We start from the raw sequence: 57,671 nt of genomic DNA, 5'->3' as shown, positions 1-57,671 counted from the left end.
CTATATTGATGCACCCGTAAACACCATGATCAGGAGCTTTGTCGACATCGCCCCACGTATCCGGGTAGTGCACGCCATTTCTGTGGGCAGTCCGCAAAAGGTACATTACAGTTACGACCTCGACAAGGGCCTGCTGGTTTATGGCTGGCGGGGAGATTTTGTAGATGCCACCCCGATGTGGGATGGCAGGGGCAATGGTACCTCCAGGCCGCGTGGTGCCAGAACAGCATTTACTGCAACACTGCAGCCGGCCCTTGCCCGGCTTGAAACTGCCCAGGCAGCATGGCCCCTGGATACCAGCGGAACCGGCTTCAAACCCAGGGGCTATGTAATGGACAATGAAGACAGGCCTGAGTTTAAGTACAACCTGCATGGGCTGCAGGTTAGCGATGCCATTAAGGCCCTGGAAAATGGAGAAGGTTTAAGCAGGGAGATCAGTCTTGATAAACCTGCAGCAAACATTTACCTGATGCTGGCCAGAGGAACTGATATACAGGAACTCAGCAAAGGGGTTTACCTTGTTGATGGGCAATCCTGGTACCTGAAATTCAATGGTCCGCAGGATAAGCCCATCATCCGTGATGCTGCTGGTAAAAAGGAACTGATCATCCAGCTCCGCAGTAAATTAAACTATTCCATTTTATTCTAATCCGGCCCAAAGATGACAACATTATTTAACAAGATATCAGCGCGGAGAACGCGGAGAACGTTCTCAATGCGCTCAACGTTCTCAATGCTCTCAACGTTCTCCCTGGCTGCACTAAGCCTAACCTACAATATCGCCACAGCACAGGAAACGCCAAAAGAAGAAGACTTTTTTAAGATCATGAAGGTACGGGTACCGGAAGGGCCGGTACTGGAAGTAGGTGGGCTGGTAACCCTGCCCAATGGTGACCTGGGCATCTCTACCCGAAGGGGGGATGTGTTTATCGTTGAAAACCCGACCAGCAACCGCCCTTATTTCCGCAAGTTTGCTACCGGCCTGCATGAAATACTGGGACTGGCCTATAAAGAGGGTGCCTTATATGTGGCACAGCGGGGAGAGCTGACCAAGCTGGTGGATAAAAACATGGACGGCAAGGCCGATGTCTATGAAACCATATATGCCTGGCCATTGAGCGGGCACTACCACGAATACAGCTTTGGCCCTACAATAGCAGCCGATGGTTCATTCTTTGTGACCGCGAATGTGGCTTTTGGTGATGAAGAATGGTGGCGTGCAGAAAGCAGGGTTCCTATGCGGGGCTGGGCGATGCACATTACCGAAGATGGGAAGATGACGCCCTGGGCTGCAGGGTTGCGCTCACCTGCCGGTCTGAATGTGATCGACGGGCAGCTGTATTATACCGAAAACCAGGGCGACTGGGTAGGTACCGGCGGACTTTGGAAAGTAAACAAAGGGGATTTTATAGGACATCCTGCAAGCCTGGCCTGGACGGGCAGAAGCGATTCCCCTTTAAAGCTGAGTGCTGATTTTTTCTATTCCAAACTGGATGAAAGGAGGATAAAAGACGCCAATGGCCGCTACATTAAACCCGAAAACAGGGTAAATGAAGAATTCAAAACCCTGGCCGATATGAAAAAGGATTTTCCTGAGCTGCGTTTGCCTGCGGTACGGCTGCCCCATGGTATCCTTGGCATTTCCAATTCGGAGCCGCTAAAAATACCTGCCGGTACTTTTGGCCCTTTTGAAGGACAGCTGCTGGTGGGCGATCAGGGCATGAGCATCATTTCCAGGGTATTTCTGGAAAAGGTAAACGGGGAGGAACAAGGTGCTGCATTTATGTTCAGGAGCGGCTTCCGCTCGGGTGTATTGCGCATGGCCTGGGCCAACGATGGCTCCCTGTTTGTTGGGGAGACCAACAGGGGCTGGGGTTCTGCAGGAGATGCCAATGAAGGACTGGAACGCCTGGTATACAACAACAAAGTGCCTTTTGAGATGAAAGCGGTAAGGGCCATGCCGGATGGGTTCGAAATTGAGTTTACCAGTCCTGCAGACCTGAAATCGGCCCAGGATATCGCTTCCTATGGTGTAGAAAGCTTTACCTATAAATACCAGCCTGTGTACGGTTCACCTATGGTAAACCAGCAAAGCCTGAAAGTAAAAGGGGTTAAAGTAAGTGCCGATGGTTTAAAAGCCAGGATCGTGGTGGATGGCCTGCGCAGGTATTACATCCACAGCATCAGTGTAAATGGCATCAGGGAAAAGCAGCACTACTATTCAGTGGTACATCCTGTAGCCTACTATACGCTGAACAACATCCCGGCAGGAGATAAACTGGCGGCAAGCGAGCTGAGCACCCGGAATTCGGCAAATGATCCGAAGGCCAGTGTAAGTCCAGCAAAAAAGACAGCAGCAGCGGCCAAAGGGAAAACAGCGGTAGCAGAAAAAAAGGAGCTGCCGGCAGCAAAAACAGCAGCCAAAGCACCAACTTACAATGAAGTAAAGGGCCTTTTGACCAATTACACCTGCCTGGCCTGCCATAACCCAACCAAAAAGCAGATCGGTCCTTCATTTACCGATATTGCCAAACGCAAATACAGCAATGAAAAGATCCTGCAGCTGATCCACAACCCTAAGCCTGAAAACTGGCCGGGTTATGCAACAGAGATGCCACCGATGCCACAGGTGTCCAAGGCCGATGGATTGAAAATAGCAGCATATATTAACTCATTGAATAAATGAAACCGTATATTTAAGAGATGAAACAATGTCTTTTTTTTCTGGTCATTTTTTATCTGGTGCAGCCATTACAAGCCAGTGTACGCCTGCCGGATGTTTTGAGCAGCAATATGGTTTTGCAGCAAAAATCTACCACCAAACTATGGGGGTGGGCCTCGCCCAATGAGCAAATCAAAATTACGACCTCATGGAACAACAGCACAACTACAACAGTTGCAAAGGCCGATTCTACCTGGCAAATTGAAGTCAAAACACCGCAGGCGGGTGGTCCGTATACTATAATCTTTCAGGGAGAAAATAAAATTGTACTGGAGAATGTTTTAATGGGCGAGGTCTGGATCTGCAGCGGACAATCGAATATGGAATGGAATTATAACCTCGGTGTGAGCAGCATTAAAGAAGAGTTTTCCAGACTCAGCAAACTTAATATAAGGTTGTTGAATGTGCCCAAGACAACTTCAAAAGTGCCAAAGGCTAATTGTGGGGCTAGCTGGACAACGTGCGACAGCAATACCATAAAAGCATTCAGCGCTGTTGGGTATTATTTTGGAAAAAAGATAAGCCAGGACACAAATGTACCTGTAGGACTTATTCATAGCAATTGGGGTGGTACACCTGCGGAAGTATGGACACCGGCAGAACTGATTGAAAATAATCCCGTTTTAAAGGAGGCGGCAACAAAAAATCTGCCTAATGAATGGTGGCCGGTAAATCCGGGAGCTACATACAATGCCATGATTGCACCGCTTTTGAATTACAACATTGCAGGTGTGATCTGGTATCAGGGAGAAAGTAACAGAATGGCCCCTGCCAGTTATGCTCAGCTAATGGATACCATGATAGCTGCCTGGCGTAAGGGCTGGAACAAAGAATTCCCTTTTTATTACGTACAGATTGCACCTTACAAATACGAAAAACCTGTTATAGGAGCATTGGTAAGAGAAGCGCAGGCCAAAAATCTGTCTATAAAGAAAACCGGAATGGTGGTTGTTTCAGATCTGGTAAACGATACGCTGAATATTCATCCTGTCAATAAAAAGGATGTAGGTTTACGTCTTGCCGATCTGGCTTTGGTTGAGACTTACAAAATAAAAAAACAGGGGTATAAAAGCCCGGTTTTCAGATCTTTATTGATAAAAGGACAATATGCTGTTGTTGATTTTGACCATGCTGAAAATGGTTTAATGGTTAAAGGAGCAGCAGCAAGGGAAGCTTTTATAGCAGGTGCCGATCGTAAATTTCATCCGGCAGTAGTGGAAATAAAGAATAACAGTATCCTGTTTTCAAATAAAGCCGTAAAAAATCCTGTTGCTGTCCGGTACCAGTTCAGCAATTCAGGAATAGGTAACCTTTTTAGTAAAGCAGGCCTGCCTGTCGCACCTTTCAGGACCGATAGCTGGGTGTCTGATTGATGATACCACTGAAGACGTGACGGAGTACAGGAAAAAATATTATACTTGCACTTTCGTATCCGATACTTACCAATGCTTTACAGATGATGGTTAACAGTGCTGTACTTTCTGACACCGAACTCACCGCCTTGTTAAAAGAAGGCGACCTGCAGGCTTTTACCAATATTTATAACAGGTACTGGCCGCCGCTTTTTCTGCATGTAAGGCGTATGCTGAGTGATGACGACCAGGCCCAGGACGTATTGCAGGATATGTTCAGCTGGCTTTGGCAGCATAAGGGCGAACTCCATTTCAGCAGCTCACTGGCTGCTTACCTGTATACTGCTACGCGAAACCGTGTATTTAACCGGATCAAACATGAAAAGGTAAAAACCAACCGGCTGGAAGATATCAGGCTGTTTATGCAAAAAGGGAATTATGAGGCAGATGAGGCGCTGAGGTATAAGGAACTGGCTGCTATTGTAAAATCTGAAGTAGAGAAAATGCCGGAAAAGATGCGGCAGATCTTTGAATTGAGCCGCAACCAATACCTATCGCACAAGGAAATTGCTGAAATGCTGAACATATCTGAACATACCGTGCGTACACAGGTGCAGCGTGCCCTCAAAATTTTAAGGAACAAATTAGGTGTGTCCCATGCAGTGTTGCTGACTATCATTGCCATGATGGATTAAAAAAAAAATAAATTCATGTAGTCTATCCCTGCTTCACAGTTGTCTTGTAATTTAGGCGAATGCAAAACAGATGACAAAAGAGGAAGTTATAGCAGCAATAGAACGGTACGAACAGGGCAAATGCACTGATGCTGAACGTGGATTATTGGAAAGCTGGTACAACCAATGCGCGGACCAGCAGGCTGCAGCTGAATTCCCTGATGACCTCTGGACAAGAAAAGAAAACAGTTTAAAAATTATACTTCGCCAGGCTATCCCTTACACAGGGAAACCAGCCCGGGTATACCGGCTGGGTACTATAGGTATTGCGGCTGCAGTGGTGCTGGTATTTTTGGGGCTAATCTTCTGGTTTTACAAATACAATCCCCACCCGGTAGCAAAAAACAGTACTGTGCTGGTTTCTGGTGTTAAAGACAGCGTTCAGGTAAGGAAGGGCGTAACCCTCACTTTTTCTAACGGCAAGGTACTGCAGCTGAATGCGGCAAAGTCGGGGATTGTAATTCGCGGCAATAAATTAAGCTACAACGATGGCTCATTTGTGCGGGGTACTGAAGCCCGGCTTCGGGAAAGTGAAGACCTTGGCATACAAAGCGATGAGCTTATCATTAGTGTTCCCCCTGCCATGCAATACCATGTTCAGCTTGCTGATGGAAGTAAAATATGGCTGAATGCCGATAGCAGGCTAAAAATTGCAGGATCATTTAATGACAATTTTGCAAGGACGGTAGGCCTTGTTGGAGAGGCTTATTTCGAAGTTGCCAAATCAGAGCGGCAATGGCGGGGAAAAAAAAGAAAGCGGCCTTTTTATGTACTGGGCAAAAGGCATAGTATAGCAGTGCTGGGAACATGTTTCAATGTGAGCAGCTACCCTGCAGAACCAGCGCAGATTAGTTTATTGGAAGGATCGGTAGAGGTAAATAGCCAGGTTTTAAGACCTGGAGAACAGGCTACGATATCGCGCAGAGGTGGTGTAGCTGTAAAAACCGTCGATATGGAGGGTGTCTTATCCTGGAGAAGCGGTTACTTCAGGTTTGAGGACGAAGAGATGGAAAACGTAATGAGCAAAATATCAAGATGGTATGATGTAGATGTTCAGTACGAGGAGGAAGGCTTAAAACATGAACGGCTGTCTGGCATCGTGATTCGGTACAACCGCATTACTGATATTTTGGGCACCTTGCAAAAAGATGCTGCATTCAGGTTCGAGCTCAAAGGCAGGACGCTTCTGGTGAGGAAATTGAAGTGATTTTTTGAATATTATATCTCACTAGTGAGAATTAATTTTGAATTATTGAGAATTGAATTTACATTTGTGCCATTGAATACAGCAATGTCATTCTCTTATGTTCTGACCTATTTCAATTATCTATCAAAAACAAAAAAAATCATGAGAAAATTATTTATCGCATTGGTTTGTACAGTGATCGGATTTAGCGCTTATGCTAATGGTACAAACCCAAAGGAAGCTGCTCCTGCTGTAACAAAAACAGAAGTGCGCACAATTCCTAACGAAAACAATGGCAAGCCGCTTGAAAACGAAACTGAAAAAGGGACGCTTCGTCGCCGTCAGATGGTTTTTACCTTCTATGATGGATGCGGTACGCAGATGACCGTTTGGGTATCTGGTGGCAGCTCATCAACCGATGGCGATTTGTACGGAACAGCCTATGCATATGCAGAGAGCACCCTTACCGGAAGCGGATGTTTCCCAAGATAGGGATATGCTTTCCGGCGTAAAAAAACAATCATTTATCTATTAAAATCAAAATCATGAAACATTTATTTATAGCATTATTATGCTCATTTATGGCAGTTGGCGCATATGCCAATGGCCTGACCCCAAAAGAAGCTGCTGTTGTGGTAACAAAAGCAGAAGTAAAAAAAGCAGCAAACCTGGACAAAAGCAATGCAAAAACAGTTGAAACTGAAAAAACAGCCTTCCGCAGGCAAATGGCTTTTCAATTTTATGACAACTGTGGGCAGATGTTGACAGTTTGGGTATCTGCGGGGAATTCTGTTTCCAACGCTTCAATGGCACAAACAGCTTATAACTATGCCTGCGGCTATGCCAATGCAGGTGGCGGCTGTTTCTAATTAAGCCTTCGTCAGAACATACAGAGAACAGACCTTCTTTTGTTTCAGGATACCCCGGGTATTGCCCGGGGTTTATTTATAAATCAATAATCAAGATATATGCCTTACTACCTTAAGCTTTTTGTATCTGCATTGCTGTTGTGCATCTTTTATTCCTTTAGCTACAAAAACAAAAAAACAACCGATGCTTCCTCAGGCGTTGCAATCTATCATTTTTTTCACATCCGTGATACCACCAATACAGGCCGTATCTGGGAAGAAGATTTCCAAATGGTGTTCAACACGCAGCGAAGTTTGTATACCAGCTATACCAAACAAATGCAGGATTCCATTCTGAAGTCAAAAATTGAAGCTGCCGCCAGCGCTGGCAGCAACCAGGTAAATATGGGCCTTTTCATCCCTTCAACTGCTGAAAATATCATCACATCAGCAAATGAAAAAACAGTTTATGTAAATAAGGTTTTCAGTGAAAATAATTACCTGATCAAAGAGGTGATGGAGAAAATTAACTGGAAAATTGAAAAAGAGACCAAATCACTACTGGGCTATACCTGCCAGATGGCTACCGGAGTCTGTAAAGGCCGCAAATATACCGCCTGGTTTACAACCGACATACCTGTCAGCTTTGGTCCCTGGAAACTGCAGGGTCTGCCGGGACTGATCATGGAGGCCTATGATGAGAGCCAGAGGATCAGATTTACCTGTACCAGGCTAACATTGGATACCCCACTTCCCACGAATATATCCCTGGAATTGCCTTCAGATGCCATTGTTACCAGCCATTCAGATTACAACAGAATGGAAAAAGCCTATAAAGAAAGTCTGGGTGTGGGCGGGTATACCGGCACTGAAACGTCAATAGATAAAGTAACGGTGCTGGGCGACCCTCAGGGAAAGCCCCGTAAAAAGTTTATCGTGAATTATCCGCTGGAATTGGCAAACTAAACCGGTTATCGTTTTGCACATAAAACGCCTGTTTCTAATTTTTTACCTGCTGTTTTCCGCCTCTCTGTTGTCTGCCCAGACCAGCATCAGCGGTCTGGTAAAAGACAGCATCGGAGATCCGGTTGAAGGAGCATCTGTAACCATTGTGGATAAAGACGGTGCTGGCATTGCATTTGAAAAAACCGATCAGAAAGGTGTTTTTATGTGCAGATTTCAGAATACCAGCGCACAGTTATCCATTAAAATAACGGCCCTGGGTTATCAGCAATCTATTGTGCCGCTTAGCGGAAGCGCGGATGAAAGGTATGTAATTACCTTAAAAAAGATAGTCAGGCAATTGCAGGAGGTAGTCATCAAATCGGACAGCAAAATATCTTTGTCAAGCGACACCTTAAAATACAATGTAAAAGCATTTGCCGATAAAAATGATCGCGTTATTGCCGATTTAATCAGCCGGCTGCCCGGTATACAGGTTGATGAAAAAGGCGCCATCAGTTACAACGGAAAGCGCATCAATAATGTGTATATTGATGGAGACAATCTTTTAAGTGGCAGATACAGGCTCGCAACCAATAATGTACCTGTTGGTGCTGTAGAACAGGTACAGGTAATAGAGCGCGACCAGCCGGTAAAGGCCTTAAACGGTTACGTAGTTGCCAATAATGTTTCATTAAACCTTAAGCTAACTGACAGCGCCCGTACCATGTCCATTAATACAGGGCATATTGGCCTGGGCAATAAAGCTTACCATGCCGAGCTGAACAACCTTATTTTCAAGCAAAAGCTGAAGAGCATTAATAACCTCAAAACAAATAATATTGGTGAAAACCTGGAAACTGAAAACGCCGATGTCGGGCTGCCGGCCAATGGCAGTGAAATGAATTTAAGGAGCCCGAGGCCTTACCTTTCTATGCAGAATGAAACCCTGCCTGCTGTTGCAGAGCAATATTATTTAATGAATAATGACAATGCTGCAAACATCAACACCCTATTCAAATTTAAAACGGACTGGTCTTTGCGCTTAAATGTTTCCACACTTCAGCTCAAACGTAAAAACAGGTATAACAATCAGCTGAATTATTTTTTGCCGGGTTCAGATACGATAAGTTATGATGAAGCACAAAACAGCACATTTAAGCTAAACCAGTGGCAGGTTCAGGCCCAGATCGAGAAAAACAGCAATTCAATATATTTAAGGTCGGTTACCAGGATCGATCTTCCAAAATGGGACAGAATCGGGAATACGGCTCAGAACGGACAGGATTTTAAACAAAATCAGCCCTCCTCATATTCGTCGCTAAGTAACGAGACTAATCTGATTAAGGCCCTTGGGGTAAACAATATACTTCAGTACAACGCGCTGCTGCAGTATTACAAACTTAATGAAGCTTTGACCATTCTGCCTGGAATTCAGGAAAACATTGTTAACGACAGTATAGGATACCTTAAGCTGGACCAGCAGGCGCGTACCCGGAATATCTTTATTAACCAATCGATAACTTACAAAACCAAATTTGACCAGTTTATCCTTTCTGCCTCCTTGGGTCTCTTCTATGAACGGAATAAATTAAATTCGGGTTTGTATAAAACAGACAGCAGCCTGGTAACAAGTGCTGTAGGGAACCAGTTTAAGAATGCTATCGTATTTGACAATCTTGGTTTTTTTGGCAGAGCCTCTGCTATTTATCTCTTTGAAAAAGGATCGTCGGTTAGCATAGAGGCAAGCCCGACTTACAGCTTTATCCATTATACTGGTCAAAAAAAGACTGCTTCCGGCAAAAATGCCTGGTTCCTGCCCAACCCTGTAATTGAGTTTCGCAAAAGAACAGGCAATTATGCGGAAACAAATTTCAGGTATTCCAGGCAAACAGAATTTGGCCAGGTCAATGATGTTTATCAGGGAACCATGCTGGTGAACTACAGGCAGTTTAACTTTAATGATGCCCCACTGCCAAAAACAAACATCAGTTCAATAGGGCTAAGGTATGCTTACAGGAAACCCTTAAAAATGTTGTTTTATAATCTGAGTTTCAACTACGACCAGACAAAACAAAACTTTATCAATACCTATACGCTTGATAGCGGCCTTACAAAATCGGTAGCCATTGATTTTAAGAACAGGACCGATAGGTATGCCCTGACTGCGAACCTTTCCAAATACCTGTTCTTTCTTTCTACCAATGTTTCGGCCTCCGGTAACCTGAGCCTGCAAAAAGGAAATAGTTTTTACAATGGACAGATCTCACCATACCATTCCTATGTCGTTAGCTTTTCGGGTGCGGCCAGAAGAAAAATATTCAGTAAAGCAACAGTCTCAGTTACTGCAGAGACCGGGAAATTTATAAACGAACAAAAAATATCCGGCAGCGCTGTAACTAAAAACGCCACAGACTTTAAAAAAATAAAAGCGGAGTGGCAGCACAGTTTAACCGCGCAGTTGTTGTACGGTGTAAGCTATAAATTCAGCTGGTATAAACAATCTTTACAAAACCCGGTAGCCAATCACTTTATAGATCTTAACCTCAAATATACCCCCGCAAAATGGAAGAGCTATTTTGAGCTACATGGCATCAATCTGATCAACCAAGGCGTATACAAACAGATCGTTTCCAATTCAAATCAGCTTTCAGTATTCCAGATGCCGCTCCGGGCAAGAACGGTTCTTTTAAAATATGCTTTTTCTTTTTGATGGCCGTATAAGTTGAATTTATCGGTAAAAAGTTAGAACTTGCAGGGGCCTCAAAAATGCAAAATGATGTCAAAAAGCAAGAAAACGGAAACTGAAAACCCAAAGTCCAGAAAAGTAGCTTCAGGGCCGCTCCGGGAGAAGGCCCGCTCCATGAAAAAACTGGTAAACGCCGTAGGGAAAGTACTGCAGAAGCATGGCTATCCGGGACTTACCGCGGTTAACATCGCCAATGAGGCAGGCCTGAACAGGAAACTGATCTATACCTATTTTGGTACGCTCGACAACCTGATAGAAACCTATATCATGGAGAAGGATTTCTGGAAATCAGGCGCAAAGAAAATGCTCAGTAATTTAATGGCAAATCCGGATAACCTTGGAAAAGTAATGGTAAATACACTATTACAAGCCCAGTTTGATACCCTGCTGAATGATAAGGTTCAGCAAAAGATCATGCACTGGGGCCTGGCAGGGAAGAATAAAATGTTAAGGAGCGCCGCAGATCAGCGGGAGGCCACAGGTGATGGTTTGCTGGAGATTTTAGACAAGGATTTTGAACAGTCCGGGGTCGATATCCGGGCCTTTTTGGCATTGCACATCGCGGGCATTTATTACCTGTCCCTGCACGCAAAATCCAATGGCAGTACTTTTTGCGGTATTGACATCAATGATGCCAAAGGAAAAGTGCGCATTTCTAAAGCCATTCAGCATAATGTCGAAACAGTTTACAAGGCCGCAGGGATTGACAAATAAGTTTGTCCTTAGCTTCTTCAGATCTTTGAACCTGATCAGCTAATTTCAATTTGCAATGAGTTCGTCTAACCGGGCGGCCGACCGGCACACAATTTCGTCCAGTTCCACAATACAGCTGTCCACCATCGGATAATATTTGCTCTTTTCCAGCTGATCGTCCGTTTCCCTGATCAGTTCGGCAAGCCCCAGTATAGAGGCCAGCGGCTTTCGTATTTCGTGCGAATTTATCCAGGCAATTTCTTTCAGCATGGTGTTTTGTTCGTTAATGAGGGCCTGCTGTTTTCTGCTCTCTTCCAGGCTTTTTTTAAGGAAGTCCATGTTTTTCTTTTGGCCCCTGTGGTAAAGGTTGATCAGGTATTGCAGCAGCAATGCACTGATGCCTATAAACAAAAAAGCCTTTAAACTGTGCATCACTGCACGGTTATGGGCCGGCATTCCATCAATCCAAACCGAAATGACCTGATCGCTCAGGATTACCCATATACTTCCTATAACCAGGTACAGCAATACGATGTAGTTTTTGTTTTTCATGGCAAGCGTTTTCATTCAATTGAAGTTAATCTTTTTAATTGTAAAAAACTGCAACAGGATTGGAATCCTACAGAATGAACCGACCGGCGGAGCCTTACAAAATGATATTCCTTTTAAAAGCGCAGCCCAGTTCAATTATAGAATCGGTTTTGGCAATACCGGGTATGTTGTCAATTTTTTCATAAAGCACCTGCCTCATGTGTTCATGGTTTTTGGCAACAATCTTAACGTAAAGGGTATAGTTGCCGGTGATATAATAACACTCGGTAACCTCGGGGATTTTTTTGAGTTCGTCTATAATGCGATTGGAATCATGGTCTTTCTCCAGGGTGATGCCCGTAAAAGCCCCCCAGTCGTAACCTATTTTTTTCTCATTTAAAACCGGTTTGATCCCGGTTAAAATACCTTGTTCGGTTAAGCGCGCTATCCTTTGGTGAACCATGGTATTGGATACACCCAGGGCAGTTGCAATAGCAGAATAAGCCATCCGTCCGTCTTGTTCAAGTTGTTTTAAAATCTGAACGTCAAATTCATCTATGTGTTCCATTAATAATTCAAATTAGGTTTTAACCAATGTAGATATAAATAAGTTAAATTGACTTTAATTCTTTTGTGTAAAGTCAAATTTAACTTTTTAGTCTATAAAATAATAAATATAGTTACCTTTGCCTGTACACCAAATACTTCAGCAATGGAAATCTCAGCAAATTTAAGCAAAAGCGAAACGCTAATTGAAAAAGAAAACAGATATGGCGCGCACAACTATCACCCATTACCGGTAGTTTTGGAAAAAGGTGAAGGCGTTTTTGTCTGGGATGTTGAAGGGCAGCGTTATTACGATTTTCTTTCAGCGTATTCGGCCGTGAACCAGGGGCATTGCCATCCAAGGATTATCGGTGCTTTGAAACAGCAGGCAGAAAAGTTAACCCTTACTTCCCGTGCTTTTTACAGCGATAAATTGGGCAGTTTTGAAGAATTTATTTGCAATTTATTTGGCTTTGATAAGGCCCTGGTGATGAACTCTGGTGTGGAAGCTGTTGAAACTGCCATAAAACTTTGCCGTAAATGGGCCTACCAGGTAAAGGGCATTCCAGCCAACCAGGCAAAAATAGTTTTTGCAAACGGCAACTTTCATGGCCGTACCATTTCGGTCATCTCTGCATCTGATGATGAAAGTGCCAGGAAAGATTTTGGCCCCTTTGTAGAGGGTATTGTACAGGTTCCGTATAACGATGTAATCGCCTTTGAAGCCTTGCTAAAGGCAGATAAAAATATTGCAGGTTTTATTGTAGAGCCAATACAGGGAGAGGCTGGCGTAGTTGTGCCAGACAGCCACTACCTAAGCCATATACAGGCTTTATGTAAAGCGCATCGGGTGCTGTTTATTGCTGATGAGATCCAAACAGGTATTGCCCGTACCGGAAGTATGCTGGCTTCCTACAATGTGGGGGCTGATGATAGCAGTAAACCAGATGTTTTAATATTAGGTAAAGCCCTCTCAGGCGGTGTACTGCCTGTTTCGGCAGTACTGGCCAATGATGAGGTCATGCTCACCATTAAACCGGGAGAACATGGTTCTACTTACGGTGGGAACCCGCTTGCCTGTGCGGTAGCTATGGAAGCACTGCAGGTTGTAATTGATGAAAAATTAGCGGAAAATGCGCACCGGCTTGGCGGATTGTTCAGGACCGGGTTGACCGAAATTGCGAACAGAATTGGGGTGATCAGTCTGATCAGGGGCAAAGGCCTGCTGAACGCCATCGTGATCAACAGTGAGGAAAGCTCTGACCTGGCCTGGCAGATCTGTTTGAAATTTAAAGAGAACGGTTTGCTGGCAAAGCCTACCCACGGCAATAAGATCCGTTTAGCTCCTCCATTGGTCATTACCGAGGCGCAGATCAAAGAGTGCCTGGCCATCATCGAAAAGTCTTTGATGGAATTTGCCTGATATTTTATGAAAAATCCGATCAGGCTCATCAAAAACAGATCTGATATTGGTGCTGGTACCCGGGGATCTGACATGGGCATAGATGCCATTGAAATTGCCGCCATCAACAAGGGAAGTGAATATTTTAATAATTTTCCTTTTGTTGATGTGGAAACCCACAATGAAACGATCTACAATAAAGACAGAAACTCCTTTGCCAAAAGAATAGCGCATGTGCTGGAGCAATGTACCCGTGTGGCCCAAACAGTAGAAAACACTTTACTGGAAAACTGCTTTCCACTGGTGTTTTCGGGCGATCACTCCTCTGCTTTAGGTACCATAAGCGGCATTAAAACCGCATATCCCGATAAAACACTCGCTGTCATATGGATAGATGCCCATGCCGATCTGCATTCGCCTTTTACCTCGCCTTCGGGCAATATACATGGAATGCCGCTGGCAGCTGCCCTGGCCAGCGATAACCTGAGCTGTAAAGTGAATAAAGTTGAGGTAGAGACTGTACTACTGTGGGACAGGCTAAAGAAAATAGGAACTGCTGAACCTAAATTAAAACCTGAGCACCTGATCTATTTCGGGGTCAGGGATACAGAAGCAGCAGAAGATATCCAGATGGAAAATTCAGGCATCAGAAACTACAAAGTGGAAGAAGTCCGTTACAGAGGATTAGCTACCTGTGTAGGGGAGGCATTGGAAAAAATACAGGAATGCGATCTGATCTATATTTCTTTTGATGTGGACAGCATGGATTGTGACCTGATCTCGCAGGGGACCGGGACCCCGGTTTCTAAGGGTTTTGATCAGTATGAGGTCATTGCTATTATAGAGGCAATTATTGCTTCTCAGAAAGTTGTATGTTTTGAAGTGGTAGAGGTAAACCCCTTGCTGGACAATAAAGGGAATAAAATGGCTGAAACCACTTTTGAAGTATTGGAACGGGTGACCGGTTCGATCGGGGAATACAGGTAATATTATATTTTAATATAAAGTTAATATATTACGGCTTGCTTAATTGCGGAATTTTTCCGGAACTTTATCTTTTATAATATTAAGCGAGATATAAGAACCATGGCTGCCTACGGCACATTTACTGATGAGGAATTGACTGCCTTGCTTAAAGAAGGAGACCATGCCGCATTTACGGAGATTTATCATCGGTATTGGAAAAAACTGTTTTACATTGCCGGAAAAAAACTGGGCAATCTGGAAGAAGCAGAGGAAGTGGTTCAGAATATTTTTATGTCGCTCTGGAACCGTAGGGCGGTCATCGTTATCACAACTACTTTGGGTGCCTATCTAACTACCTCGGTAAAATACTGGATCATTAAAATACTGGACAAGCAGTACCACCAGCAAAAATATACCCAAAGTATTGCCAGTCATGTGCTCGACGATTCTACCCAGCAATGGCTTGAATTTCTGGACCTGAAAGAAATTCTGGACAGGTATATCTCTGAACTGCCTGAAAAATGTCAATTGGTGTTTAACATGAGCAGGAACCTGAACATGTCTCAGAAACAGATCGCCGAAGAGCTCAATATTTCTGAAAAAACAGTTGAAGCGCATATGGGAAAGGCGATAAAAACTTTACGGACAAAGTTTAGCCAGTTCTTTTTGACTTTATTGTAATTTTTTTTGAATGCAACTAAGGGATTTTCATTTCAGGATGGATACTATAATTACAGGCCCTAAGAAATGGAACATTCAGAAGAACTACAAAGATACAGATACCTTGCCTCGAAATGGCTGGACCATAGCATAACGGAAGAAGAGCTCAGAGAGTTCAATGACTGGTATACGGCAAACCTTGATACCCCATTAAACATTCCGGCTTCTTTTGCAGCAACTGAGCCGGTGCTGGAAACAAGGATCCTCCAAAAATTAAACGATAAACTTGAAGCTGAAACAACAGCGGAAACCAAGCACCATAAGTTACAAGTCAAGGCAAAAAACAACTGGCTCCTGCGTATTGCAGTAGCTGCCTCCATCCTGATTGCCACGGGGGCCGGATTGTGGTTTTACCAGAACCGAACAATAGAGTCCCCATTACGGAATGTAGCCCAAACCGACATCCCTCCGGGTAAAAATACAGCTATGCTGACCTTCTCAAATGGAGCGGTAGTACAACTCAGCGATGCCAGGAAAGCAGTTTTCATTGATCACGACAAGTTAAAATACAATGATGGCACTGCGGTAGGTATGGGTACCGAAGCCAGGGGGATTTTATCCGGTGAGCTGATCACAGCAGCTACTCCAAAAGGGGGGACTTACCAGCTGATTTTATCCGACGGAACGCATGTCTGGTTAAATGCCGATAGCAAATTGTCGTTCCCATCACAGTTCGCCGGCAATAACCGTACAGTGACCCTCAGTGGAGAAGCGTATTTTGAAGTCGCTAAAAATAAGGCAAAGCCATTTGTCGTGAATTATGGTAAATCAGCTGTAGAGGTATTGGGTACCCATTTCAATATTATGGCCTATAAAGATGAGGCAGCCAGCAAAGTTACTTTAATTGAAGGTGCGGTTAAGGTTAACAGCGGAACAGAAAAAGTTCTGCTGAAACCAGGGCAGCAGGCTGAAATTTCGGAACGGGCAGGGGCAGTAATTGCACTGAATAATGATGTAGATACAGAGCAGGTCGTAGCCTGGAAGAACGGATATTTTATGTTTGCCAATGAACCTGTTGAGAGCATTATGCGTAAAATATCCCGCTGGTACGATGTAACTGTTGTTTATGAGGACAACCTGCAGGACAAAGCCCTGTGGGGTACCGTGTCACGTTTTAAAAATGTATCGGAAGTTTTAAAACGCCTGGAACTTACAGGGGTGGTACGCTTTAAAATGGATAACCTGAATGGTAAGGGGAAAGAAAGGAGGATCATTGTTATGAAATAGCTATACACCATTCAGCATAATTAGCTAAAAAACCAGGAGCGATTGCAGCGCCCCCGGTTTACCCGCATGAATGCGGTTTAGGTGATCATTGCCCTTAGAGACATTATAATAAGATCGAACAAATTATAAACCAACCTAATATTCAAAGATATGGAAATTTATCCTTATGAACTCTGTAATAAAAAATGTTACAGGGGTTATAAACTATTCTTGATCATGAAACTAATAGTTTTTTTTCTTCTCACTGGTTTGCTGCAGGTAAGTGCAAGCGGCTTTGCCCAGCGGGTAACGTTGTCAGAAAAAAATGCAAAGCTTGAGCAGGTTTTCAGTAAGATCCGCAAGCAAACCGGTTTTGATTTTTTATGTGATGCAGATATCATCAGGCAAACCAAACCAATTACTTTAGCTGTTAAAAACAGCCCCCTGACCACTGTGCTGGAAAAGTGCTTTGAAGGACAAAAGGTGTCTTTCAGTTTTATAGATAACATGATTGTAATCAGAAAAATGGCAGGAGGCCAGCTCCCTGAATTAAAAATAGTGACTATAAAAGGAGTAGTAACGGATACCAAAGGACAGCCCCTGCCTGGGGTGTCTGTGAAGCTGAAGGGAGCTTCTTCCGGAGGTGCAAGTACCAATCGCGCAGGCCAGTATACCATAACGATACCTGAACCGTCAGGCAGCCTGGTTTTCTCTTTTATGGGCTTTATCACAAAGGAGGTTCCGGTTGAGGGGAGGACCAGTATTGATGTACAGCTGACAGAGTCGAATACTGCCTTGAATGAAGTGGTGGTAGTGGCTTACGGCACACAGACCGCCAGAAACCTGGTGGGATCTGTTGCAACCTTATCTGCTACAGATATTAAAGATCAGCCAACAGGAACATTTGCCGAGCGGCTCAGCGGAAAGCTGCCGGGTGCCCAGGTGGCACAAACAACAGGCCGCCCAGGGCAGGGAATGGACCTGCGGATACGCGGGGCGGCTTCATTGGGCACCAATGTAAGGCCCTTAATTGTAGTTGATGGACAACCCATGCCGGCAAATCCAGACAACATCAATAACATCAATGCCGATGAGATCGAGTCGTTCACGATTCTGAAAGACGCTTCGTCAACTGCTTTGTATGGTTCAAGGGCAGCAAATGGTGTAATTATCATTACTACAAAAAGAGGAAAAGCGGGGGGTACGCAAATAAATTTCAATTCTTATTATGGTGTTGCTTCCCTGATGAAAGAACTCATTCCTCCGGTAATGAATGCCAACCAGCTGGCTACCTACATGAAGGGATTTTATGAAGATAAGATCAAATATGAAGGTTTTACAGGTACCGTTCCGGCCGTATACCAAAATCCAGATCAATATGGTGTGGGCACCGACTGGTTTGATGTACTCACCAGGAATGCTCCCGTCCAAAACTATAGCCTTTCCATCAATACCGGAAATGAAAAATCCTCTTTCAGTCTGATTGGAGGCTTTTTTAACCAGCAAGGCATACTTAAAAATACGGGTTATAAGCGATTTTCCCTAAGGGCCAACGGCGACATCAGTTTAAGCAAAAACATCAAAGTCGGTTTTGGGGTGGCACCATCTATCCAGCTGGAGCACAACAACAGGCAGGGAACGGGCTTTAATGTCGACGGTCAGCGCAATATATTTGCGGCTGCTTCGATGATTCCTACCATGGGTTCACCCTATAATCCGGATGGCTCGCTGGCACTGGGTATTTCAGGTTTTACCAATCAGTTTGTTTGGGCAAACCCACTCCGGCAGCTGTTGGAGGTACAGGATGATGCCAACAGGATCCGTGTGCTGGCCAATGTATTTACGGAAATTAAGCTGACCAACGCTTTAACATTCCGGGCCTCGGGAAGTGCCGATGTAGGAAATATGACGCGCAACAGGTTTATCCCCTCTACCTCTATGGGTGGTTTTAATGCCGTGCCTATTGAAAACCCTCCTCCGGGTAACAACAGCGCACTGGGGCAGGCATTGAACAATAGTGACTATACCTGGCTCAATGAAAATACGCTTAATTATCAGAAGCGTTTTGGGCAACACGCATTGCAATTACTGGGCGGTCTCAGTGTTCAACGGTCAACCGGTCTGGCAAGCGATATGGTGGGCCGTGATTTTCCGGACGATAAGATTACTTATTTAAGTGCGGCCACACGTTTTACCACCAACACTTCAAGCTTTAACGCCTGGTCAATGCTGTCTGTGCTGAGTCGGTTAAACTACAGTTATAAAGATCGTTATATTTTACAGGCCACCTTAAGGAGAGATGGGTCCTCCCGCTTTGGCAACAATTACAAATGGGGTACTTTTCCATCGGTTGGTGCAGGCTGGATTGTGAGCGAAGAAGATTTCCTGAAAAGTGTTCCAAAAATAAGCTTTCTGAAACTAAGGGCCAGTTATGGATTAACGGGGATGAATGAAATCGGAAATTACACCACAGCGGCCAGTATAGGGAATGCCAATTACACCTTTTCCGGCAGCCTGGCCCCAGGAAAAGTACAAAATAGTCTGGGCAATCAGGACCTGGCCTGGGAACGTAATAAGCAATTTGATGCAGGGCTGGACCTGGGTTTGTTTAACGACCGCATCAACTTCACTTACGACTACTACAATAAACTGACTTCGGGTTTATTGTTTTCGGTTCCTGTTCCGCAATCTTCAGGCTTTACCACAGTACAGGATAACCTGGGCGATATCAGTCAGTGGGGGCATGAGTTTGTGCTGAGCACTAAAAACATGACCGGTAACTTTAAATGGAATACAAGTTTCAACATTTCCTTTAACAGGAACCTGGTTAAACGGATCGGGTTGAACAACATTTCGTTTGCAGATTCGCCCACAACTACACTCAGCGAATTTACGGATTACCGGACCCTGGTTGGCAAGCCTGTTGGCCAGTTCTATGGTTATATATTTGACGGCATATTCATGAACCAGGCCGAGGCCGATGCCGGGCCTAAATATTATGGTACCGGTACAACCACAGTTTCCCGTGCCGGAACGGTAAGATTTAAGGATCTGAACGGTGATGGTAAGATCACTTATCCGGAAGATCAGACTGTGATTGGCGATCCCAACCCGAAATTTATTTTTGGCCTGAGCAATAACTTTCAATACAAAAATTTCGATTTGAGCATAGCCATCTCGGGTACTTCCGGAAACAAGCTGAAAAACGGGATGCAGGAAAGTACTTACAACCTGGATGGGGTGTTTAACGGACCTCCGGAACTGCTCAAGCGCTGGCGGTCTGAAGAAGATCCCGGCAATGGCAGGATTGCACGGACTTTGGCCGGTACCACGGCAGCTTACCGCACAGACAATACCTTGTTTATTTACGATGCCTCGCACCTCACCATCAACAACGTTGCCCTTGGTTATAGCTTTAAAAAGTGGAGAACGCCATACATCAAAAACCTGAGGATATATACCTCTGTGCAGAATGCCTACATTTTTACCAGTTATCCGGGCAATCCGGAGGTAAGTGCCGGGGGGCTCGGATTTGTAACCCAGCAGGGGCAGGACCTGGGCGCTTACCCACTTCAACGGACATTTACGTTTGGTTTAAACCTCGACCTTTAAAAACCGATTAAAATGAAAAAGATTACTTACATCATCATAATAGTATTGAGTTTCCTGGAACTCTCGTGTAAAAAGTTCCTGGACGAAACCAATCCCAACAACATCACATTGGGTAACTATTTTAAAAATGAGAATGACTTTAACCTGGCTGTCAACGGTGCGTACAATCAATTGCGTGGACTTTACAACAACAAAAGTGCCTGGACGATGGGAGAAATGCGGTCAGACAATGCGCATTACGATTATAAGTCATCCGATCAGGCCGTTGCTACAGTTAACCGCTGTGCGGTCGCGGATTTTCTGGACGATAAATTTAACAACCAGACCCCTCCCAAATGGAATGCGGGTTTCAATACCATTTCGGCCGCCAATGTCATTATAGACCATATCGATGACATTACTTTGCCCGATGCTAGTCGCAATTACATTCTTGGCCAGGCTAAATTTATCCGTGCCTTAGCCTATTTTGACCTGGTGCGCTATTATGGCGGATTGCCCATTTATCCGCGTGCACCCCTTACAAGGGCAGAGACCTATGTTGCCCGCTCCTCAGCTCAGGAAGTGTATAACCTGATCATTGCTGACGCCACAGATGCGGCAGCGATGCTGGGCGCGCCTACTTTTCCTCAAACGGGCCGCGCAACAAAAGGTGCAGCTTTGACATTGCTGGGCGATGTTTACATCAACTTAAAAAAGTATGATCTGGCAGAACAGGTATTGAAGCAGGTAACCGGAATGGGGTATACCCTGTTCCCGAATTATGGTGATGCCTTTCAGCTGGCCAACAAAAATGGAAGGGAATCTGTTTTTGAGGTACAGTTCAATACCGCCCTGGCCGTGCCACAGGCAAATGTAGAGGGTTCTGTTTATAATTTTTTACCACGTATGGTGAACACCACTGTGGTTACAGGTATAAATTTTAATAATGTGACTACAGTTGGAGGTTTCAATACACCAACGCAGGATCTGATCAGTTCTTATGAGGCCGGAGATCAGCGTTTGGATGCTTCAATTGCAATAGCCGAAGGTACCTTTAATGCAACAGACGATTTTACGGCAACAGCTGTAAAATCCGTTGTCGGATACACTGCACCTGCAGGTAAAGTTGGGCGTCCTTTCCCGAAGAAATTCCTGCATACCCATACCATCGGCGGACAAACCAACGACAACTGGCCGGTTTACCGCTATGCAGAAACTTTACTGCTGCTGGCCGAGAGCCTGAACGAACAAAACAAAGGCGGAGAGGCGCTGCCTTATTTGAATACGGTAAGAAGCAGGGCTTTTGGCAATGCTACGGCTAATATTACAAGTACAGACCAGACGGTATTGAGGTCAGCCATCCTGAAAGAAAGAAGAGCAGAACTTGCCTTTGAAAACAAGCGTTGGCTGGATCTGGTGCGGACGGGAAATGCCATTACGGTGATGAATGCTTTTGGTGTGAAGCAAAAGGCGCTTTACAGTTATCTGCAAGCGGGAAGTTACAATGTTACCCAAAACCGGCTGCTATTCCCTATACCCAATGCAGAGATATTGCTGAACGAAAAACTCACGCAGAATGAAGGGTACTGACCAATAAATACACCGACATGAAAAGAAACCTCATTTTATGTGCTTTATTTACCGCAGGACTGATTTGGTCCTGCGGTAAAAACAATACTGCAGAACCACCGGTCGTTAAACCTCCTTTTGTAAGCAAGCCGCCCGAAGCTTTTGCAGGATTTCTGACAGTGCTTACCAATGATGCCAGCAAAAGGATAGAGATCTACGATCCGACAATAGAAAACTGGAATTCAGCTGAAGCAAAAAAATGGTCATGGGCCCCTGCGACTTCGCTTGGCTTTGTGACAGCCGATGTCAGCACTTTTGGCGGAGGAACGGATTTTAAACTCAGAAAGGTGCCGGTATGGAACAATGCCGAATACGCGGCCATCACCGATAACAGCTTTGCAGCTATTGTTGAATACCCTTCCGGACAGCGGAAATGGTCAAAACGCCTTAGCGGGAACCTTCATTCGGCAGAATTATTGCCAAATGGCAACATCGCCATTGCGGCATCTGATGGGGGCTGGATAAGGTTGTATGCCTCCTCACAAGGCCCTGATCAGGAATATTATGCTGAATATCCGTTGATTTCCGCACACGCGGTTTTGTGGGACCCCACAACGAATGTGCTCTGGGTTACCGGTCAGCATTCCACAACCAAAGCGCATATCCTTACCGCCCTTGCTATTGGCGGTACAGCTGCCATGCCTGAGCTTACAGAAATCGTTTCCTGGAGAATCACAATCCCATCGGCCTGGGGGCATGAAATATCTCCATACTATGGCAACAGCAATTTGCTTTGGGTAACCAGCAATGGCGGAGAATATCTGTTCAACAAAAGCACAAAGTCGTTTTCGGTAGCACCAACGGCAGGTCTCACCTTTGTAAAAGGAATGGCTAACCAGCTTAGCGGACAAATTGTACTGACCCGCCCGGATTACAATAAAATCCCAAGGCCAGCTATGAGTTGCGGATTGAACGACTGGAGTACAAGTACGGTGGATTTTTATTCGTCCGGCGGTCAGCTGGATGGAACCAGGGTAGTAAACGGGGCGTGTTTTTATAAAGTTAAGCTGCTGAACAGCAACTATCAGTAGCCGGTCTTTAATCCATCCCTATTTTCACAGACAATCAGAACTTATCAAGATGAAAACGTCGAATGCTAAAATTATGTTCTTTTTTTGCTGCTCAATTCTATTTTCAGCATGTAAAAAAGAAAGTGGACAACAGGAAGCAGATAAAGAAGCCCCTGCAAAAAAACAATCGAATGCCAATGCCACCTTAGCCACTTGTTGCTGGATTGGTACCACCAACCAGGCCAACGACAGGATGGAAGCTTACGACCCTGCTGTAAGCAGCTGGACTATACCTAAATGGTCGTTTAAACCAACAACCGCTTTGGGCTTTAACGCAACTTCAGAACTACCCCTGTGGGGAGATGTAAACGACGTGAAAGTCAGGAACAACAATCATTGGGGTTCAACGCAGGTTATTGTGGCCCACGGCGGAAGGTTATCCGTAATTGCGAAATATCCGGGCGGGCAGCGGATATGGGCAACAGGATTCCCTACTGATGCGGGGATTCACGGTATTGAAATTCTTCCGGATGGAAATTGTGTGGTTGCAGCTGCGGGCACAAGTGCCGGTACCGGTGGCAATTACATCCGGATTTATTCTTCCTCTCAGGCCGCACCCAATCAATATGTAAACACCATATACCCGCTTACCTCTGCCCATCAGGTGCTTTGGGACCCCTCGCAGAATTGCCTCTGGGCCATTGGGGCTACCCTCAATAAGTACGCGTACAATACTGCTGCAAATGGCGGAACGGTTTCCAATCCTAAGCTGTCTTTATTGATGAGTTATTCGCTGAGTACCATTACGCCCTGGGGGCACGATATTGCCACATATGATGGGGATACCAATAAGCTGCTGGTTACAACCAATGGGGGCGTTTATGTATTCAGTAAGTCTGCTGGTGCATTTATTCCCGGCGCAATAACCGGAGCTGCACAACGCGCTTTTGTAAATGCAGTAAGCACCCTTCCGGGCCAGAACATTATGGTGCAGACTTACAAAGATCCGGGTTGTACCTTTAACGGCTGGTGTGCTAACCATGTAGACTTTTACAATCTGGCTACAGGTGCATTTCTGTATTCGCGCACGGTAAGTACTGCGGCTTTTTACAGGGGAAAATCGTTTGATCCGAATTATTAAAGTTATCTGTATATGAGATTAAAAGTAAAAGCCCTTTTTCTGCTATTCCTGTTTTGTGTTATGGGTACAAAGGCGCAGGACGCAGGGTTGCGGAGCGCTATCATTCCGGCACCCGCAAAGGTTGAAAAACTTGAGGGTGAATTTGTGTTTAATGACCAGACGGTCATCACAGCAGATGATATGCTGGCGGAACCCATGGCCCGTTTTTTGAAAACGTACCTTTCTGGTCGCAGTAAAACCGGTACAGTACAAAGTAAGCGCAATCGCATAAGGTTTACCAGCAAAGGCGCCGATGGCTTGCCAGATGAGGGTTATAAGTTGAACATTACACCAGAAGGTATAATGATAAGGGGCAAAAAAGCAGGATTGTTTTACGGTATGCAATCGCTGATCCAGCTGTTTCCATTTGAGGCTTCGGATAACATAAAGCTCCCTTGCATGAACATCACGGATTATCCCCGATTTGCTTATCGTGGCCTGATGCTCGATGTGTCGCGCCATTTTTTTACCGTAGCCCAGGTTAAAGATCTGCTCGATATCATGGCACATTATAAATTAAACCGCTTTCACTGGCATTTGACTGACGATCAGGGCTGGAGGATAGAAATCAAAAGTCTTCCAAAACTTACGCAGATAGGGGCCTTTAGGGTGCCACGTAATGGAGATTTTGGCGCTATGGAAGCTCCACGTCCGGGCGAAAAGGCTACCGATGGTGGTTTTTATACACAGGAGGAAATAAAGGATGTGGTTAGGTATGCGGCAGAAAGGAACATCCAGGTTATGCCCGAAATAGACGTTCCCGGCCATTCCATGGCCGCAATTGCCGCCTATCCGTATCTTTCCTGCACACAGGATACCAGTATCAAAGTAAACCCGGGCAGCAGTTTTGCCAAATGGTTCCCCGATGGGAAATATGAAATGTATATAGACAATACACTTAATCCTGCAAGTGAAGCAACCTATGTGTTCCTGGATAAGGTTTTTACTGAAGTGGCAGCCCTGTTTCCCTATGAATACATCCATATAGGGGGAGATGAATGCTTCAAGGGATTCTGGGAAAAGGATGCAGGCATACAGGCTTTCATGAAAAAAATGAACATCGGCAGCGCACATGAATTGCAGGGTTACTTTATCAGCAGGCTCAACAAAATCATCCGTTCAAAAAACAAAAAACTGATTGGCTGGGATGAAATACTGGAAGGCGGACTGAACGACCAGGTTGCCATAATGAACCGTTTTGGAGAGAAGGGGGCAATTACCCAGCTAAAGAAAGGGCTGAACATTGTTCTGGCCCCTGGAAATAATGGTTTGTATTTTGATTATGCGCAGAGCCGTTCAGATATGGAGCCTATTAACCATGGCGGTTTTTCTCCGGTCTGGAAAGCTTATGGCTACAACCCTGAGTATGAAGGGTTGAACGATGAAGATAAAAAACACATTATGGGTGTTTCCGGTTGTGTATGGACTGAACACATTCCTTCTGTTTCCAAACTGCAATACATGGTATTTCCAAGAATGTTTGCGCTTGCAGAAACGGCATGGAGCCAGGAATACAACAAAGATTATAAAAGTTTTGCCGAAACTGCTTTGCCTGAGCATCTCGGAAAGCTGGATAAAGCGGGCTACAATTACCGTGTGCCCACACCTTTTGCCTATACCGATACCACGCTGACCGGAAAACACTTTTACTTTGATCTGAAGGTGCCTATGGCCGGGGCGAACATATACTACACTCTGAATAACCGCTTGCCGGGCGATGCAGACCATGAATATCGGGAGCCGGTAAGCTTTGATGTTCCGGAGGGAAAGAAGAGGGTGTTGAAAATAATTGTGATTTCGCCCTCTGGCAGAAGAAGCGTAGTCACCAGCATAACATTGGATAACAGCATTTAAAGAAAACACACAAATGAAATTAAAACAACTATCAATCCTTATTCTGGCAGTAGTACTGTTCTGTCTGCCCGGCTTTCAGCTAAGGCGGGAACAACCCAACCCCGGCAGTTTTGAAGCATTAAAAAAGAGCTTTAAAAACCCGGTTAAGGCATATGGAACAACGCCCTTTTGGGTTTGGAATGCTAAGGTAAGCAGGGAGCTTATAGATTCGATGATGCTCGACTATAAGAAAAACGACTTTGCCGGGGTGATTGTTCACCCAAGGCCCGGACTGATTACCGAATATTTGTCAGAGGAATGGTTCAGCCTGTTTGATTATACCATGCAGCTGGGCAAAAAGCTTGGGCTGAAGGTATGGATCTATGACGAAAATTCTTATCCCACAGGCTTTGGGGGCGGCCTGGTTCCCGATCAGATGCCGGAATCGTATAACCAGGGCCAGATGCTTTACATGAGCGAGGTTGAGCAGCTTCCGGATAACCGTACAGATATTTTTATCGCATTGAAAGCCGAAAACGGGGCATACATCGATGTGAGTTCAAACCTGGATGCAGTGCAAGGCAAAAAAGGAAAGTACCGGATTTTCAAAAAAGTGAATTACGAAAAGTCAAACCGGGGTACGGTAGCAGGTCCTATTGGTTCCTCTTATGTAGACCTGATGGCCAAAGGTGTAACCCAGAAGTTTATGGATGTTACCTTCAAAGGATATGAAAAAGTTGCGGGTCATGAATTTGGAAAAACTGTTCCGGGCATTTTTTCTGATGAACCGACCATTATTAATGAGGGAAAAGACTGTGTGCGCTGGACACCAGATCTGTTCGCCAGCTTCAAAGAGAAATGGGGTTACGACCTGAGCCTTCAGCTGCCCTCACTGTTTGAGGAAACAGGGAACTGGAAAAAAGTACGGCACAACTATTACCAGACCTTGTTACAGTTGTTTATAGACCGCTGGTCTAAGCCTATGTTTAATTACACGCAGCAACACAACCTGATCTGGACAGGGCATTACTGGGAACATGGCTGGCCCAGCCCATATCATGGGCCCGACAATATGGCCATGTACGCCTGGCACCAGATGCCAGGGATAGACATGCTGTTTAACCAGTATAATGAAGAAAAGCCGGTGCAGTTTGGCAACATCAGGGCTGTTAAAGAGTTGGGGAGTGTTGCCAATCAGCTGGGTAAGCAGCGTACACTCTCTGAAACCTATGGTGGTGGCGGTTGGGAGCTCACATTTAAAGATATGAAACGACTCGCCGACTGGGAATTTGTGCTGGGGGTAAATTTTATGAACCAGCACCTTTCGTTCATGACCATTACCGGGGCCAGGAAATACGATTATCCACCAAGTTTTTCTTATCATGAACCCTGGTGGCCATTTTATAAAACGCTGAACCAGTATTTTGCCCGCTTGTCGTTGTGCCTGGCCAGCGGTCAGCAAAAAAATGAGGTGCTGGTTATGGAACCTACCACTTCTGCCTGGATGTATTATTTCAGGGGCAAAGAAAACAAGCGCTTCTTTGAAATCGGAAAAAGTTTCAATGATTTTGTAACCACTTTACAAAAAGAACATGTGGAGTACGACCTGGGTTGTGAAAACATCATCAAAGATCAGGGCCGAATTGAAAATGGAAAGTTCGTTATCGGGCAGCGCAGCTACAACACGGTAGTTATTCCGCCGGGTATGGATAATATTGACGGCCCTACATTTAACCTGTTAAAAACATATGTGAGCCAGGGTGGTAAAGTCATTCTGTTTGAAAAACCTGCTTTTGTGGATGGAGGTGCCATTCCTGCCGATGATTTTTTTGCAGCCGGTAAAACAAATGTGCAGCAGGTTACAGAGGCAGCGCAAAAGCAGACCATCAGGGAAGGTCTGCTGCCGGACGATTTCAGGATCGCTGCTCCCGGCAACCAGGGAACAGGAGGTAACCTTTATTATCAGCGCAGGCAGTTAGCCGACGGACAGCTGGTCTTTCTTTCTAACGCCAGCATGGACGGGACGTCGAAAGGTAAGGTGGTGCTTAACGGCAAAGATGCACTGGTTATGGATCTGTTTACCGGAGAGATACGGGATTATCCAGACAAAGAGGATAAGGGTAAACTGGAGTTCAGTTTCGAGATTCCTCCAGCCGGAAGCATGATGGTCTTTGTGTCGGATAAGAAACAGGCTGGCTTCAGGGCAAGCGATCTGGTACTTCATCAAATGCTTGTAAAAACCACGCCAGCCAGAGTTCTCCGTCCGGTTGAAAACTCGCTGATGATCGATTTTTGCGATCTGGAATTAAAACGGCCCGATACCGCATACCGGGACTTGCATGTTGGTGTAGCTTCCAATACCGCTTTTAAGCATTTTGGGTTTAAGGATGGTGTAGGCAACCCCTGGAATAACCGCACACAGTTTAAGGATAAGATTGTTGCCCGCGACACTTTTGCTGTAGGCACGGGGTATACGGCAACTTATCATTTTGAACTGGCCGGAAATGTTAATCTCAAGCAAGCCCGTGCCGTAGTAGAACAGCGCGGGCTTTGGCAGCATGTTACCATAAATGGTATCAAAGTAAATGCCCTGAAAGGTGAATGGTGGCTCGACCGCTCTTTTGGTGTTTTTGAAATTGGTAAATACCTGAAACCGGGCAAAAACAGCCTGGCTTTGTCGGTTTCACCTATGCGCGTTTATGCAGAGATAGAACCGGTATATATTCTGGGCAATTTTAACCTCGCTCCGGCAGCCAGAGGCTGGAAGATTGTGCCCCCCCAGGCGCTTACATTCGGCCCATGGAATAAACAGGGCCTGCCCTTGTACGGGCAAGGTATTAAATACATCAAAGAATTCCAGGTTCAAAAAGCTGGAATGGAGTATGTCCTCAGACTGAAAAAGTGGAACGGCACTGTTGCTGCGGTGAAAGTTAATGGTATCCCGGCCGGAATTATCAGCTCAGAACCCAATGAACTGAAGATAGGCCCTTATCTTAAAAAGGGCGGCAACCAGATTGAGGTAGAAGTGATTGGCAGCCTGAAGAATTTACTGGGGCCGCACCACAATAAACCTTTGCCCGGACTGGTAGACCCCGGTAAATGGTACAATGTTAAAGTTTATCCTTCAGGAAATGATTATCAGACCTATAGCTACGGCCTGGAAGAAGATTTTGACTTATTGACGCAGGTTAAATAGCTTACCTGTTCAGCATTTTTTTTGTTACAAACTCATTGAAAAAGAAATCCCTATAAACACTTCCTATAGGGATTTCGTTTGTACCTATGTACACGGTATTGTTATCCATAGAACCAATATGCCTGACATTGATGACATAGGACTTGCTTACCCTCACAAAAATTTCTTTGGGCAACTGATCGTAGATAGTTTTGATATTCATGGCCGTAATTACCTTCTGATTTTCGCTGTGCATTACTACATAATCTTTTAAACCCTGAATAAAAAGTATGTTATTGAAATAGACTTTAAAAATTCTTCGGTCTGCTTTCACAAAGAAAAAATCATCTGCTACCTGTTCGATATTGTTATTTGCGTAATCTGTTTTGAATAAACTGGAATAAGTGCGGGCTTTTTCAACAGCCTTTTGAAAACGCTCCAATTTAACTGGTTTTATCAGGTAGTCAATCGCATCTACTTCGTAGCTGTCTGTAGCAAATTCAGAATAGGCGGTTGTAAAAATCACAAATGTTTCTTTCGGAATGGTTCGGGCAAATTCAATTCCGTTAATTCCCGGCATTTGTATATCCAGAAAGATCAATTCAACTGCATTGTTTGCTATAAAATTTACGGCGGTTTCGGGGCTGTTGAACGAACCAATTAAATCTAAACCATCTGTCTGGTTAACCAGGATTTCTATGGCTTCTCTTGCCAATGGTTCATCGTCTATAATAATACAGTTCATAGCTTTATGGTTAAAGTTACGCAATACCATTCTGCGTCATCTTCAATATTTAAATGATGTGTTGCCGGGAACAAAAGTTCCAGTCTTCGTTTAACATTTGCCAGGCCCAATCCACCAGTATTGGTGAAGGATTTATGCAGGGGTTTGGAGTTGATGCATTTGAAGAAAAGTTCGTCATTTCTGACATCAAAATACAGGTTTACATAAGAGGTTTTTGTGACATCGTTGTTGTGCTTCACCGCATTTTCCACAAATGAAATGAGCAGCAGCGGAGGAATTTGTATGCCGCTCAAATCTCCCTCTTTTGAAATCAGGAAATCAAAACTGTCCCGCCTTACTTTTTCCAGGTTTAAAAAATCTTCCAGGAAATGAATATCTGAAGTCAGCAGCACCTTATCTCTTGCGCTGTCATAAAGCTGGTAACGCAGTAAGTCGCTCAACTTCATTAAAACCTGTGAGGCTTTTTCGGGGTCTTTCTTTGTGAGTACATTGGCATTGTTTAGCATGTTAAATAAAAAATGCGGATTGATCTGGTTTTTCAATTGTTCCAATTCTGTGTAAGTTTTCGATTGTTTCAGCTCATAGATCAATTGCTTGTCTATCATTCCTTTCTGAAATAGTTTTATAGAAGAGGAGGCTGCCAGCAGCAGTACGGTAAGGAAGGAAAAAAGTGGGATATTCAGCCCATGCCCTTTGTCAAAAGGATTGAAAAAATAACCACAAACAGCCACTACAACAAGGATACCGAGCACAGCTAAACAGTATTCAATATTTTTATTCCTGAACAGGAGTTTTGGCACCAGCAGGTACATGTTCACATAGAATAAGAGAATAAAATATACAAATGTCGCTATCGGATTGTCAATTTCGGAGCTGCTGTTAAACAATACGGCTCCAATAAAAACAATGAGCAGCAGGTGCCGGAATATCCTGCGGTCAGGTGAAATCAGGAAACGAAAAAGTGAGTTTTCGCTAGTGAACTGCTGATGAGGAAAGTGATTCATTCATAAAGTTTTATAAAACAAATCTAGACTTAAATTTATGATATGGTTTGCTTTTTATACCAAAGTGCCCGCTTTTTATACAAAAGCTCGAACATCTGATAAACGCTTAAAACAAAAAACATTTTAGTAGCGCCCTGGAAAGCTTTGCTATAATAAATACCGCGTTTGGTATAATTTTAAAAAAGACAGTTATCCCGAAGGGTAGTTTTACATCCTGATGAAAAACAAGTTAATTTATACACTGCTGCTCGTCGCAATATCATTGCAGGCTTATTCACAGGAGAAAGTTACATTGAGTGGAACAATCAGCATAAAAACAAATACCGAAACCATAACCGGTGCAGGTATTTTCATTCCTGAAGCCAAAGTTTCAGCAGTGACCAATGCCTATGGCTTTTATACCATCAGCCTGCCCAGGGGAGCATATACAATGGTGATCAGCTATGTAGGATTTGAGTCTATTGAAGAAAAGATCTTGCTGACACAAAGCATCAGGAAAGATTTTTCGATGCTCGAAAAAAGCAAAACTTTAGATGAAGTAGCGATAAAGTCCAACAGTTCCGGAAGCAATATCCGACAACCGGAAATGAGTGTGCATAAACTTTCAATATCCACCATTAAAAAGATGCCTGCAGTTATGGGAGAGGTTGATATTCTGAAGGGCATTCTGCAACTTCCGGGAGTTTCCAGTGCACAGGAAGGAGCAACAGGCTTTAATGTTAGGGGTGGTTCTGTTGACGGAAATTTGATATTGTTAGATGAAGCTGTCGTTTACAATACTTCACACCTGTTCGGCTTTTTCTCGGTTTTTAATGCTGATGTGATTAAAGATCTGAAATTATATAAAGGAGGGATCCCTGCAAATTTCGGTGGGCGCACTTCTTCCGTTCTGGATATTTATCAAAAAGAAGGGAACAGCAAGGAATATCACATTACAGGTGGAGTAGGGGCGGTTTCGAGCAGGTTATTGGCCGAAGGCCCTATTGTAAAAGATAAAAGTTCGTTCGTGGTTGCCGGTCGCGCTTCTTATGCGCATTTGTTTCTGAAGCTGGCAGACAACCCTAATGCTGTTTCTTTTTATGATTTGAACGCTAAACTGAATTATAAGATCAATGACAATAACAGAATTTTCTTTTCTGGTTATTTCGGTAAGGATAAAATGGACTTCAACAATTTTTTCAGCAACAATTATGGGAATTCATTCCTTAACCTGCGTTGGAACCATCTTTTTTCTGAGAAGTTTTTCTCCAATGCATCAGTCATTTACAGTAAGTACGATTATGGCCTGAAGATAAAAAATGTTGGCATTGATTGGGCTTCGGACATCCGTAATTACAATCTGAAGTACGATTTTAGCCATCATCTGTCTGACAAGCTGGTTTTAAAGTATGGTGTTAATTCCATCTATTATCAATTCAATCCCGGCACCATAAAACCTGTGGACGCTACATCGCCGATTAATGCCGGCCAGATTGAAAAAAAATATGCCTGGGAAAATGCTTTGTATATCAGCGCTGAACAAAAACTCAGTGATAAAATATCTTTGAATTATGGGCTGCGCTATAGCAATTTCCAGCGCTTGGGTGAACAAAATGTAAATACTTATGCCAATAACCAGCCAGTGGTGTTCAATCCCGAATTACAAATTTATGAGGTAGGAAAGCCTGTGGGTACAACACATTACACCAAAAACAAAAGGATCGTTGGTTTTGGGAATTTAGAGCCCCGGTTGGCAGTTTCTTATGCCATAAATGATGACCAGTCCGTTAAAGCAAGTTATAACCGGATGAGCCAGTATGTCCATTTAATTTCCAACACAGCTTCTGTCTCTCCGCTTGATATCTGGGCCCCGAGCGACCAGTATCTGAAACCTGAAATTCTTGACCAGGTTGCCCTGGGCTATTTCAGAAATTTTGGCAATGGAAAATATACTTTGGAAACCGAAGCTTTTTACAAGAAAATTAAAAACAAAGCAGATTACATAGACGGCGCCGAATTGATTGCCCACAGGGCCATAGAACAGGTATTGCTAAACGGAGAGGCTAGGGCTTATGGACTGGAGCTGATGCTGAAGAAAAACACCGGAAACCTGACCGGCTGGCTTTCTTACACATTATCCAGGGCAGAGCAGCGTACAGCCGGAAAAAACGCGGATGAGCCCGGTATCAACAAGGGCGAATGGTATCGTGCCAATTATGATAAAACGCATAACCTTTCACTTACAGCTGCGTACCAACTGGCTAAAAAATGGAACCTGGGTGGCATTTTTACCTACCAAACGGGCAAAGCAGCAACTTATCCTATCGGTAAATACCAGTACCAGGATATTACAGTTGCGAATTACGGAGCGCGAAATGTCAACTCGCTTCCAGCTTATCATCATCTGGACCTGTCGGCAACCTACCTGCCAAAACCCGACAGCAAAAAAAGATGGAAAAGTGAGTGGGTATTCAGCATTTACAATGTTTACAACAGAGGTAACGCTGCAGCTGTTATGTTTGAACAAAACAGGGAGACGGGGCTGAGCGAAGCTAAGAGAATATCGATTTTCGGTATCATTCCGGGTGTAACTTACAATTTCAGATTCTAAATTCTAATTCTGTAAAAATGAAAACTATACTTAAATACCTGATTGCCTGGTGCTGTTTTTTTCTTGTGTCCTGCACAAAAGTAGTAGACATGGACCTGGAAACAGCAGCACCAAAATTGGTCATTGACGCATCGATTGATTGGGTAAAGGGTACAAGCGGCAATGAACAAAAAATCAAGCTCTCTACCACAACGGGATATTACAGTGCCATATTTCCAACAGTTTCAGGGGCTGATGTAACGATCACCAATTCAGCAAATACCGTTTTCGGTTTTATCGAAAGCCCGGGTACAGGAGAGTATGTCAGTTCCGATTTTCGGCCGGTTATAGGGGAGACTTATACTTTAAAAGTAATTTTGAATGGAGAGGTTTATACTGCAACCGAAACCTGCACCGGTGTGCCGGATATTGAAAACGATATGGTACAAAATAACAAGGGCGGAGTTGGGGGGGATGAAATGGAAATTATGTACAAATACCAGGATGATGGTAATCAGGAAAATTATTATTTACACCGGATCATATCCCCGGTGTCCGTGTTCCCCGAATATAAGGTCGAAGACGATAAGAACAGCCAGGGCAGGCTGATGCAGGAATTTTTTTCTGATAAAGACCTGAAGACCGGAGATTTGATAAACATCAGGTTGTATGGTATTTCCAGAAGATATTACGATTATTTCAGAAAATTGTTAGCCGCATCTGGCGCTGGGAATGGACCCTTTCAGGCAATACCGGGTTCGGTTCGGGGGAATATTATCAATCAAACCCATTTTGCAAACTTTGCTTATGGATATTTCAGGTTATCGGAAGTAGACGTAAAAAATTTCGTATGTAAATAAGTACAGCCATAAATGCAGTCGAAGGCCAAAGCCGCAAGAGGCTATCTTTTTGACCTCAGGATTGAAGTAAAATTAAGTTCAGTCTTCGGCCTCCTGCATACTTTTCTCGTACCTGCTCAATATTTTGTCCATAAAACGGGTACTTTTTGCGAGCAAGGTACGCGGGAACTATTGAGCAGCTAATAACCAGCCGGCAGGTTGATCCTTAGTTATTTTTTAATATCCTTCATCATCTGGTAAATTTTGTACACATTTGTTGGGGAGATGGCAACCGAATTCTATTCTGATTATACTGATCTGCAGCTGGCTGGATTGCTGTCACAAGGCGATAGATTGGCGTACACTGAAATTTTTGAGCGTTATTCCATGCTATTGATTGCACACGCTTATAAACTGCTGGCCGATCAGGATGCTGCAAACGACGTGGTTCAGGATGTACTGCTTAATCTTTGGCAAAAAAGAGAACGTCTGGACCTGAATACTTCATTAAGCGCCTATCTTTACACTGCTACCCGAAACAGGATATTTAACCGCAAGTCCCATCAGAAAATTGTGGACCGCTATGCGGATACGATGATTGCCTATATGGAAGGCACACATACGAATTCAGATGATTTTGTGAGGGAAAAAGAACTAACTGCAATGATTGAAAAGGAAATCAGGGCTTTGCCGGAAAAGATGCGGGAAGTGTTCATTCTCTATAAAATGGAGGACCTGAGTTATAAGGAAATCGCAGACCGTTTGGGTATTACAGACCGTACTGCCAGGCAGCAGGTATACAACGCTTTGAAAATTTTAAAGACGAAAATCGATATTTACCTGTCTCTTTTTCCTTTCCTCTGAAATTATTTTATTTTTTTTCAAAATCATCTATGTCAAAAGGCATAGATAACTGTCATGTAAATAAGGGGGCATTCCAATTCCCATATCAACGTGAATAAAAAGAAAGCAAAAGCATTGCTAATAAAATACGAAAACGGTGAGCTGCTCAGAGATGAGCAACTGCGCCTGAACCAATGGTACCTGGAGCAAGCCGTTGCCAGCAAGGAAACGCTAAGTGAAGAAGCCCTTAAGGAAAGCTATGATTACCTGAAAAATAATCTTCCGGTATTATACGGATCCAGGACAGCAAAACTCTGGCCGCGCCTGGTTGGCATAGCAGCTGCGGTAACAGCCATCATTGTAGGAACCTGGTTTTATATCCGGCAAACGGCCCCAACTCAAAAAGCTACTGCCCACAGCGAAATCACCCTGAACGACATTGCACCAGGTAAGCAGGGTGCTACCTTAACATTGGCCAATGGCAAAAAGATCAGGCTGGGTAATGCAGCTAATGGAGAACTGGCTAAAGAGGCCGGCCTGGTCATTACCAAAACAGCGAACGGGCAACTGATCTATGAAGTTGAAAAAGGGCATGGGGAACTGAGTAAAGTCAATACCTTAACAACTGCAAGAGGAGAAACCTACGAGGTGCGTTTGCCTGATGGTACTTTAGTATGGCTTAATGCAGCTTCGAGTTTAAGCTATGCCACAAAGCCGAATGAACGTGGTGAAAGAAAGGTGAAGTTGGAAGGTGAAGGCTATTTTGAAGTGGCTAAAGATAAAGACCATCCTTTTGTCGTCCAAACCCGCGGACAGGAAGTAGAAGTATTGGGAACGCATTTCAACATCAGCAGTTATGCTGATGATGAGGTAGAGAAAACAACGTTGGTGGAGGGCAGCATCCGGCTCAGCAGCGGCGGAAGGACAAGGTTATTGAAGCCCGGCCAGCAGGCAAATATCAAAGGTACGGGAATCTCGGTTGAAGATGTGGATACAGACCAGGCGATTGCCTGGAAAAACAAAGAGTTTATGTTTCAGAGTGAAAGTATTGAAGGTGTGATGAAGGCGGTAGAACGCTGGTACAATGTAGAGGTGATCTATGTGGGAGCGCGCACAAAGGAAAGGTTTACCGGCGGAGTATCCCGTTATGACAACGTATCTAAGGTGCTCGACATAGTGGAATTTACCGGTGCAAGCCATTTTAAAATTACAGGAAGAAAAATTTACGTCTCTAAATAACCCGACCAATAAAAAACTGATTATTAACCATTATTTTAAAAACATGCAAAGAAAACTACTTTAAGAAAATCGTGAAAACGAACCAGGTTCCGACGATTCGGAACCTGGTTTCAGTTTGGCATTCAATTAAACATCAATTTAAACCGCAGATGCCTGGATCCTGGTAAGAAAAGGAATCTGCTCAACCAAACCTAAACACTAATGTATCAAAATTCGCGAAAATTTGGTATGCCTAAGCGGCTATACCATAAAATATTATTAACTATGCGCTTAACCATCGCTATATTAGTTGCCTCATTAATGCACGTAAGTGCATCTGGTCTTGCTCAAAAGATTACTTTACACAAATCAAATGCTTCCCTTCAATCCATTTTTAAGGCACTGAAGGACCAAAGCGGTTATAATTTTTTTTATACGGATAATCTGTTGAAAGACGCCAGTCCGGTAGACCTAGACGTACGCAATACAGACCTAAAAGATGTGCTGCAGCTTCTTTTTGCAGGGCAGAACCTGGATTACCTTGTTCGTGACAAGACGGTCATCATTCAGGCGCGGAAGGCACAGCCCCAGGAAATCATTTCTGGCTTCGTAGGCGATAAGAAAACCCGGCAGCCCATACCTGGAGTAACCGTATCAATAAAAGGTACGAAGTCTATGGTCCAGACCGATAAGAACGGGAAATTTACCATCAGCGTGCCCAGCGGAGCCACTTCTTTAGAATTTAGATTCCTGGGTTATAAGGCAGCAAATTTGCCCATTCAGCCTAATTCAAACTATACTATTTACCTGGAAGAGGATGAGCAGTCTTTAAAGGAAACGGTGATTACAGGGTTAACAGAACGTAAAGCGGCAACTTATACGGGGGCCGCCAAGACAATTACACAGGCAGACCTGAAGTCGATCAGTGCCGGTAATATTTTTGCCGGCGTGGCAGCAATGGATCCATCTTTCCGGATTATGGTCAATAATGCTGCCGGTGCGGACCTTAATCAATTGCCTGACATCCAGATTCGTGGTGCGAATTCTTTTGTAAATATCGGTACGGAAATGTCGGGCAACCCGAATCTGCCGCTGTTTATTCTGGATAATTTTGAGGTCAGTTTGCAGCAGATCGTAGATCTCGATATTAACCGCATTGAAGCTATAACTATTTTGAAGGATGCATCCGCTACTGCGATCTACGGCTCCAGAGGGGCAAACGGAGTAATGGTCATTACCACTATTCCGCCAAAGCCGGGTACTATCCAGGTAAACCTGAATAACGATTTTGAATTTCAGTCACCAGACCTTTCGGTATATCATCTGTTGAATTCCAGGGAAAAGCTGGATTTTGAACAAAGGGCCGGATTGGTTACCAATTACTTTCAGGAATATCTCTACAACGAACGGTATAAAAATATGGCCAGCGGAGTAAATACGAACTGGCTGAGTATCCCTGTACAAAGCGGATATACCAACAGGACCTCATTGAGCCTGGCTGGTGGAGATCGTGCAATCCGCTATAATTTATCAGGTACAGTTGCTTTGGCCAACGGCGTAATGAAGGGGATGGATAACAAGCGGTATCAGGGAAGTTTCAGGCTGGCCTACAGTGTAAAGAAGGTACAGTTTATGAATACCATTTCTTTGAGCCAGCGCAACGCCAATGCATCACCTTATGGTAATTTTAGCCAGTATGTTGGCATGAACCCTTATTGGAAACCGTATGACGAAAACGGTCAGGCACAGCAGTATATCGAAAACATCCGTCTTTCAGCGGCAGAATCTTCTTTGATATTAAACCCTTTAAGGGATGTAATGTTCAATACCATAGACAACAGAGAGAATGAACTTACCGTCAGCAATACCAGTTCTGTAAGGTACGACATCAATAAATCTATTTTTGTGGAAGGGAGTTTCAATCTGCAAAAGGTCAATGGCCGGACAGATAACTTTTATTCGGCTCTGGACAGTCGTTTTGCTACTGTAACCGATGTGACCAGAAAAGGAACTTATAGCGTAGCGAACAGTGAAAACCTTACTTTGGGAGGGCAGGCAAAGGCAAATTTCATTAAAGGTTTCGGCCGTCATATGGTCACTTCAAGTCTGATCGCAGAGATCAGGAACAGCCAGCTGAGCAATTATTTAATGAATGCAGAAGGTTTCCCCTTCGACCGCCTGGATAACCTGTTGTTTGCGACCCAATATGAAGCCAACGGGAAGCCGAGCGGTAACGAGAGTACCGTGCGTACGCTTGGATTTACTTTCAGTGGCAACTACACCTATGATAACCGTTACTTTACAGATCTTTCTCTTCGCCGTGACGGTTCATCACAGTATGGTACCAACAAGCGCTTTGGCACAAACTGGTCTGCGGGCCTGGGATGGAACCTGCACAACGAGACGTTTCTTAAAGCGGTAAAATGGATCAACACCTTGAGGCTGCGTGGAAGTTATGGCTCAACAGGATCCCTGAACATTCCGGCCTATGGTGCCCAGTTTATGTATGCTTTCAACGCCAATACCGGCTATTACAACGAACTTGGAGCACAGCTGAACAATCTTGGGAATGCCGATTTAAGCTGGCAGCAGGTATTGAAAGCTAATGTGGGCATTACCGCGAGTCTTTTCAATAATCGTTTGGCGCTGGATGCCAATTTATACAGGGATGTTACGCAAGATGCACTGACTTCCATCTCACTTGCCCCTTCAACCGGTTTTACTTCTTTCTCAGATAACCTGGGTAAACTTCAGAATACAGGTTTGGAGCTGGATGTGCGTTATAAAGTGATTGACAACCGTGCTAAAAACATCAGCTGGTTTGTGAATGTCAATGGACTTACCAACAAAAACATTCTGAAAGAACTGTCTGACAGGTTTAAATCTTCCAATGACCGGCTGAACAGTGGAAATCCGAACCAGACCGCGCCAAACCCGCAGTTTGTAGAAGGTAACTCTATGAGTGCCATTTACGTGGTACCTTCATTGGGTATTGATCCGGTTACCGGCCAGGAAGTGTTCATTAACCGTTACGGTGAAAAAACATTTAACTGGGATGTGAACGATAAAGTAGCATTTGGTGATACCAATCCTACATGGAGTGGCAATATCAATTCGACCTTAAATATGGGCGGGTTCAATTTCACGCTGTCTTTCAGGTACCAGTTTGGCGGACAGATCTATAACTCAACTTTATTGCAGCGGGTTGAGGGTGTAAATGCGAGGAATAACGTAGACCGCAGAGCTTACGATCTGGGTTGGAAATTTCCGGGGGATGAAAGCCTGTATAAACGGATCGTGGCATCACCCGTCCAGACACAGAGTACATCCCGGTTTGTACAGGACGACGATTTTCTTCACCTCACGACAGTCAGGGTAGGCTACAGGTTTGACGGGCTTAACAGCGGGTTTATCAGAAAGGCAGGCATGAATTCGCTAACCATTTCAGCGATCACCAACGATATCTACAGATTTGCTACCACAGCATACGAAAGGGGAACCAATACACCATTTGCAAGAACCTATTCCTTGAGTTTAAGTGCAGGTTTTTAGCAGACAAAATATATAAAACATGAAAAGGACATTATACATCATACTCAGTGTTGCCTGCGTTGTCAGCCTGACGGGCTGTAAGAAATATCTTGACGTAACACCAAAAGCCAATATATCCGAAGAGCAACTGTTTACTTCAGAACCAGGCTTTCAACAGGCTTTGGGCGGCGTATACTCCCAATTGGCCAGCCGTAACCTTTACGGGGACAAGCTGACTATGGGTTTCGTTTCTACCCTTGCCCAGAACTATGTAATTGCCCAATCCGGCTATATCCCACTGGTGGAGACAAGGAAACTGAATTATGAAAGTGCAGAGGTACAGGACCACACGGAAGCCATATGGGGCACAGCTTATGCAGCCCTTGCAGGTATCAATAAAATCCTGCAGAATACCGAGAAGAACAGGGCGGTACTTTCAGATCAGGGCCATGCCCTGGTACGTGGTGAGGCCTTGGCCTTAAGGGCTTTGCTTCATTTTGACCTCCTGCGGCTATTTGGTAAAACTTATGCAACAGGTGCAAATGACAAGGCTATTCCCTATAAAACAGATGTTACCGATAACATTAATATCCCGAATACCACCACTGAGGTCATCAATTTTGCCCTTTCCGACCTCAGGGAGTCCGAAAACCTGCTTAAAACCGCAGATCCAATTGTAACCCTGAATACCCGATCGAGACGCAACCATCTGAACTATTATGGCGTAAAAGCGCTTGAAGCAAGGATCCGATTGTATATGGGCGACAATCCGGGTGCAGCGGCAGCAGCAGCAATTGTAATCAATTCCGGAAGATACCCTTTTGTAACTTCAACTGCTGCCTCTTCAACAACGGCCCGGGACCGGTTATATATGACCGAACAGGTATTCATGGTTCGGGTAAGGACCATGACCTATGCAGATGGTACCCCTGCTGCCTATTTCAGGTTTAATGCAGGTGCTGCCTATAAACTGACTTTATCCGATGCCAACTTTAAAACGTTATACGAAAACAGCTCCACAGATATCCGCTATCTATACAGGGTAGAGCAGGATGGGGGCATCCCATTTCCGTCTAAGTACTGGCAAACTACCGCTACAACGCTCGACTCAACCCGTTTAGATCAATGTGTGCCAGTAATCCGTTTAGCCGAAATGTACTATATCCTTGCAGAAACAGCTCCAACGCTTAATGATGGTTTCACGCAATTGAATGCAGTGCGGACAAGGAGGGGCCTTTCGGCCTTGCCTGTAAGCACACAGGCCACCCTGAACAACGAAATCACCAAAGAGTACCAGAAGGAATTTTATGCAGAAGGGCAGTTGTGGTTTTATTATAAACGAAAAGCTACCCCAAGGCCCCAGTTCCTGATTTCCAGTATTACCTCAGATCTGACGCCTGCCAAATATGTACTCCCGATTCCGCCAACAGAACTTCAGTTTAATCCGAATTACAACTAATAATGAATACCATGAGATATTTTATATTATTGATGATATTACCTTTGCTTTTTGCCTGTAAAAAGGAAAAGGTAGCGCCCTATAAAGCTGAAGATGGCATAGCTTTTTATGCAAGCATATATGATCCTCAGAGTGTTGCCTACTCCTTTGCCTTTAATGTACAACCCGTAAACAGGGATACCATCTTTTTCAAAATGCGGGTTACCGGAAGGGCTGCAGATCATCCCCGAACAGTAAGTGTAAAAGCAGTGGCCGGAACCACGGCGCGCGCTGGTATAGATTACATATTGCCCGAGGTTACACTCCCTGCAGGCAAGCTGACGCTTGATTATCCTATTATTGTACTCAACTCTCCTGAAATGACAACCAATACTTATACCCTGGTGGCAGAAGTGGCTGAAAATAGTGATTTTACCATTGGCTCTTTGGGTAATGTTCCGGCTTCGCCCTATACAGAGGTGAATTTTAAACAGGTAAAAGTGGAGATCTCCAATAAACTGGTACAGCCATCGTACTGGAGTGCCGGTACTTTTGGGGCTTTTAGTGTTGTAAAATTCAAATTTATGATACAGGTTACGGGTTTAACGGATTTCTCTCCGGAAGCCATTGGTGTTGATGGTCAGTACAATTTACCCATCAGGTTGAGAAACGCGCTTGCCGAATATGAAGCTGCTAACGGGCCTTTGTATGATGAGAACAACGTTAGGGTAACTTTTTAATTTCAATATTTAGATTTTAAACCATGTTAAATTATTATATAAAACGCAGTCTGATGGCAGGTATGATTCTGCTGGCCTTTGCCTGTCATAAAGACAATCAAAAGTTTGATTACCAGGAAATCAATAACGTAACGGTTGAAACCGATGTAACCAGCTATACGCTGTTTGCCGGCGACTCGCTGATCGTCATCCCAAAACTCAAAGAGTCTATGCCTACAGGTGAGGAATTTACCTATGCCTGGACCGCATCCATAGCCAATAGCAGCAATGCTTCACAAACGCAATTGTCGGCCAGCAAAGACCTCAGGGTAAAACTTGAACTTGTGCCCGCAACTTATAACCTCAATTTTAAAGTAACCAGTAAAAAAACAGGTATTACCTCTATGAGCAGGGTTACACTTACCGTACAGGCGGCTTTTTACAGCGGCTGGTATGTAGCCAATAACAGGGCCGGCAAGGCGTCAATGTCTTTTATCAGGGCAGATGATAAAATCTACGAAAACCCTGCTGAAGAGGTAAACAAAAAAACATATACCGGCAAAGCTTTATCTGTCTTTCCGAGCACCTCAATTGGCGTGATTTACTTTTTTACAGCCCAAAATGCCTATAGGTTTAATATCAACGATTTACTTGAACTTACCGACAGGACAGGAACCCTGCCTTTGGCCCCGGTACCTTATACAGGTGCCCCGGTTTTTTCTACATCCCACAGTAGCCTGGTTACCGACCAATATATTGTTGCTGATGGTGCTCTATATGCCGGGCTTGGCCCAACCTTTTATGCCGCGGAAGTTTTAAAGCCATTTTCAGACCGCCTTACAGGAGATTACAATATGTTTCCAGGCGTATTTCCAGCCGCACAAACCACCACTATGTTTTACGACAACAAATACAAAAGATTTATGCAGTTGCCTTATCTCGATAGAGACCTGACAGTTCTGCCACAAACTGCAGGCAACTTTAACCTGGCGAATGTAGGCCGGACAATGATTGCTTATGATAGCGGGGTTGCGGGGAACAACAATGAATTTTATTATGTAATGGAGGCAGCGGGGATCCGTTCGCTGATCTCTACAGTAGGGATTGCACCTGGCATCAGTCAGGCCATTAACAACAGCCCTGAAATTAACGAAGCCAAACACTTTGCAACTTCCTCTATTTTTAAACAGATGTATTATGCTGCAACCAATAAGATCTATAAATATGACATCCTGGCCAATTCTTCAACCCTGGTCTATACCTTCCCGGCCGGTTATGTGGTTAAAGATCTGGAACTGCAACGTGCGCCTGCAGCTTCAAATAGCAGGATACTTGCTGTGGGAACGAATAAAGGTGATGTTGGTGAGGTTTACCTGTTTGATATCAGCGACAGCGGCGACTTCGTTAATCAGACCTATACCAAAAAGTACGAGGGCTTTGGTGAAATTATTTGTATTAAAAGGAGATAGATATGAAGACTGCAATTATTTTTGCCGTAAGCCTCTTAACCGGCTTTACGGCTTATAGCCAGCAAACGGTACCGGCATATAAAGCCAGCCTTGACTCCCTTAAAATCATCATCGATCCTTTGAAACAGGAAGCAATTGTTACCCGCTTAATTAAAGCCTATCCCAATGCTAATTTTGAGCAGTACCAAGCTATGCTGGCCAATAACTTTGCAGCGGCAAGGAACACCAGCAAAGCTTTAAGCTATTTTAACCAGTTGCAGGGCAGATCACGTACAACGACCCTGCTGACTGTGCCTGCTACGATCATGAGCTATGATCTGAAGACTGCGGAAGCAATGGTTGAAGAAGAGCTTGGAAAGACTGAACTTTCGGCACAGGATCGCCAGGCTTTGCTTAATGTGCACAGTCAGATACTGGCAAGGAAGGGTGATTATACAAACGCATTTACAGCCTTTAAAGAATATTACGATCAGACGCAGCGAAAAAGTACAACACTGACTGCCAATTACTATTACCTGATGAGTAAATCGGGTAATCAGAAGGAAGCTATGCCCGAGTTGGAAAAAGCGGTGCTTACGGGCGTGGCCAACGAAGCTGCGAAAGCTGAGTTGGTAGCTGCATATGATAAATTAAATCCCGGTAAGAATTCAAAAGCTTATCTGACAGAATTGGAAAAGCAGTTTGAAGAAAGGCATAAAGGCGAACTTATCACGAAAATGATCAAAGAAACAGCCCCGGATTTTGCAGTTAAGGATCTTGACGGGAATGTGGTTTCTTTAAGTGATTTTAAGGGCAAGACCCTGGTGTTGGATTTCTGGGCCACCTGGTGCGGGCCTTGTAAACGTGCGCTGCCAGCCATGCAAATGACTGTAAATAAATATAAGGACGATAAAAATGTAAAGTTTCTTTTCATCCATACCTGGGAGCAGGTTCCGAATCCAAAGGAAGAGGCAATACAATATTTTACAGACAATAATTACAGGCTACCGCTATATATGGATGTTAAAGACCCGGACACCGGAAAAAACCCGGCAGTTTCTGCATTTGATGTGAAGGGTATCCCGGCAAAATTTGTGATAGATGGGAAAGGAAATATACGGTTTAAAACCAGTGGATTTGGCGGAACAAATGAAGCTGCTGTTAATGAACTATCTACTATGATTGAACTTTCAAAAAAAGAAAGCTGATAAAAAACAAAAAATATGAAAGCAAATAGTTTATATAAAGCAGCAGCCTGTTTGATAGGCTTATGTATGTTTGTTAACCCGGTTTTTGCGCAATCCTTATCGGCTGACACCTCGGTTTCGGGATTGTTTAATGCTATAAAATCAGAAGTGGATGCTTCAAGGATGGAGGTGTTGTTGAAAACATTACTGCGACAGCCAGATCAGGGGAACAAGCAAATCCTGGCAGATGTGAGTACCCAGATGACAGCAGTCGCATATGCCGAGGCGGGAAACATAGAAAAAGCAAGTTACTGGATTGGTCAGATTAAAGACCTCAGCATGCAGGGCTCAAGCCGGGCAGCTGTGGTAACAATATGGATAAACGCAGATAAACTGGCAGCGGCGGAGCAGATGATTGAAGCAGCAGCGAATAGGGAACAGCTACTGTCGCAGCTGGGTATAATCCGTTTTAAACAGGGTAAATACCAGGAAGCGCTGCCCTACCTGAAAAAGCAGGGGATGGGAAGTTCCGAATATTACATTCTGGCACTGATGCGTTTGGGAAATGATGACCTGGCTTTTACCGAATCCAATCAACTGCTAAGGAACTCAGCACATATCAGTGCTGAGCTAAAATCAGGAATAAAAGCAATTTTTGTTAAAAAATATGGGAATGAGCAACGATTCAATTTCCTCATAGATTCCCTTAAAGCTGCTGAAAACAAAAAAATGCTGACCAAAATAACCAGAATGGAAGTCAATGAGCAGGCCCCCGATTTTGAACTGAAAGATCTGAACGGTAAGACCGTTTCATTAAAAAGCTTAAGGGGCAAAATAGTGATTTTGGATTTTTGGGCCACTTGGTGTCAGCCTTGCGTAGCTTCTTTTCCGGGTATGCAAAAGGCAGTAGATTATTTCAAAGACGATAAAGACGTAGTTTTTATGTTTATTCATACTATGGAGAAAAGCTCAACCGCCGACGAAGATGCACGCAGGATGCTGGCCGCAAAAAAGAACAGATTTGATGTATATATGGATTGGAAAGATAAGGCTACGGGTAAAAGCCCTGTATGTGCAGCTTATAGGATTTCGGGAATACCTGCTAAGTTCTTTATTGACAGGAATGGGGTTATCCGGTATAAAAATTCGGGGTATATTGGCGTAGAAGAGGCCATCCCTGAGATTAAAATGATTGTAGATAAAATCAGGGGATAAAATTATTACAGCCATTTTTCAGTTCAGTATTCAGCTCATTTGCTGCAAAGCACACTTCCATTTTTCAAATGGAAAAATAGAAAACATTAAACGCTGTAATGGGTTATTGTTGTTATGCCAACAACATTGTTTATTGACTGGTCTGCATTTTTTGTAGGAGAAGAGGACTGGAAATTTCTTATCGAGATTGCGCTTCGTACATTGATCATGTACATTATTATTCTTTTGGGGCTGCGCCTTCTGGGGAAAAGAGGGGTTAAGCAACTGTCTGTTTTTGAACTGGTGGTGATTATTTCACTGGGTTCGGCAGCTGGTGACCCGATGTTTTACAAAGAAGTAGGGCTAATGGTTCCGGTGGTCATATTTGCTGTTATTGTGGGTGCATACAGATTAACCACCTATCTTACGGCAAAAAGTACAAAAATTGATGATCTGGTGGAAGGGAAGTGCACTTATTTAATCCGGAACGGGGAATTTTCTATTGAAAATTTTTCCAAAGAAGCCCTTGCCCACGACGAGTTTTTCTCTGAACTGAGGCAGTACAGCATTTCGCATCTGGGCCAGGTAGATACTGCAATCCTGGAAACTTCCGGATCATTGAGCGTATATTTTTATGCCGATGAGGACGTGAAATATGGCCTGCCCATTATGCCTTTACTTTTTGAAGCCGGTAGCTGCAGCATTACTGCCAATGGAAAATATGCCTGTTGTTTTTGCGGGAATGTTGAAGAACTCCAACCCAAAAAGCATTACACCTGCAAAAAATGTAAACACGACAAATGGGTAAAAGCAATGAACACGCTCAGGATTAAATAAACCATCAAAAGCAGCCAGTGCTGTTGGAAACTGAAAACATTTTCTCCTGCCAGCGGTTAATGCACTATGAAAACAAATGACCTGATGGGCAATACCGGAGCAGAACATGTGCCATCACAGCACCTGGGATCAGAAATGAATGCGGTTGAGCAGATAACACTTGCTTCAGAAGCGCAGGCTGTGCACTTTTTCCAGACTGTAAAGGAACGCTTACTGGATGTGAACCGCTGGAAGCAGATTGCAGGCGGCACCATGTCGGATTTCTTTCTTACTGATGAGACGGGAAATCTGGTACAGCGCAAAGCTACCGGCGGGGATCACATCCGTATCGATATTCCGGGGCCCGGTTCCCAAACCGGTGGTGGTTATGATTGGGTAACGATTGAAGAGATAAAGCTGGAAGTGCTGGACAATGCAGAAGTATTGAGCATGACGGCCCGTCCTTCTGTCAATCCGCTGACAGACAGTGAAGACACAGCCCACTTTCTGACAGATGACGCAAGCTCTACTTTCCAGGTGAAACGGGTTGGAAGTGTGATCTCAGCTGAGGAGCATGGCAGGAACGAAGTCCCCAATACAGAAACGGAAAATACGCTGGACAATATCCGGAATACTTTTGTGGGCTGGGGCGCTAAAGCCGGGTTTTCCTACCCCCAATGGAAAGCGCTTGTAAAAGGTTTACTGAATACTGCTGATATTTACGGCGACAGCAGGTAGCGAGATTTTGAAAACAGATCCTTTATCCGGTTCGCTGTCGATGGTAACTTTTCCATTTGCCGATGCAACAATAGTATTCACCAGGTAAAGCCCGACACCTGAGCCTTCGGATGCTGTTTCCACCTGTTGGAACTTTTCAAAAATTGATTTCTGGTCCGCTTTACTGATACCTATTCCGTTATCTGCAACGCTGATGACCAGATGGTCGTTCTCCTGGTAAGCGCTGATCAGAATTTCCGGAATGCGGTTAGCCGGCGTATACTTGATGGCATTGTTCAACAGATTATAGATTACGCTGCGTAGTTTTCGCCTTGCAAATCTGAGTTGAGAAATTTCCAATTCCTCTTTAATTATGGCTTTGGATTCCAGTATCTGAGGTGCCAGCGTAAGCCTTACATCCTCCAGGATATTCTGTAAGTCCAGCAATTCCACTTCAGCCTTGTAACGCTGTTCCTGCCAGCGCGTGGCAACCAGGTCGTTCACTACTTTTTTAATCTGCAGCAGACTGCTTTCCACATGCGCCAGGAATACGGGAAACTTTTCCATACTTTTTTCGGGCAGCTTTCTGAGCATTTCTATGGTTAAACCCAATGCAAAAAGCGGATTTTTAATGTCGTGTGCAATGGTGTCCAACAACAATTCATGCTCGGCAATCAGCTTTTCCTGTTCTTTAAGGTCTTTAATGCGTGAGGTAATGTCAACAAATGTAATGATGACCCCATTGGTGGTGTTTTCTTTGCGTACCAGGTAAGGGAGGATATTCATCTGATACCAGCGCATGTCTGTAGTCTGGATCTCTTTTTCCAGGATCTTACCGGTTGCAATTACTTCTTTGATGTTATCAATGATGGTAGGATACCTGAAGTTTTCGCTGATCTCTTCCAATGGCCGGCCAATGTACTCCCGTTTCAGGTTAAACTGTCTCATGGCAGGGGGGGTAAATTTCCGAAGCGCCAGTTGCGCATCTACAAACAGTTGTGGAATAATGGTGTTGCTGAAATAATTTTCCAGTTCTTCGTTAAGTCCGATCAGTTCGCTAATCTGTTCATTTTTGCTTTGCATACGAAGTTTGAGTTAATAATTATATAATATCAGCCAATAAACGTAACTATAGGGAGATATTATAACACCAGCACTTGTGAATTGTTTGATGAACGGGTTAACCCCGGGGATGGAAAGGATTAAAAATGGTAACTGCTCAAAATCAAAAAAATGTTACATACGCTAAAAAAGTTTTATACGTTTGAGTACATAGTGTGCCTGAAATAACACCAGATTTTGAAGCCACATCATTGAGATATTATTAACTTAACAAATAAGCATCAGCTATGCTAAGCAATACAATTAAAGAAGCGACCAGAGAAGCACACCAGGAACTCGAAAAAAAAGTAATACTGAAAATGAAATCCATTCGCAGCAATGCCGACTATGCCGATTTCTTAAAGCATTTTTATGCCTATTTTAATGCGGTAGAGCAGGCCATTGCACCATATATCACATCCGGATTGTTGCCCGACCATACTGAGCGCCGCAACTCTTCCTATCTGAAAAAGGATATTGAGGAGTTGGGTGCAAATGTAAATGAGCTTCCACTTGTCAAGGCCCCGGAAATCAGTAATACCATTCAGGCACTGGGTGCCCTGTACGTCATGGAAGGTTCGATCATGGGTGGACCCATTATTGTAAAAATGCTGGAGAAATTTGGCATTACCAGCGGTATTTCCTTCTTTTCGGGATATGGTGAAGCTACCGGACAAATGTGGGGCAATTTTATAGCGATCATGAACGCGCAGGCCGGCGATGCTATAGAAGAGCAGCAGGCTATTGATGCGGCCAATGCAACATTCTCCAATTTTGGAGCCGTATTTGACACGCTGGCTATAGCCTGAACCCCGGTTTCAATCAAAAGCAATTAACCCCATAAAAATCTAATTTTTCATTAACCGTGGCGACATGCGTTTAAAGAAATAAATGTTGAGCAGGAACTGCGTATAGCCATATACGGCATCTTCCAGTGGGATGGTAAGTACCCGGATGTTAAGGAAGTCCCTGGGATTGTAATTTACAATAGGTGCTTCCAGTCCGGTACCGGTGAGTACGCCGTTTACAGGAAGGAAACCTAACATTAAAATGAAAAATACCAGCGAAGCTTTACCAATCCATTGTGCCCTGGCAAAAAAGTGCAGAAAAATAAGCGTTAAGGTGGTAGCTGCAGCCGTTACAAAGGTGTAGATCTTATCGTAATGTAATAAGGCGATCAAGGTTAGTGTAATTACACTGACAAACACAATGATGGTATTAAAAGCATCGGCCCAGCTCAGGTCAAAAAACTTGTCGAGACAGAAATAGGTAAATACACAGGAAAATGGAATGCAGATAAAAAACAACCACTCTTCAACCGGTAGGCCGAATAAGGTTATCCCCGTGGTATAGCTGGTATTGAACCACCAAACTCCCATTTTGGTAAAATAAATATCCCAGCCTATAAAGGGAACGGCTACCAGTAAAGCTGCTTTAAAAAACGCAGGAAAGTGTTTGTAAAACTGTATCCTTTTATCGAATGAAAAAATGAAACATACGATCACAGTAAGAAAATTGATCAGCAGATAGGTGTAAGGCTTCATTTTTTAGGTTTGTTAAAATACATTCTGAAATATTTTGGCGGAACCCACAGAAAACCAAAGCACTCTCCGTTGTGTTTTACCACATGCTTATGATGTTGTTTATGAGCCCTTCTGATGGCCATCAGGTAAGGGTTTTGTGTTTCACGCAGCAACCTGATGCGCTGATGGATAAAGATGTCGTGCACAAAAAAATAGGCCATTCCGTAAATGGTAATCCCAAGGCCGATATAAAATAAGGCACTGAAATGGTCTATGGAACCCATATACATGAGGGCAATAGCAGGTAAAGCGAAGATGACAAAGAAGTAGTCATTTTTTTCCAGCGGCCCTTCGGTGCTGTGGTCATGGTGATCGCGATGCAGGACCCATAGAAAGCCGTGCATCACATATTTGTGGATGAGCCAGGTGGCAGCCTCCATCAATATAAATGTCAAAACTGTAATGATGAAATTCATAGTTCTGCTATCATTTTTTTTAACCGTGCGGAGGTGATTTTGTTTTTGTTGTCGCGAATGAACTGTTGATCCTGCTCAATATGGGTGTTGTATCCCAGAAATGAAGGACAGTTTTTTTGTACAGACAAGCGAATGAAGCGAATTTCAACATTGTTTTGCGCTTCTTTTATCGCCAGTTCGATAGCTTTCTTGCCCTGGTTAAATGTACTGAACTTTGCAATGGGGTTGATGATGTGTTTGGCCCATACCACTTTTAAAGCCCCTAAATAGGCCAGATGAACGGGGTCTCCTGTTTTTGTACTCAATTCCTCAATCATGGCCCTGCATAGTTTTTTGTTGGAAACAGCCTTTACATAATTTGTACGGATATGCTCCATATCTTCTGTATTGGCGTTAGCTATGAGCACCTGGAGAAACAATATGGTTAATACAGTAAGGAATTTCATAACACCGCCATTTTATATCGTAAATAACTACGCATGGCCAGCGAAAGTTTTTCCGTATTGGGGATACGGATGCGCTGCTGCATTATTTTCTCTGCAGGGGTGTTTTTAATCTTCTTAAACAACGACCGGTAATATTTATAGGCCAGGTATACCCCAAATCTGGACTGCACGGGCAACTTTTTAATGCCCTTCAAGGCCTCATCAAATTCAGCCTCAATTTCATGCTCTATTTCTCGCTTGGTTTCGTTACTGAAAATACTCATTTGGATATTAGGGAAATAGCTGCGTCCCAGGGCTTGATAGTCTTCTTTCAGGTCGCGCAGAAAATTTACTTTTTGAAAAGCCGAACCTAGTTTCATGGCGTATGGCTTAAGCCTTTCAAAGGCTTCTCTGTTTCCCTCCACAAATACCTGCAGGCACATCAAGCCAACAACTTCGGCAGAACCCAGGATGTATTCTTTATACAAGTCGGAATTGTAATTGATTTGCTGCAGGTCCATTTCCATGCTGTGCAGGAATTGTTCGATCAGCGATCTGTCAATGTCAAACCTGTTTACCGTTTCCTGAAAAGACTGGAGTATGGGATTAAGTGAAATTCCTTCGTCCAGGGCATTCCAGGTTTCGGTTTTAAAGCGCTCCAGTAAGCGTGCCTTATCGTAGTCGTGAAAGCTATCAACAATTTCATCTGCCAGGCGTACATACCCGTAAATGGCATAAATGGCGGGGCGTATTGCGGCTTTTAAAGCCAGGATACCCAGGGAAAAACTGGTGCTGTATTTTTGGGTAACGGTTTCACTTACTTTGTAAGATAACTCATCAAATAGCTTTTTCATGCCTGTTAATTTTAAGGTTGTTTACTTCGTTAGCTGCAATTTTACCTGATATAATGGATGGCGGTACGCCCGGGCCAGGCACGGTTAACTGACCGGTATAGAATAAATTAGACAGGTGCTTGTTTTTAATCGATGGCTTTAACACTGCCGTTTGCGCAAGGGTATTGGCCAGCCCATAGGCATTTCCGCCATAGGCATTGTAGTCGCTCACAAAATCGCTTATGCAATAGCTTTTCTTATACGCTAACCTGGAAGCCAGATTGTGGGCTCCGGTGTGTTTTTCCAGTCGTTTGAGCATTTCAAGCAGGTAATGCTCACGTGTAGGTTCAGCGTCTGCAAGTCCGGTTGCCAACGGCATGAGTAAAAACACATTTTCATGCCCCTGCGGTGCCACCTGCGGATCTGTTTTAGACGGGCAACACACATAGAACAATGGGTTGTCAGGCCATTTTTTTTCATCATAGATGCTTTTAACATGTGCATTCAGATCATGTTCAAAAAACAGGGTATGGTGTTTAAGTCCGGGAATCTTTTCTTTAAAACCGAGGTAATAAATAAGGCAGGAGGGGGCAAAAGTGCGTTTTTTCCAATATGTCTCCTTGTAGTTCCGTAATTCAGGATCCAGCAGGGTTTCGGTATGGTGATAATCTGAAGAGGCTATGACCGCATCAAATTCCAGGTAAGTGCCGTTCGTTATTATTCCTGTTGCCCTGCCTTCATGTGTAACAATTTTTTCTACATTCTGGTTGAAATGAAAAATAGCACCCTGTTCTTCTGCCACTTTTTTCATTGCGGTTACCAGTTCGTAAAAACCTCCCATAGGATACCAGGTGCCCAGTGCATATCCGCCGTAATTCATTAAGCTATACAAGGCTGGTATCTTTTCTGGTGATGCGCCCAGAAAAATGACCGGGAACTCCATAAGTACCCTCAGTTTTGGGTGTGAAAAATACCGGCCTACATAATTTCTGAAACTGGAAAGCAGGTCTAACTTTAACGCACTGCCTGCTATGCGGGGCGACATAAATTCCAGCCAGCTGTGACAAGGCTTGTTCACAAACTCACGCATCCCCACTTCGTACTTGTACCTGGCAGATTTCATGAAGGTGTCCAGCTGCTTGCCCGCTCCCTTTTCCAATGCTTCAAATATGGCTTTGAGTTCGTTGTACGACTTGGGTACACTGATGTTTCCGTCTTTAAAGATCATCTCGAACTGTGGATCGAGTGAAACCAGCTGGTAAAAATCGGCAGCCTGGTGCCCAAAATCATTAAAAAAATCTTCGATAATGTCAGGCATCCAGTACCAGCTGGGGCCCATGTCAAATGTGTAACCATTGCCGCTTTTCAATTGCCTGGCCCGGCCTCCAGGTTGATCGTGCTTTTCAAAAACATGGACTTCATTACCCGCCTGTGCAGCATATGCTGCAGCCGACAGACCGGAAATACCAGAACCGATTATGGCGATCTTGTTTTTCATGCCTGCTGGTTTTTTGAAAGACTATAGCTTGCTTTATCCAATAAATCGCTGCTATCCATGTGCTGCGAGAAAATAGGATGATGAAAATCATTAAGCTTACCAAGTAGCCGTATCAGCTCCATTTTTTCAGCATACAACAGGTTTCCTGTAACTATGGTCGTGGCCTGGCGTATTTTATCCATTTGCTGATCTAAAGCTTCAAGGCCAGCCGGGGTTATGGAAATTACCTTACTGCGCTTGTCTGTTTCGGAGTCTGTTTGTGCTACCCAGCCTTTTTTAATTAGCCTGCCGATGATCTGCATGCCGGTTGGTTTATCCTGGATGTTTTTTTTGATCAGGTCCATTTTTGTCATTGCCCCAAAAGCCCTGAGATTGATCAGGTAGATGAAATCTTCCTGTGTAGTAAAGTCTGAATTGTGTATAGCCGCACGGGAATAGGTTTTTGCATACCTGTTCATATGGACCAATAAAGTACTGATCACACTTTCAGGACTTCGGCCATGCGCTTTTCCTTCCCAAACGGGTTCATCGGCCGGAAGTTCTTTTTGCTTTTCAGTGTCGTAAATCCAACGTTTAAAGCCATTTATATTTTTAGGGTAAGAACCGGTATCTGTGCCAGTGTCAAATTGTTCGACCAGGTGAATTACCTCTTTTACGGTTTCATAGTTCATGGATTCCTGTTTTATAGTATGTAAATATACTATAAATATTCATTAAAAGTATTTAAATATACTTAATGATCCATAACATAATGCCAGCCCCTGCTTTACAAGGGCTGGCATTTTACAAGAGTTGTTAGTTTTTAATGCTCTTGAGCATTTCTTTAACAGCTATTTCTATCTGTGTATCCGTTCCACTCAGGTAGTCTTCGTATTTAACAGGCACTTTAATGTCTGGCTCAACCTGTAAGTTTTCGGTTGTGCGGTTTTCCTTGCCTATGGTACCGATCATTGGGATCCCGAAAACCATGGTCGGGTCAATCTGCCGCTCCCACCATACGGCAGTTCCCGTTCCGGCAACCGGCATTCCGATCAGTTTGCCCAGGCCATTCTGCTTGTAGATGTAAGGGAAAATAAAAGCATCGCTATAGTTGGCTTCGTTCATCACCACGCAGGAAGGTTTATACCAGCGGGTGTTTGGCTCACCACCTTTTAACCTGTTGCCCTGAGGCGAAAATTCAAGGTATTTTTTGCCGGAAAGGAAGGTGTTCAGGTCGTCATGCAGCCAGCCACCTCCGTTAAAGCGGGTGTCCACAATAAGGGCCTCTTTTTCCATGTTCTTGCCCAACACTACATCAAATACCTCTCTGAAACTGGCATCGTTCATCCCTTCAACATGTACATAGCCAACTTTTCCTCCACTTAAACGGCTCACCATATCTTCCATTTTTTTGATCCAGCGTTTGTACATCAGGCTGTTTTCCTCGGCAAGGCCGATCGGTCTGATCTTCTCCGTCCAGCGGATTTTACCTGCCGGGTCGAAGAAACTGAGCAGGATATTTTTGCCTTTTTTGTTGTTGAGCATTTTTGCCCAGTCTGCATCGGCACTTAAGGGAACCTGGTCAACGGCTTCAAGTATGCAGCCGGCTTTTACTTTACTGGTATTTACCGCCAATGGGCCACCGGCTATAACTTCGGTAATTTTAAGGCCTGTATTGCCGTAGGTCTCGTCGTAAAGCAGGCCCAGGGCAGCTGTCTCATCTGCATTGGGGAGGCCAGGGGTATAGCGCCCGCCGGTATGTGAGGCATTAAGTTCACCCAGGATCTCGCTCAGCATCTCCTGGAAGTCGAAATTGTTGCTGATGTGCGGCAGGAACCTGCTGTAGGTATTGCGGTACATTTCCCAGTTTACGCCGTGTAGTTCCGGATCGTAAAACTTGGCTTTCACCTGACGCCATGCATGTTCAAAAATAAAGGTTCTTTCGGCTGCTGCATCCAGAGTCATATCTCCATTGATGCCGATAGGGCTTACCCTGCCGCTTTCACTTTCTACTTTTACCAGGCGGCCACGGTTGCTTACAAAGAGGCTCTTGCCATCTTTGCTCATTTCCAAGCCACCCGGCGAACCGGAAAGCTTCGCCAGTATCCTGGTTTCCCTGCTGCGTGTATCGGTAACCCAGAGGTCGTACCCGCTTTCAAAGGCCGAGAGGTAATACAATTTGCTGGCATCAGGGTTAAGGGCATATCCACCCAGTGAACTGCTGTTTATAGTGAGTTTTACACGCCTGTTTTCAAGATTAGTAAAATCGGGCACAAAGCCTTTTTTAACGGTATCTGCCTTTTTAGGTTTGGTTTTATCGACCAGGGTATCTTTTGGGGCAATACGTTCGCGCTGCTGCCTTTCTTTAAACAGATCGTAGTCGGCTTTGGTCATACTGGCCTGATCATAGGCTGCCTGGTCAAAGAATACCCCAAAAATATCCATTTCGCGGTTGCCTTGTATGGCCAGCGATTTACGACCGTATTGGCCGCTGGCCCAGGTCATCATTTTTCCGTTGAGCGCCCACCTGCCCATGCGTTCGCCAAAGCCACTGTTTATCGGATATAGCCTTTCACCAGATCCATCGGCTTTGATGATGGCCAGGTTACTTCTGGACATATAGCCGTTCTGATCGTCGGTAAGGATGTATTTGCCGTCCGGGCTCCACTGAAAGCTCCAGTCACCATCGCTGTAAGAGTGGTTGTGGCCTTTGGGCAGCAGGGTACGGCTCGATTTGCTTTTCAGGTTGTAAACCTTTAAGATGTTGCGGTCTTCTACATAGGCGATCTCTTTGCCATCGGGCGAGATCTCTGGCTGGAACTGCTCTGAAGTACCTTCAATCAGCGGTTCGTCTTTAATTACTGTAGCTGCATAAAAGTAAGGCTCGTCTTTCTGTACAATGGTGCTGCGGTAAATGTCCCAGCTTTTGTTTCTTTCTGTGGCATAAATGATAGACTTGCTGTCGGGCGACCAGATGACCATCCTTTCCTGCTGTGGTGTTTTGGTGATCTGTTTGGTTTGTCCATTGTCAACACTGGTTACGAACACTTCGCCCCGGGTTACAAATGCAATTTCCTTTCCGTTAGGGCTCAGCGAAAATTCGCTGATATCCCCATTTACGGGATAGGTTTTAACCAGGTTGTCGCGGCCGTCGTTAAGGATGCGGATCTGTACTTTTTCCGGCTTTCCATTTTTAAAGGTATAGATCTCGCCGTTTTGTGAAAAACAAAGCGTGTTGTTATGGGAACGGCTAAGGTGACGAACGGGATTGTCTTTAAAGCTGGTAAGTTGTGTATAATTGCCGCTGCCCTTTACCGGCATACTGTAGATGTTCTGGTTGCCGTTTTTTTCGCTCAGGAAATAGATCAGCTGGTCATCAGCACTGAACAGCGGGTTGCGGTCTTCGCCTTCAAAGTTTGAAAGCCGCGTATAGGTGTTTGAAGGGATGTCCATCAGCCAGATATCACGCGTTACGGATGAGGTATGGTGCTTTCTCCAGGCATCTTCAAAGCCTTTTTTGTCTTCAAAAACAAGCTGTTTGCCGCTGCTGCTGAAGCGCGCGTTTTCTATGCCCGCCGCACTAACAAGAATGGGTTTGCCGCCACCCAGTTTTACTGAATAAAGGTTCTGGAAAACACGTGGACTATGGAACCTGGCACTTTGCGCAGTGCTGTTGCGCGAACTGCCGAACAGCACCTGCTTGCTATCTGGTGTAAAATCGTAAGGATAATCGTTTGCACTGTGATAGGTGAGTCTTTCTGCTGCACCGCCACTAACCGGAACGGTATATACATCGAAATTGCCATAGCGGTTGCTGGCGAATGCCAGGGTTTTGCCGTCGTGGCTCCATACCGGCATCATATCGTGCGCTTCATTCAGCGTTAAGGGGATAGCCTGTCCGCCACTGCTGCTTACCAGGTAAATATCGCCTTTATAACCAAAGGCAATCTGTTTTCCATCCGGAGAAATGGCCGGATAACGCAGCCATAACGGGCCATCCTGTGCCTGCAGCATAAAAGCCAAAAATACGAGAGACGCTGCCAATAAAAGTCTTTTCATTTCCTTTAAGTTGTTTTTAATGCAACAAAGATGCGTTATCTATTTTGTACTGGCCAAATTTTGTAAAGGTTTTGCCTGCAACTTTATTGCTACATAACAACCCTGTAAAAGCTAAATTAAAATGGTGGATTTTAATTGTTTAAATAATTGCTTAGCCTTTTAACACACCGATGGCATAGGTCGTCATCAGCAATAATGCTGTGTCCTGGTTTTTTAGCAGGTAGGCTTTAATAGCCTGCAACGATTTGGTCATGTGGCTGTTTACCGTTGCAACAGAAATTCCCATAATACCGGCAGTCTCTTCATAGCTCCTGCCTTCTATTTTACAAAGCTGAAATACCTGCTTTCGCTGAGGGGACAGCTGGTTGATGGCCTTTTGTAAAATACCCGCTGTTTCTTTATTCTCCAGCAATTCCTGCCCATCCAGGTAGTGATCGGCAGAATTGAGAATCAGTGTTTGGATAAGGGATTGATCATTGGCTACTTTTCTGAAA

At 44.2% G+C, this 57,671-nt stretch carries 45 protein-coding genes and 1 pseudogene (2 of these 46 cut by a window edge); 33 read left to right on the top strand and 13 right to left on the bottom strand.

What is annotated here, in order from left to right; genetic code table 11:
- From ABIE26_RS10265 to ABIE26_RS10220, 10 genes and pseudogenes are all read left to right on the top strand, one after another.
- Positions 1–649 (top strand): annotated as a pseudogene (locus tag ABIE26_RS10265) (3-keto-disaccharide hydrolase); its annotated part reaches 236 nt to the left of the window's first position; the annotation flags it as partial.
- Positions 650–733: 84 nt separating this feature from the next.
- On the top strand, positions 734–2,686 hold the full coding sequence (locus ABIE26_RS10260; protein WP_310137106.1) for a hypothetical protein: 1,953 nt from the start codon (positions 734–736) through the stop codon (positions 2,684–2,686).
- Between the two features lie 17 nt (positions 2,687–2,703).
- On the top strand, positions 2,704–4,095 hold the full coding sequence (locus ABIE26_RS10255) for a sialate O-acetylesterase (RefSeq protein ID WP_310137108.1): 1,392 nt from the start codon (positions 2,704–2,706) through the stop codon (positions 4,093–4,095).
- Positions 4,096–4,178: 83 nt separating this feature from the next.
- A complete protein-coding gene (locus ABIE26_RS10250) occupies positions 4,179–4,769 on the top strand; it encodes an RNA polymerase sigma-70 factor (RefSeq protein ID WP_310137111.1) in 591 nt (196 codons plus the stop codon).
- Between the two features lie 70 nt (positions 4,770–4,839).
- Complete coding sequence (locus ABIE26_RS10245) at positions 4,840–6,015, top strand: FecR family protein (protein ID WP_310137114.1); 1,176 nt, start codon at positions 4,840–4,842, stop codon at positions 6,013–6,015.
- Positions 6,016–6,156: 141 nt separating this feature from the next.
- Positions 6,157–6,486 carry a hypothetical protein gene (locus tag ABIE26_RS10240; RefSeq protein WP_310137115.1) on the top strand — a complete coding sequence of 110 codons (330 nt, stop codon included), beginning with the start codon at positions 6,157–6,159 and terminating at the stop codon, positions 6,484–6,486.
- 53 nt (positions 6,487–6,539) lie between these two features.
- Positions 6,540–6,863 carry a hypothetical protein gene (locus ABIE26_RS10235; RefSeq protein WP_310137116.1) on the top strand — a complete coding sequence of 108 codons (324 nt, stop codon included), beginning with the start codon at positions 6,540–6,542 and terminating at the stop codon, positions 6,861–6,863.
- A gap of 99 nt (positions 6,864–6,962) precedes the next feature.
- Positions 6,963–7,808, top strand: a complete 846-nt coding sequence (locus tag ABIE26_RS10230) for a GLPGLI family protein (RefSeq protein ID WP_310137117.1) — start codon at positions 6,963–6,965, stop codon at positions 7,806–7,808.
- A gap of 13 nt (positions 7,809–7,821) precedes the next feature.
- Positions 7,822–10,497, top strand: a complete 2,676-nt coding sequence (locus ABIE26_RS10225; RefSeq protein ID WP_310137118.1) for a carboxypeptidase-like regulatory domain-containing protein — start codon at positions 7,822–7,824, stop codon at positions 10,495–10,497.
- A 63-nt stretch (positions 10,498–10,560) separates the two neighbouring features.
- Positions 10,561–11,247, top strand: a complete 687-nt coding sequence (locus ABIE26_RS10220) for a TetR/AcrR family transcriptional regulator (RefSeq protein WP_310137120.1) — start codon at positions 10,561–10,563, stop codon at positions 11,245–11,247.
- A 45-nt stretch (positions 11,248–11,292) separates the two neighbouring features.
- Here ABIE26_RS10220 and ABIE26_RS10215 read toward each other — a convergent pair whose 3' ends face one another.
- Together ABIE26_RS10215 and ABIE26_RS10210 are read right to left on the bottom strand one after the other, a co-directional pair.
- Positions 11,293–11,793 carry a histidine kinase dimerization/phospho-acceptor domain-containing protein gene (locus ABIE26_RS10215; protein ID WP_310137121.1) on the bottom strand — a complete coding sequence of 167 codons (501 nt, stop codon included), beginning with the start codon at positions 11,791–11,793 and terminating at the stop codon, positions 11,293–11,295.
- Between the two features lie 79 nt (positions 11,794–11,872).
- Complete coding sequence (locus tag ABIE26_RS10210) at positions 11,873–12,325, bottom strand: Lrp/AsnC family transcriptional regulator (protein WP_310137122.1); 453 nt, start codon at positions 12,323–12,325, stop codon at positions 11,873–11,875.
- A 144-nt stretch (positions 12,326–12,469) separates the two neighbouring features.
- On the opposite strand from ABIE26_RS10210, the gene rocD reads away from it, so the two are divergent.
- The 10 genes from rocD to ABIE26_RS10160 all read left to right on the top strand — a co-directional run bounded on the left by rocD (position 12,470) and on the right by ABIE26_RS10160 (position 29,036).
- On the top strand, positions 12,470–13,726 hold the full coding sequence (rocD, locus tag ABIE26_RS10205; RefSeq protein ID WP_310137124.1) for an ornithine--oxo-acid transaminase: 1,257 nt from the start codon (positions 12,470–12,472) through the stop codon (positions 13,724–13,726).
- Between the two features lie 6 nt (positions 13,727–13,732).
- Positions 13,733–14,692: an arginase gene (locus ABIE26_RS10200; RefSeq protein WP_310137125.1), complete on the top strand. Its 960-nt coding sequence runs from the start codon at positions 13,733–13,735 to the stop codon at positions 14,690–14,692.
- Positions 14,693–14,791: 99 nt separating this feature from the next.
- Positions 14,792–15,352, top strand: a complete 561-nt coding sequence (locus ABIE26_RS10195) for an RNA polymerase sigma-70 factor (protein ID WP_310137126.1) — start codon at positions 14,792–14,794, stop codon at positions 15,350–15,352.
- Positions 15,353–15,418: 66 nt separating this feature from the next.
- Entirely contained in the window at positions 15,419–16,618 is a 1,200-nt protein-coding gene (locus tag ABIE26_RS10190; protein ID WP_310137127.1) for a FecR family protein, read from the top strand.
- 216 nt (positions 16,619–16,834) lie between these two features.
- Positions 16,835–20,209, top strand: coding sequence for a TonB-dependent receptor (locus tag ABIE26_RS10185; protein WP_310137128.1), 3,375 nt, complete (start codon positions 16,835–16,837; stop codon positions 20,207–20,209).
- Positions 20,210–20,221: 12 nt separating this feature from the next.
- The gene (locus ABIE26_RS10180; protein WP_310137129.1) at positions 20,222–21,778 is read left to right on the top strand and encodes a RagB/SusD family nutrient uptake outer membrane protein; all 1,557 of its coding nucleotides are present in this window, start codon (positions 20,222–20,224) and stop codon (positions 21,776–21,778) included.
- A gap of 17 nt (positions 21,779–21,795) precedes the next feature.
- Entirely contained in the window at positions 21,796–22,848 is a 1,053-nt protein-coding gene (locus ABIE26_RS10175) for a DUF6528 family protein (RefSeq protein WP_310137130.1), read from the top strand.
- A gap of 49 nt (positions 22,849–22,897) precedes the next feature.
- Complete coding sequence (locus ABIE26_RS10170) at positions 22,898–23,968, top strand: DUF6528 family protein (RefSeq protein ID WP_310137131.1); 1,071 nt, start codon at positions 22,898–22,900, stop codon at positions 23,966–23,968.
- A gap of 12 nt (positions 23,969–23,980) precedes the next feature.
- On the top strand, positions 23,981–25,861 hold the full coding sequence (locus ABIE26_RS10165) for a beta-N-acetylhexosaminidase (RefSeq protein ID WP_310137132.1): 1,881 nt from the start codon (positions 23,981–23,983) through the stop codon (positions 25,859–25,861).
- Between the two features lie 13 nt (positions 25,862–25,874).
- The gene (locus ABIE26_RS10160; RefSeq protein ID WP_310137134.1) at positions 25,875–29,036 is read left to right on the top strand and encodes a glycosyl hydrolase; all 3,162 of its coding nucleotides are present in this window, start codon (positions 25,875–25,877) and stop codon (positions 29,034–29,036) included.
- Position 29,037: 1 nt separating this feature from the next.
- On the opposite strand, the gene ABIE26_RS10155 is transcribed toward ABIE26_RS10160, so the two are convergent.
- Together ABIE26_RS10155 and ABIE26_RS10150 are read right to left on the bottom strand one after the other, a co-directional pair.
- Positions 29,038–29,760 carry a LytR/AlgR family response regulator transcription factor gene (locus ABIE26_RS10155; protein ID WP_310137137.1) on the bottom strand — a complete coding sequence of 241 codons (723 nt, stop codon included), beginning with the start codon at positions 29,758–29,760 and terminating at the stop codon, positions 29,038–29,040.
- Entirely contained in the window at positions 29,757–30,764 is a 1,008-nt protein-coding gene (locus ABIE26_RS10150; RefSeq protein ID WP_310137139.1) for a sensor histidine kinase, read from the bottom strand. Before ABIE26_RS10150 ends, ABIE26_RS10155 begins: the two co-directional genes overlap by 4 nt.
- A gap of 217 nt (positions 30,765–30,981) precedes the next feature.
- Between ABIE26_RS10150 and ABIE26_RS10145 the strand changes: the two genes are divergently transcribed.
- The 12 genes from ABIE26_RS10145 (at position 30,982) to ABIE26_RS10090 (ending at position 47,304) form a co-directional block, all read left to right on the top strand.
- The gene (locus ABIE26_RS10145; protein ID WP_310137140.1) at positions 30,982–33,354 is read left to right on the top strand and encodes a TonB-dependent receptor; all 2,373 of its coding nucleotides are present in this window, start codon (positions 30,982–30,984) and stop codon (positions 33,352–33,354) included.
- A 17-nt stretch (positions 33,355–33,371) separates the two neighbouring features.
- On the top strand, positions 33,372–34,193 hold the full coding sequence (locus tag ABIE26_RS10140; protein WP_310137141.1) for a DUF4249 domain-containing protein: 822 nt from the start codon (positions 33,372–33,374) through the stop codon (positions 34,191–34,193).
- Between the two features lie 264 nt (positions 34,194–34,457).
- Complete coding sequence (locus ABIE26_RS10135) at positions 34,458–35,036, top strand: RNA polymerase sigma-70 factor (RefSeq protein WP_310137142.1); 579 nt, start codon at positions 34,458–34,460, stop codon at positions 35,034–35,036.
- 90 nt (positions 35,037–35,126) lie between these two features.
- On the top strand, positions 35,127–36,254 hold the full coding sequence (locus ABIE26_RS10130; RefSeq protein WP_310137144.1) for a FecR family protein: 1,128 nt from the start codon (positions 35,127–35,129) through the stop codon (positions 36,252–36,254).
- A 264-nt stretch (positions 36,255–36,518) separates the two neighbouring features.
- Positions 36,519–39,785: a SusC/RagA family TonB-linked outer membrane protein gene (locus tag ABIE26_RS10125; protein WP_310137146.1), complete on the top strand. Its 3,267-nt coding sequence runs from the start codon at positions 36,519–36,521 to the stop codon at positions 39,783–39,785.
- A 19-nt stretch (positions 39,786–39,804) separates the two neighbouring features.
- Positions 39,805–41,223, top strand: coding sequence for a RagB/SusD family nutrient uptake outer membrane protein (locus ABIE26_RS10120; RefSeq protein ID WP_310137147.1), 1,419 nt, complete (start codon positions 39,805–39,807; stop codon positions 41,221–41,223).
- Between the two features lie 11 nt (positions 41,224–41,234).
- A complete protein-coding gene (locus tag ABIE26_RS10115; protein ID WP_310137149.1) occupies positions 41,235–41,942 on the top strand; it encodes a DUF4843 domain-containing protein in 708 nt (235 codons plus the stop codon).
- Between the two features lie 53 nt (positions 41,943–41,995).
- On the top strand, positions 41,996–43,390 hold the full coding sequence (locus tag ABIE26_RS10110; protein ID WP_310137151.1) for a PKD-like family lipoprotein: 1,395 nt from the start codon (positions 41,996–41,998) through the stop codon (positions 43,388–43,390).
- 2 nt (positions 43,391–43,392) lie between these two features.
- Positions 43,393–44,577 carry a TlpA disulfide reductase family protein gene (locus tag ABIE26_RS10105; protein ID WP_310137154.1) on the top strand — a complete coding sequence of 395 codons (1,185 nt, stop codon included), beginning with the start codon at positions 43,393–43,395 and terminating at the stop codon, positions 44,575–44,577.
- Between the two features lie 15 nt (positions 44,578–44,592).
- Positions 44,593–45,771 carry a TlpA family protein disulfide reductase gene (locus tag ABIE26_RS10100; protein WP_310137156.1) on the top strand — a complete coding sequence of 393 codons (1,179 nt, stop codon included), beginning with the start codon at positions 44,593–44,595 and terminating at the stop codon, positions 45,769–45,771.
- Positions 45,772–45,885: 114 nt separating this feature from the next.
- Entirely contained in the window at positions 45,886–46,587 is a 702-nt protein-coding gene (locus ABIE26_RS10095; protein ID WP_310137158.1) for a DUF421 domain-containing protein, read from the top strand.
- Positions 46,588–46,653: 66 nt separating this feature from the next.
- Positions 46,654–47,304, top strand: a complete 651-nt coding sequence (locus ABIE26_RS10090) for a hypothetical protein (RefSeq protein WP_310137160.1) — start codon at positions 46,654–46,656, stop codon at positions 47,302–47,304.
- Here the strand turns inward: ABIE26_RS10090 and ABIE26_RS10085 are convergent.
- Positions 47,266–48,366: a sensor histidine kinase gene (locus ABIE26_RS10085; protein ID WP_310137162.1), complete on the bottom strand. Its 1,101-nt coding sequence runs from the start codon at positions 48,364–48,366 to the stop codon at positions 47,266–47,268. The genes ABIE26_RS10090 and ABIE26_RS10085 overlap by 39 nt on opposite strands.
- Before the next feature lie 266 nt (positions 48,367–48,632).
- Between ABIE26_RS10085 and ABIE26_RS10080 the strand changes: the two genes are divergently transcribed.
- Complete coding sequence (locus ABIE26_RS10080; RefSeq protein ID WP_310137165.1) at positions 48,633–49,193, top strand: biliverdin-producing heme oxygenase; 561 nt, start codon at positions 48,633–48,635, stop codon at positions 49,191–49,193.
- 39 nt (positions 49,194–49,232) lie between these two features.
- Here ABIE26_RS10080 and ABIE26_RS10075 read toward each other — a convergent pair whose 3' ends face one another.
- The 8 genes from ABIE26_RS10075 to ABIE26_RS10040 all read right to left on the bottom strand — a co-directional run.
- Entirely contained in the window at positions 49,233–49,928 is a 696-nt protein-coding gene (locus ABIE26_RS10075; RefSeq protein WP_310137166.1) for a lycopene cyclase domain-containing protein, read from the bottom strand.
- Positions 49,925–50,383, bottom strand: a complete 459-nt coding sequence (locus tag ABIE26_RS10070) for a sterol desaturase family protein (protein WP_310137168.1) — start codon at positions 50,381–50,383, stop codon at positions 49,925–49,927. The genes ABIE26_RS10075 and ABIE26_RS10070 overlap by 4 nt, the downstream gene beginning before the upstream one ends.
- Positions 50,380–50,829 (bottom strand): hypothetical protein, encoded by a 450-nt coding sequence (locus ABIE26_RS10065; RefSeq protein ID WP_310137170.1) that lies wholly within the window; start codon positions 50,827–50,829, stop codon positions 50,380–50,382. The genes ABIE26_RS10070 and ABIE26_RS10065 overlap by 4 nt, the downstream gene beginning before the upstream one ends.
- The gene (locus tag ABIE26_RS10060; RefSeq protein WP_310137172.1) at positions 50,826–51,662 is read right to left on the bottom strand and encodes a phytoene/squalene synthase family protein; all 837 of its coding nucleotides are present in this window, start codon (positions 51,660–51,662) and stop codon (positions 50,826–50,828) included. The genes ABIE26_RS10065 and ABIE26_RS10060 overlap by 4 nt, the downstream gene beginning before the upstream one ends.
- Positions 51,646–53,139, bottom strand: coding sequence for a phytoene desaturase family protein (locus ABIE26_RS10055; protein ID WP_310137174.1), 1,494 nt, complete (start codon positions 53,137–53,139; stop codon positions 51,646–51,648). The genes ABIE26_RS10060 and ABIE26_RS10055 overlap by 17 nt, the downstream gene beginning before the upstream one ends.
- Positions 53,136–53,810, bottom strand: coding sequence for a MarR family winged helix-turn-helix transcriptional regulator (locus ABIE26_RS10050; protein WP_310137176.1), 675 nt, complete (start codon positions 53,808–53,810; stop codon positions 53,136–53,138). Before ABIE26_RS10050 ends, ABIE26_RS10055 begins: the two co-directional genes overlap by 4 nt.
- Before the next feature lie 124 nt (positions 53,811–53,934).
- The gene (locus ABIE26_RS10045) at positions 53,935–57,177 is read right to left on the bottom strand and encodes a S41 family peptidase (protein WP_310137178.1); all 3,243 of its coding nucleotides are present in this window, start codon (positions 57,175–57,177) and stop codon (positions 53,935–53,937) included.
- A 151-nt stretch (positions 57,178–57,328) separates the two neighbouring features.
- Positions 57,329–57,671 carry the 3' portion of an RNA polymerase sigma factor gene (locus ABIE26_RS10040; RefSeq protein WP_310137181.1) on the bottom strand. It continues 263 nt past the right edge of the window, so only the last 343 of its 606 coding nucleotides appear in the window; its start codon lies off the right edge, out of view; the stop codon is at positions 57,329–57,331.

Source organism: Pedobacter africanus (genome assembly GCF_040548825.1).
Taxonomy (GTDB): Bacteria; Bacteroidota; Bacteroidia; order Sphingobacteriales; family Sphingobacteriaceae; genus Pedobacter; species Pedobacter africanus_A.
The sequence above is the reverse complement of the archived record's forward strand: the minus strand, read 5'-3'. Positions and strand labels throughout refer to the sequence as shown.

Excerpts from the sequence above, each read along its gene's own strand:
- ABIE26_RS10260 (WP_310137106.1), top strand. The coding sequence starts at position 734 with ATGCTCTCAACGTTCTCCCTGGCTGCACTAAGCCTAACCTACAATATC.
- ABIE26_RS10255 (WP_310137108.1), top strand. The coding sequence starts at position 2,704 with ATGAAACAATGTCTTTTTTTTCTGGTCATTTTTTATCTGGTGCAGCCA.
- ABIE26_RS10250 (WP_310137111.1), top strand. The coding sequence starts at position 4,179 with ATGATGGTTAACAGTGCTGTACTTTCTGACACCGAACTCACCGCCTTG.
- ABIE26_RS10245 (WP_310137114.1), top strand. The coding sequence starts at position 4,840 with ATGACAAAAGAGGAAGTTATAGCAGCAATAGAACGGTACGAACAGGGC.
- ABIE26_RS10240 (WP_310137115.1), top strand. The coding sequence starts at position 6,157 with ATGAGAAAATTATTTATCGCATTGGTTTGTACAGTGATCGGATTTAGC.
- ABIE26_RS10235 (WP_310137116.1), top strand. The coding sequence starts at position 6,540 with ATGAAACATTTATTTATAGCATTATTATGCTCATTTATGGCAGTTGGC.
- ABIE26_RS10230 (WP_310137117.1), top strand. The coding sequence starts at position 6,963 with ATGCCTTACTACCTTAAGCTTTTTGTATCTGCATTGCTGTTGTGCATC.
- ABIE26_RS10220 (WP_310137120.1), top strand. The coding sequence starts at position 10,561 with ATGATGTCAAAAAGCAAGAAAACGGAAACTGAAAACCCAAAGTCCAGA.
- ABIE26_RS10215 (WP_310137121.1), bottom strand. The coding sequence starts at position 11,793 with ATGAAAACGCTTGCCATGAAAAACAAAAACTACATCGTATTGCTGTAC.
- ABIE26_RS10210 (WP_310137122.1), bottom strand. The coding sequence starts at position 12,325 with ATGGAACACATAGATGAATTTGACGTTCAGATTTTAAAACAACTTGAA.
- rocD (WP_310137124.1), top strand. The coding sequence starts at position 12,470 with ATGGAAATCTCAGCAAATTTAAGCAAAAGCGAAACGCTAATTGAAAAA.
- ABIE26_RS10200 (WP_310137125.1), top strand. The coding sequence starts at position 13,733 with ATGAAAAATCCGATCAGGCTCATCAAAAACAGATCTGATATTGGTGCT.
- ABIE26_RS10195 (WP_310137126.1), top strand. The coding sequence starts at position 14,792 with ATGGCTGCCTACGGCACATTTACTGATGAGGAATTGACTGCCTTGCTT.
- ABIE26_RS10190 (WP_310137127.1), top strand. The coding sequence starts at position 15,419 with ATGGAACATTCAGAAGAACTACAAAGATACAGATACCTTGCCTCGAAA.
- ABIE26_RS10185 (WP_310137128.1), top strand. The coding sequence starts at position 16,835 with ATGAAACTAATAGTTTTTTTTCTTCTCACTGGTTTGCTGCAGGTAAGT.
- ABIE26_RS10180 (WP_310137129.1), top strand. The coding sequence starts at position 20,222 with ATGAAAAAGATTACTTACATCATCATAATAGTATTGAGTTTCCTGGAA.
- ABIE26_RS10175 (WP_310137130.1), top strand. The coding sequence starts at position 21,796 with ATGAAAAGAAACCTCATTTTATGTGCTTTATTTACCGCAGGACTGATT.
- ABIE26_RS10170 (WP_310137131.1), top strand. The coding sequence starts at position 22,898 with ATGAAAACGTCGAATGCTAAAATTATGTTCTTTTTTTGCTGCTCAATT.
- ABIE26_RS10165 (WP_310137132.1), top strand. The coding sequence starts at position 23,981 with ATGAGATTAAAAGTAAAAGCCCTTTTTCTGCTATTCCTGTTTTGTGTT.
- ABIE26_RS10160 (WP_310137134.1), top strand. The coding sequence starts at position 25,875 with ATGAAATTAAAACAACTATCAATCCTTATTCTGGCAGTAGTACTGTTC.
- ABIE26_RS10155 (WP_310137137.1), bottom strand. The coding sequence starts at position 29,760 with ATGAACTGTATTATTATAGACGATGAACCATTGGCAAGAGAAGCCATA.
- ABIE26_RS10150 (WP_310137139.1), bottom strand. The coding sequence starts at position 30,764 with ATGAATCACTTTCCTCATCAGCAGTTCACTAGCGAAAACTCACTTTTT.
- ABIE26_RS10145 (WP_310137140.1), top strand. The coding sequence starts at position 30,982 with ATGAAAAACAAGTTAATTTATACACTGCTGCTCGTCGCAATATCATTG.
- ABIE26_RS10140 (WP_310137141.1), top strand. The coding sequence starts at position 33,372 with ATGAAAACTATACTTAAATACCTGATTGCCTGGTGCTGTTTTTTTCTT.
- ABIE26_RS10135 (WP_310137142.1), top strand. The coding sequence starts at position 34,458 with ATGGCAACCGAATTCTATTCTGATTATACTGATCTGCAGCTGGCTGGA.
- ABIE26_RS10125 (WP_310137146.1), top strand. The coding sequence starts at position 36,519 with ATGCGCTTAACCATCGCTATATTAGTTGCCTCATTAATGCACGTAAGT.
- ABIE26_RS10120 (WP_310137147.1), top strand. The coding sequence starts at position 39,805 with ATGAAAAGGACATTATACATCATACTCAGTGTTGCCTGCGTTGTCAGC.
- ABIE26_RS10115 (WP_310137149.1), top strand. The coding sequence starts at position 41,235 with ATGAGATATTTTATATTATTGATGATATTACCTTTGCTTTTTGCCTGT.
- ABIE26_RS10110 (WP_310137151.1), top strand. The coding sequence starts at position 41,996 with ATGGCAGGTATGATTCTGCTGGCCTTTGCCTGTCATAAAGACAATCAA.
- ABIE26_RS10105 (WP_310137154.1), top strand. The coding sequence starts at position 43,393 with ATGAAGACTGCAATTATTTTTGCCGTAAGCCTCTTAACCGGCTTTACG.
- ABIE26_RS10100 (WP_310137156.1), top strand. The coding sequence starts at position 44,593 with ATGAAAGCAAATAGTTTATATAAAGCAGCAGCCTGTTTGATAGGCTTA.
- ABIE26_RS10095 (WP_310137158.1), top strand. The coding sequence starts at position 45,886 with ATGCCAACAACATTGTTTATTGACTGGTCTGCATTTTTTGTAGGAGAA.
- ABIE26_RS10090 (WP_310137160.1), top strand. The coding sequence starts at position 46,654 with ATGAAAACAAATGACCTGATGGGCAATACCGGAGCAGAACATGTGCCA.
- ABIE26_RS10085 (WP_310137162.1), bottom strand. The coding sequence starts at position 48,366 with ATGCAAAGCAAAAATGAACAGATTAGCGAACTGATCGGACTTAACGAA.
- ABIE26_RS10080 (WP_310137165.1), top strand. The coding sequence starts at position 48,633 with ATGCTAAGCAATACAATTAAAGAAGCGACCAGAGAAGCACACCAGGAA.
- ABIE26_RS10075 (WP_310137166.1), bottom strand. The coding sequence starts at position 49,928 with ATGAAGCCTTACACCTATCTGCTGATCAATTTTCTTACTGTGATCGTA.
- ABIE26_RS10070 (WP_310137168.1), bottom strand. The coding sequence starts at position 50,383 with ATGAATTTCATCATTACAGTTTTGACATTTATATTGATGGAGGCTGCC.
- ABIE26_RS10065 (WP_310137170.1), bottom strand. The coding sequence starts at position 50,829 with ATGAAATTCCTTACTGTATTAACCATATTGTTTCTCCAGGTGCTCATA.
- ABIE26_RS10060 (WP_310137172.1), bottom strand. The coding sequence starts at position 51,662 with ATGAAAAAGCTATTTGATGAGTTATCTTACAAAGTAAGTGAAACCGTT.
- ABIE26_RS10055 (WP_310137174.1), bottom strand. The coding sequence starts at position 53,139 with ATGAAAAACAAGATCGCCATAATCGGTTCTGGTATTTCCGGTCTGTCG.
- ABIE26_RS10050 (WP_310137176.1), bottom strand. The coding sequence starts at position 53,810 with ATGAACTATGAAACCGTAAAAGAGGTAATTCACCTGGTCGAACAATTT.
- ABIE26_RS10045 (WP_310137178.1), bottom strand. The coding sequence starts at position 57,177 with ATGAAAAGACTTTTATTGGCAGCGTCTCTCGTATTTTTGGCTTTTATG.